Below are 55,981 nucleotides of genomic sequence, written 5' to 3'. Positions count from 1 at the left end.
CGGTCACGACCGGCAGACCGAGCAGCGCGAATGCCAGGCAGTTCAGATATCGATTCATGTCACATCTTCCATTCGATGCCGGCATAGACGGCGCGGCCGTCGCCCGGCAGATAGACATTGCGTGCCCCGGCTGCCAGCGCGCTGAAGTCGCGCACGACATTGGTGCTCGCGGCATAGCGGCGGTCGGACAGGTTGCGCCCTTCGATGAACCACGAAAACTGCTTGCCGACCTGCTGCTGGACGCGCAGGCCGAAGAGGGCGTAGTCGTCGGCGAATTCGGTATTGGCCATGTCGACCGCGTAGCGCTGCGGCGACCATTCGGTGCTGGCGGCGATCTTCAGCGGACCGCCGGGCGCGGCATGGAAGCGGTAGCCCAGCTCGCCGCGGAACAGCGTGCGCGGCACACCGGGCAGCCGGTTGTCGCCGAACAGCGGGTCGTTGTCGAAGCGGAAGTCGTTGTACAGCAGCGCCTGGCGCCATTCGAATCCGGCGCCGAAGCGGCCGTCGGCCGCGAATTCGATGCCGCGATGGATCGTCTTCGGCACGTTCAGCGTGGTGCTGACCGGTGCGCCGCCCAGATTGAGCGTGTAGGCCAGCAACTCGTCGGTCACCCGGGCGTGGTAGAGCGCGAAGTCGTAACGACCCCACGCAAAGTCGCCGCGGCTGCCCGCTTCCCAGGTGGTCGCACGCTGCGCACGCAGCGAGTCGATCACCGTTGCGCCACCGGTCAGCTCGCCGAATGACGGCGGTTCGAAGCTGCGCGACACGTTGGCGAACACCTGCATCGAGGGCGAAACGTCGTGGCGCACGCCAAGCTTCGGGCTCCAGCCGTCGAAGGTGCGCGCGAAGCTTTCGTCGCCGCCGGCGCAGGCCAGCGGTCCGCCGGCGAAGCACAGGTCGCGGCTCTTGCGGCGCGCATGCGTGTACTGCGTGCCGACCACCGCAGTCCAGGACGGCGCGAAGGTGAGCTGGCTTTCGACGTAGCTTTCGAGATTGCGCGCGGTGGTGTCGAACTTGTTGATACGCCCGCCGCGACGGCCCGCGACGTTCAGATATCGATCATCGTCGGTGTCGCCGCGCGCGGCGCCGACACCGGCAACCAGACGATGCGGTAGACCCGCCAGCGTCGCTTCGGACACGATGCGCAGCTCGGCGCCGAAATCCTTGCTGCGCTGGTCGAACACCTGGAAGATGGGGTGGAACAGGTCCTTGTCGACGTAATAGGCCGACAGTTCGACTCGCAGGCCGTCACCGGCCAGCCACACGGTGCGGTTCGACACGCGCCACAGGTCGATGTCGCGCTTCTGGTCGCCGGTGATGTTGGTCAATGCGGCCTGACGCGGATTGGCCTGCAACTGCGCGCGCGTCAGATTGCCCGGCAGTTCGGAGTCGCTTTTCGCGGCCTGCATGAAGAAGCGGGTTTCCAGCGAAGGCGCGATGCGCAGCCCGATATTGCCGACGATGCGCTGGGTGTCCTGCCGTGCATGATCGCGAAAGCCGTCCTGCGTGAAGCTGGACAGGCTGAGATAGCCATCGATGTCGCCAGCGACGAAGCCCGTGGCGACCTGGCTGCGCAGATAGCCGAAGGCGCCGGTTTCCGCGCGCACGGTCAGGCGGGGTGCGTCGTGACCGGTGGGCGACACGTAATTGATGGCGCCGCCCAGGCTGCTGGCGCCGTACTGCAGCGCATTGCCGCCGCGCCACACTTCGATGTAGCGCGTGGCGAGCGGCTCCAGCACCTGGAAGTCGCCGCCGCCATCGGCCTGGTTGATCGGCACGCCGTCCTGCATCAGCTTGATGCCGCGCAGGTGGAAAGTCCGCTGCAGGCCGGAGCCGCGGATCGACAGGCGCGATTCTTCCGAACCGAAGCGCGGCTGCACGAAAACGCCCGCGCTGTAGCCGAGCGCATCCTGCAGGGTCGACACACGCGCGTCGCGGAACGATTCGGCATCGATCACCGAGGCGCCGCCCGGCGTCAGCGCCATCGCGGCACGGGCGGATTCGAGGTCGGCCAGCGTCGTGGACAGGATGCGCCGGGCCTCGATGTGCTGCTCCGGCAGCTGAACCGTGGCGTCGGACGCCATCGCAAGGCTGCTGACGGCAATGGCGAAGGGCGACAACGCGAACAGGCGCGCAGCGCCCACGAAGGTCGATTGCATGAAGGATGTTCCGTGAAGCGGCCGCGCGACTGGGGCGCGACGAGGTCGGATGGCGATGCGCACGGCGGCAGGGCCGCGCGTCACCGGCAGATCAGGCGGGGATCAGGCGTGCCGGGGTGGCGCGCGCGGAGACGCCGCAAGCGGCGTGAAGGTCCGAAACTCGGGCGCGAGCCGCGTCGGTGGCTGCTCGGATTCGGCGTGGCGTGCAAACACTGCATCGAAGGCAGGCGCCGGCAGCGCAAAGGCGGTTTGCGCCATGCACCAAGGACAGTGGCCCGGCTTGACCGGTTGCGGTGTGCCCTCCTCGGACAGCGCCTGAACGCCGAACACGGTGCAGATTTCCGTCATCGCGGTCGGGTCGACCGATTGCTGCCAGCGCATCAGCGACGGCAGCAATGCCTGCGCGCAGACCGCGAAGATCGCGATCAGCAGGGTCAGGCGGAAATGGGTGCGGAAGGCATTCATCGGCGCGGATGGTAGCGCGCCTGTCGATCGACATGCAACACGACGGACTGACGCGTGCCGGCTTGCGTTAACATGGCGCGTCGATTATCCAAGCGCCCGGCGCCGGGCCGCGCCAGAAAGTCCCACTACTGATGATCCGAAAGTTGCTGCGCCGGATATTCCGTCGCCCCGAAGACCACGCCCGCCCCAACGCGACACGGCCGAGCGGCCCGGTCAGCATCCCGATTGCCCAGCACGGAATTTCGCGCGACGCGCTGCTGCCGGCCGCGCGCCGGGTGTGCGAAGGGCTGCAGGCCGAGGGCTATCAGGCCTATGTGGTGGGCGGTGCGGTACGCGACCTCATCGCCGGCATCGTGCCGAAGGACTTCGACGTCGCCACCAGCGCGACACCGGAACAGGTGACGGCGGTGTTCCGCCGGGCACGCATGATCGGGCGCCGGTTCAAGATCGTGCATGTCATGTTCGGCCGCGACACGATCGAGGTGACCACTTTCCGCGGCGATTCCGAAGCGGTGACCGACGAGCACGGCCGCATCCTGCACGACAACGTGTTCGGCACCATGGAAGAGGACGCCGCGCGGCGCGACTTCACGGTGAATGCGCTGTATTACGACCCGGCAACCGAAACCGTCATCGACTTCCACCACGGCGTGGCCGACCTCAAGCAGAAGACGCTGCGCATGATCGGCGAAGCACCGCGCCGCTACCGCGAAGACCCGATCCGCATGCTGCGCGCGGTGCGCCTCGCGGCCAAGCTCGGGCTGGTGATCGACCCGGACGCGCGCGAACCGATACGCTCGATGGCCAGCCTGCTCGAGAACGTACCGCCAGCGCGCCTGTTCGATGAAATGCTCAAGCTGCTCACCAGCGGTCACGCCGTCCGCTGTGTGCGCCAGCTGCGCGAGGATGGCCTGCATCATGGCCTGCTGCCGCTGCTCGACGTCATCCTCGAACAGCCGATGGGCGAGCGCTTCGTCATGCTGGCGCTGGAGCGCACCGACGAGCGGGTGCGCGAAGGCAAATCGATCTCGCCCGGCTTCCTGTTCGCCACCCTGCTGTGGCACGAGGTGCTGGCTGACTGGGAAAAGCGCAAGGCGGCGGGCGAATCGTCGATTCCGGCCATGTTCGAGGCGATGACGGTGGTGCTCGACCAGCAGGCGGAAAAGCTCGCCATCACGCGGCGCATCGCCACCGACATCAAGGACATCTGGGCGCTGCAGCCGCGTTTCGACGCGCGGGCCGGCAAGCGGCCCTTCCGCCTGCTCGAGCTGCCGCGCTACCGCGCCGCCTACGATTTCCTCCTGTTGCGCGCTGGCTCCGGCGAGGTGCCGCAGGAACTGGCCGACTGGTGGACCGAATTTGCCGACGCCGACGGCCCGACGCGCGAAACCATGCTGAGGCCGGAAGAAGCGGTCAAGAAGCGTCGTCGCGTCCGTCGCAAACCGACCGGCAGCGCCCAGGTCGCGCCTGAATGACGATGCCGCAGCTGCCTGTCTGGCTGCAGACCGGCGGTCTGCTCGTGCTGTCGAACATGTTCATGACCTTTGCCTGGTATGCCCACCTGCGCGACCTGAATCATCGGCCGTGGTGGATTGCGGCACTGCTTTCATGGGGCATCGCGCTGTTCGAGTACCTGCTGCAGGTGCCGGCCAACCGCATCGGCCATACCCAGCTGACGCTCGGGCAACTGAAGATCATGCAGGAAGTGATCACGCTGTCGGTGTTCGTGCCGTTCGCGATCTTCTACATGCACGAGCCGTTCAAGCTTGACTACCTGTGGGCTGCGCTGTGTATGCTGGGCGCGGTGTATTTCATCTTCCGCTGACCCGAACTTCCGACCGGAATACCGCACCGATGCTGGACAAAGCACGCTACATCGTCGTCGAAGGGCCCATCGGCGTCGGCAAGACCTCGCTCGCCCGGCGCCTCGCCGAACACCTGCAGGCGCCGACGCTGTTCGAAAAGCCGGAAGAAAATCCCTTCCTCGGCCGCTTCTACCAGAACATGGAGCGCTACGCGCTGCAGACCCAGCTGTTCTTTCTTTTCCAGCGCATGGAGCAGCTGCGGGAGGTCGCGCAGGATGACCTGTTCTCCGGCCGCCTGGTAGCCGACTTCCTGATCGACAAGGACCCGCTGTTCGCGTCGATGAACCTGACCGATGACGAATACGCTTTGTACCGGCAGATATTCACTGCGTTGAAGCTGCAGGCGCCGGCGCCGGATCTGGTGATCTACCTGCAGGCCGACGCCGATACACTGGCCGACCGGGTACGCCGGCGCGGCATCGATGCCGAGCGGCGCATCAGCGAAAGCTATCTGGCACGCGTGGTGGAGCGTTACGCGCGCTTCTTCTACCAGTACGATGCGAGTCCGCTGTTCATCGTCAATGCGGAAGAGCTCAACCCGGTCGACAGCGACGACGATTTTGCGCTGCTGGTCGAGCGGCTGACCCAGATGCGCTCCTTCCGCGAATTTTTCGGATACGCCACATGACCTATGTCCGCGATACCGACCCGGCCCGCCGCCCGGTCACGCTGAATACGCTTACCCGCATGCGCACAGCCGGCGAACCGATCGCCATGCTCACCTGCTACGACTCGACCTTCGCGGCGGTGTGCGACGCCGTCGGTGCAGACGTGCTGCTGGTCGGCGACTCGCTCGGCAATGTGCTGCAGGGCCACGACACGACGCTGCCAGTCACCATCGACGAGATGGCCTACCACACGGGCTGCGTGGCACGCGGGTTGCGCAACGTCGAGGGGCGCGCCTTCCTGATCGGCGACATGCCGTTCGGCAGCTATCAGGAAAGCCGCGAACAGGCGATGCGCAACGCAGTGAAGCTGCTGACCGCCGGCGCCCAGATGGTGAAGCTGGAAGGCGGCGCGCACATGGTCGACACCGTGCGCTTCCTGGTCGAGCGCGGCGTACCGGTGTGCGCACACCTGGGTCTGACGCCGCAATCGGTGCACCAGCTCGGCGGCTATCGCGCGCAGGGTGTGACGACCGAATCGGCCGAGCGACTGAAGGCCGACGCCGCATTGCTCGACGACGCCGGCGCCTCGATGCTGGTGATGGAAATGGTGCCGGCCCGGCTGGCGACGGAAGTGACTGCGGCGCGTCGCTTCATCACGATCGGCATCGGCGCCGGGCTCGACTGCCACGGCCAGGTGCTCGTGCTGCATGACGTGCTCGGCCTGTTCCCCGGCCGGCGTCCGCGCTTCGTGCGCAATTTCATGCCGGGCGCCGACGACGTGCAGGACGCGCTCGGCCGCTACATCGCCGCGGTCAAGGAGCGCAGCTTCCCCGGCCCCGAGCACGCCTACTGAGACGCCTCGGCGCGTCTTTTCCGCTCTTTCAGCCGCTCTTTTCGCCGCCGCCTCCCCGCATCCGCCATGCAGATACATCCGACGATCGACGGCCTGCGCGCCGCGCTTGACCCGCTGCGCGCACAGGGCGCGCGCATCGCCCTTGTGCCCACGATGGGCAATCTGCACGAAGGTCACGCCTCGCTGATGCGACAGGCCGGCACGCTGGCTGATGTCGTCGTCGCCAGCGTGTTCGTCAATCGCCTGCAGTTTGCCCCGCACGAGGATTTCGATCGCTACCCGCGTACCCTGGATGCCGACTGTGCCCGCATGCAGGCAGCAGGCGTGTCGCACGTGTTCGCGCCATCCGAAGGCGAGCTGTATCCGCAGCCGCAGACCCTGCGCGTCGTGCCCGACCCGGTGCTGGCCGATCTGCTCGAAGGCGCGTTCCGGCCGGGCTTCTTCACCGGCGTCGCCACCGTCGTCGCCAAGCTGTTCAACATCGTGCAGCCGCAGGTGGCGGTATTCGGCAAGAAGGACTACCAGCAGCTGATGGTGATCCGCCAACTGGTGCGCCAGATGGCGTTGCCGATCGACATTGTCGGCGGCGAAACACTGCGCGCCGACGACGGTCTCGCGTTGTCGTCGCGCAACGGCTACCTGTCCGCGGCCGAGCGCGCGCAATCGGTGCAGCTTTACCAGGCGCTGTCGGCGGCGCGTGATGCACTGCGGACCGGAGACCGGGAATTCGCGCGGATCGAACGTGAGGCCACGGCGTTTCTTGAAGCCCGTGGCTGGTCTCCACAATATGTTGCAGTGCGACGACAAGCCGACCTACAATCGCCATCCGCTCACGAATCCAGTCTGGTGATTGTGGCCGCCGCCCTGCTCGGGACGACGCGCCTCATCGACAATCTGGAAGTGTAGGTCGCCACGACGCGCTCAAGGCCGGTGGTGTTCCAGCAGCGCTCTGTTGTGCGTGCTGCGGCACGTGCAGTGGTCGAAACAGCGCGATATCGAAGGAGCGCCCATGCAACGCACCATGCTTCAGTCCAAGCTGCACCGTGTCACAACCACCCATTCCGAACTGCATTACGAAGGTTCGTGTGCGATCGACCAGAACCTGCTGGACGCGGCGGACATCCGCGAATATCAGGCGATCGACATCTACAACGTGACCAACGGCGAGCGCTTTTCAACCTATGCGATCAGCGCGGAACGCGGTAGCGGCATCATTTCGGTCAATGGTGCGGCGGCGCGCAAGGCGGCCGCCGGCGACCTGCTGATCATTGCCTGTTTCGCGCAATACACCGAAGTCGAGCTGGCCCGCTTCGAACCGAAGCTGGTGTACGTCGATGGCAAGAACCGCATCGTGAACCAGCGTGGTCACATTCCGGTGCAGATGGCCGGCTGAACCGCTGCCTCTCTGCAGCAACCCGCCGAGGCCCGCGTCATGCGGGCCTTTCCGCATGCAGCGTGTGAAACAATGCGAGCCTGTCCATCGACTTTTCCGCAATGAACCTGCACCTTCTGCGCATCTTCCACGCTGTCGGCGAGCACACCAGCTTTTCGCGCGCAGCCGAACACCTTGGTGTCAGCCAGCCGGCGGTATCCAAGGCGCTACGCGAGCTGGAAGACCAGCTCGACGTGGTGCTGATCGAACGCGGCGCGCGCGCCGTGTCGCTGACCGAAGCGGGTCAGGTGCTGTTCGAGTACGCGGTGGGCATCTTCGCAATGGAGCGCGATGCGCTGGAAGCACTCCAGGCTTATTCGGATCTGGAGCGCGGCCGCCTGCGCATCGGCGCCAGCATGACCGTGGCGGCCTACTGGTTGCCCGGTTATGTGGCCGACTTCGCCCAGGCGCATCCGGGGGTGTCGCTGAGCCTGACCAGCGCCAATACGCAGACCATTGCCGAAAGCCTGCTCGCCTGCGAGGTGGATATCGCGCTGGTGGAAGGTCCGGTCGAGGACGAACGCATCGAATCACGCCCCTGGCGCGAGGAAGCGCTGCTGATCGTCGCGCCGCCCGACGGCCCGCTGGCGAAAACCGGCGAAGTCACGGTCGAGGCGCTGTCGCAGGCCACATGGGTGGTGCGCGAACCCGGCTCGGGTACGCGCGAAGTCGTGAATCGCTGGCTGGACAAGCTGGGTATCCGCCCCGCCCGACTGATCGAAGCCGGCAGCACGGAAGCCGTCATCCAGACCGTGGCCGCCGGCGGCGGCGTTTCAATGGTGCCGCGTGTCAGTTCGGCCGACCAGATTGCGCTCGGCAAGGTCGCCACCTTGACGCTGCCCGGCGTGCAGTTGAGCCGCCAGCTCTATCGCCTGCGCCTGCCACGCCGTCCGCTCAGCCCGGCTGCGCTGGCCTTCGAGGCGATGATTGCAACGGACTGAGGCAGATGCAAGTTTCAAGATTCAAGATGCAAGGAAAGACGGGCGCCGCGTTCCTTGCGTCTTGCATCTTGAATCTGCCCTCAAGCCAGGGCCCGGCTGACGACCTCGGCAACATCCGGCGACAGCCCGGGTTGTGCAGCGATGCTTTCAAGCGCGGTGCGGGCGTGTGCCTGACGGCCGTCGTCGAAGCGGCGCCAGCGGTCGAAGGCGCGTGCCACGCGTGAGGCCACCTGCGGATTCACCGGATCGAGCTCGCGGATGACGCCAGCCGCATAGGTGTAACCCGAGCCATCCGCCGCGTGGAAGTGCAGCGGGTTGGCGGCGCAGAAGGTGCGCACCAGCGCATACACCTTGTTCGGATTCTTGAGATCGAAGGCTTCGTGCGCCATCAATTCGCGCACGCGCGCTGTCGTGCCGACCGCCGGCGAGGTCGCCTGCACCGTCAACCACTTGTCCACCACCAGGGCTTCGTGCTTCCAGCGCGCGTAGAACTCGGCGAGCGCGACCTCGCGCAATGGCGTTTCGCTGTGCGCCAGCAGGGTCAACGCCGCCGACTGGTCGGTCATGTTGTCGGCGTCGCGGAACTGCATGAGGGCGCGCAGTTGCAGTGCCGGGTCGTCCAGTTCCATCAGATAGCCCAGCGCCAGATTGCGCAACGCACGCCGGCCCATCGCCGCGGCGTCGGGTACATAGGGGTCGATCACGGCAAGGGAATCGAGCAGCGCCTCGAACTGCGGGCGCAAGGCCTGCGCCAGCGTGCGGCGGAACAGCCGGCGTACCCGGTGAGCGGCATCCGGATCGATCACCGTCATCTGGTCGCCGAGCCAGATTTCCGACGGCAGCGCCAGCGCCTCGGCGGCGAATGCCGGATCTTGCGCTGCCTTGCCAAGGGTCTCGGTGAAGGCGTCGACGAACACCGCTGGTACCTCCGCCACGCCGCCTGACTGCACGGTTGCCACGCCGGCGAGCATGAGCCTCGTGGCCAGCCGCTGGCCGGCTTCCCAGCGGTTGAACTCATCGCTGTCGTGCGCCATCAGCGTTGCCAGCGCGCTGTCCGGGCAGTCGAACAGCAAGGTCACCGGCGCCGAGAAATTGCGCAGCAGCGATGGCAGCGGCGCTTGAGTCAGGCGATGCGCCGAGAGGTCGAAGTCGAAGGTCTGCGCGGTTTCGGTCAGCGACAGCACCGTGGTCGGCAGGATTTCGCGACCATCCGGCGTCAGCAGGCCGACGGCGACCGGAATGTGCAGCGGGCCACGCTCGAGTGAAATACCTTCCTGCGCCAGACGCTTCTCGTACGCTGTGGGCGGGTTGTCCTGTGCCAGAGTGAGGCGATAGCGGCCGGATGCAACATCGAAGTCGGCGTCGGCCTTCAGCGTCGGCGTGCCGGCCTGCTCGTACCAGCGACGGAATCGGGACAGATCGACGCCGCTCGCGTCCTGCATGGCCGATACGAAGGCATCGCAGGTGACCGCCTGCCCGTCATGGCGCTCGAAATACAGCCTCATGCCGCGCTGGAAACCGTTTTCGCCGAGCAGCGTGTGGATCATGCGCACCACCTCGGCCCCCTTCTCGTAGACCGTGGCGGTGTAGAAGTTGTTGATCTCCTCGTAGCTGGCCGGACGCACCGGGTGGGCCATCGGGCCGGCATCCTCCGGAAACTGCGCTGCGCGCAGTCCGCGGACCTCCTGAATGCGCTGCACGGCACGCGAATACATGTCCGAGCCGTACTCCTGGTCGCGGAACACGGTCAGGCCTTCCTTCAGCGACAGCTGGAACCAGTCGCGGCAGGTGACGCGGTTGCCGGTCCAGTTGTGGAAGTACTCGTGCGCGACCACGCGGTCGATGTTCATGTAGTCGAGATCGGTGGCGATGTCGGGGCGCGCCAGCACGTACTTCGTGTTGAAGATGTTCAAGCCCTTGTTTTCCATCGCGCCCATGTTGAAGTCGCCGACGGCGACGATCATGTAGCGGTCGAGATCCAGTTCGAGGCCGAAACGCTCCTCGTCCCAGCGCATTGACTTCTTCAGCGCATGCATCGCGAAATCGCACTGGTCGAGCTTGCCCGGTTCGACATAGATCGCCAGATCGACCTCGCGCCCGGAGGCAGTCGTGTAGCGGTCGTCCAGCCGGTCGAGTTTCGCAGCGACCATCGCGAACAGGTAGCACGGCTTGGGAAACGGATCGACCCAGCGCGCCCAGTGACGGCCTCCGGCCTCGTCGCCGCTGGCTTCCAGATTGCCGTTCGCCAGCAGATCGGGGAAACGTTCGCGGCTGGCATGCAGGGTGACCGTGTAGCGCGACATCACGTCGGGCCGATCCGGGAAATACGTGATGCGGCGAAAGCCTTCGGCCTCGCACTGAGTGAAATAACCGTCCTTCGAGCGGAACAGGCCGGACAGCGTCGTGTTGACGTCGGGCCGGATGCGCACCTGCGTGGTCAGCCGGCAACTGTCCGGCAGTCCGGTCAGCACGAGCCGGCCGTCCTTCAGCAGACTGACCGGGTCGTCCAGCGTGACGTCGTCGACGCGGACTTCGATCAAATCGAGCGCCTCGCCCTCGAGTTCCAGATCGGTCCGGGGTGCATTTTCGTTGCGCCGCACAAGCATGAAAGCACCAACCGTCGTGTCGCCGTTGTCGGCGATTGACACATCAAGGTCGATGGTATCAACCCACCAGGCGGGCGCACTGTAGTCACGCAGATGAATGGCGCGCGAAAAAGAGTTCTTCATTTGTTAACTTCCGTGTCGATAACAGCAGGGGCAGCCATTCGAACGCTGCCTTGAACAAGGGTTCGCAACGATCTCACATTGCGGCAAAGTCAGTCTGCATGCGGCTACGTCGAAGATCCTGCGTACGGACAAAGGGAGCAGATAGGGTATTTGGCGCTTTATCTGCAGGCCGGGTTAACCCTTAGTCCGGGTGACCTAAGTTCTGAAGAATGACACATCGCAGCATTACCATCGAACCAACAACTCAAAAGGTATGCCATGGGTGCAATTTTGAACGAAGCGGCGTCGGAATCGCGCCAACAGGGTAACGAGCCGGCCCCACGCTCCGCGCGGGAACATGCGGCATGGCCGAGATTTTCGGCCAATGCATCGCGCCACGCCGAAATCGGAGCCAACGGTCAGCCCGTGGCGGCAGCGGGTCTGCGCAACTGGACAGCCGGCGAGCTTGCTGCCCTGCTGTGCGAAGTGCTCAAGCGCGAACATGCAGCGCTGGCAGCCTGTCACGGGCAACGCGTCGAAGCCGACTGGATTCCGCTCGCACGCTCACTCGCCATCCGACTGGCCGAGACACCGGGCATGACGCTGGCGGCCAGCCCGCTGAAAACCCGCTTCCTGCTGCGCGAACAGATCGGCGCCTGGCTGGTGCACAACGCGCTTGATGTCGATGCCGCGCATTCCGTACTGATCGCGCTGCCCGACAACTGGAATTCCGGTCGCGTGCTGTCCTATCTGTTCCGCCATGAAATCGCGCCGATGCACTACGTGACGGCATCCGTACGCAGCAACAACCAGCCCATCTCCGGCGCCACCCCGATCCGCGAAGAGTTCAGCGTCAGCGCCTGACGCCGGAGTGGCATTCAGCGACTTCCCGGTCGCACCCCATGCACGTCAAAAAAGAGGTGGTCGTGGCCAAAAGCCGCGACCACCTCTTTTTTGGGTTCGATGGAAGCGGAGCACGCGATGCTGCGGGCCGACGCGTCTGACGCGCGCTCCCGCAACCCAAAACAAAAAGGCCAGTTCCGCGGAACTGGCCTGTCTGCTTGATTCTACTGGTGCCGCTGGCCGGAATCGAACTGGCGACCTTCGCATTACGAATGCGCTGCTCTACCAACTGAGCTACAGCGGCGAAAAAGAGCGCGCATGTTAGCCGTTGGCACGGCTCAAATCAATGAGAACCTGCACGCAACGCGGAAGAATGCACGGATCAATGGTGCGGTCACACCGCAGCAGCTGACGGACGCATGCGGACGACGATGTCCATCCCATCGGCGACCATGCCCGGCGGCAGCGACGGCATGCCATCGACGCGCAGCACGTGCTGCGGAATGTCGGTCAGGCAGCCGGTCACGACGTCATACAGGTGATGATGCGGCTCGGTGTTCGGATCGAAGAACACCTTGGTCGGGTCTACGATGACCTCGCGGATCAGTCCGGAATCACGCAGCAGCTTGAGTGTGTTGTAGACCGTGGCCTTGGAGGCCGACGGTGAAGTTTCATTCACCATGCCCAGAATCTGGTCAGCCGACAGATGCTCCATGCGTGAGAACAGTACGCAGGCGATATCCACACGGGGCTGCGTCAGATTGACGCCGTGCTTGCGCAGCAGATCTATGGTTTGTTCGCGGTTCAACGTGGTTTTCATGATTCCCAGTATATGTAAGCGGGCCCGTCCGCGCCAATCAACGGGGCTGTCACCCCTGCACCAGTTCCTTTGGAAGCGGGAAGTTGACGTTTTCCGGCGCGCCTTCAAGCATGCGTACCGCGCCGGCGCCGAGTTCGCGTAGCCGTGCCACCACTTCATCGACCAGCACTTCCGGTGCCGACGCCCCCGCGGTCACGCCAACGCGTTTGCGACCGGACAGCCAGGCCGGATCGATCTGCGTCGCGTTGTCGATCAGATAGGCCGGCACGCCGAACTGTTGCGCCACCTCGCGCAAGCGGTTCGAATTTGAGCTGTTCGGGGAGCCCACCACCAGCACCAGATCGCTGCGCGGCGCCATGAACTTCACTGCGTCCTGCCGGTTCTGCGTCGCGTAACAGATGTCGTCGCGCTTCGGACCGACGATACCGGGGAAGCGGACCCGCAACGCCTCGACGATGACTTCTGCGTCGTCCACTGACAATGTGGTCTGCGTGACGTAGGCGAGCTTGCCGGCGTCCCTGACGTTCAGCAAGGCAACGTCGGCAACGGTTTCGACCAGATACATGCCACCGTCTGTCTGCCCCATCGTTCCTTCGACTTCCGGATGTCCCTTGTGCCCGATCATGACGATTTCGCGGCCGGCATCGCGCATCTTGGCCACTTCGACGTGCACCTTGGTCACCAGCGGGCAAGTTGCGTCGAACACGCGCAGGCCGCGCGACGACGCGTCGTGGCGCACAGCCTGCGGAACACCGTGCGCGCTGAAGATCAGCGTGGCACCCTCGGGCACCAGTTCGAGGTCGTCGATGAAGATCGCACCCTTGGCGCGCAGGCTGTCGACGACGAACTTGTTGTGCACCACCTCGTGCCGCACATAGATCGGCGCACCGTACTGCTCAAGTGCCCGCTCGACGATGGCGATCGCCCGCTCGACGCCGGCACAGAAGCCACGCGGATTGGCCAGCAGTATTTCCATGTTTCCTCCGTCAGAGGATGCCGATGATCTGCACCTCGAAGCTTACGGCCCGTCCTGCCAGCGGATGATTGAAATCGATCAGCGCCGACTTGTCATCCACTTCCTTCACCAGGCCGGGAAACTTGTTGCCGTCTTCACCCAGGAATTCGACGATGGAATTCACCGCCAGTTCGACATCGTCAGGCAGGTCGACGCGGGCAAAGCGCTCGACCAGATCTTCCCGGTGGTCACCAAACACTTCGCCGGCTTCGAGCTCGAACACTTCATGATCACCGACAGCCAGGCCGACGAGACAGATTTCGAGCGCGGGCGCCAGCTCGCCCCGCCCCAGCTGCAGCGTCGCAGGCCGCGAATCGAAGGTGCTGACCCGAACCACGGCCCTTTCGGTTTCCGGCACGGCCATGCGGTAATGCAGGGTCACCAGGCTGTCCGGCTTGATCTTGTCATTCATGCTTGCTTCTCCGCACGGGCGGCACGCGACACCAGCCAGAACTGATCGATCAGCATCAGCACGACACCCGCAGTGATGGCCGAATCGGCCACGTTGAACGCCGGAAAGCCGTGGCTCCCGGCATGAAAATACAGAAAATCGACGACCGCTCCCAGCACCACGCGGTCGATCAGGTTGCCGATGGCGCCGCCGAGGATCAACGCGAGCCCGAGCGGCAGAACGATTTCGGCGACATGGCGGCGCATCAGGACGATGAGCCAGGTGGACACCGCCGACGTCAATATGATGAAGAACCAGCGCTGCCAGCCCGAATGGTCTGCCAGAAAGCTGAATGCGGCGCCCGGGTTGTAGACCAGCACCAGATCGAAGTAGGACGTCACCGACCAACTCTGGCCGTAGGACAACCATCCGGTGATCAGGTACTTGGTCAACTGGTCAGCCCCCACGACCAACAGGGCGACGGACAGCCAGCCGGCGAAGCGCGCAGTCATGGCGGTCAGGCGTGGCTGCGCGTTTCACCCTCGCCGTGCAGATTGCTGTCACAACGGCTGCACAGTTCGGGGTGCCCGGGGTTGCTGCCGACATCGACGCGATAGTGCCAGCAGCGCGCGCACTTGACCTGCGCGCTCGCCACCGCGCTGACGCCCTGCTCCGCGTCCGACTCGACCTTGATCAGCGCCGCTCCCGAGGTAATGAGCACAAAGCGCAGATCGTCGCCCAGTGCCGCGAGATCATCGTAGGTCGTACCGGCCGCGTGCACTTCGACTTCGGCCTGCAGCGACGAACCGATGCCGCCTTCGGCACGCAGCGTTTCGAGTACGCGCGCCGATTCGGCGCGCAACGTGCGGATGCGCCCCCAACTTTCCATCAGCGCGGCTTCGTCGGCCTGCATCGGCAGCGCATTCCAGGTGGAGAGCATGACGCTGTCGAGATTCGCGGCATACGGGCCGTTCTTGCCCGCTTCGGCCAGCACGGTCCAGATCTCTTCCGCGGTGAAAGGCATGATGGGCGCCATCAGGCGCACCAGGGTCTGCGTGATGTGCCACAGCGCGCCCTGGGCCGAGCGGCGGGCATGCGAGCCGGGCGCCGTCGTGTAGAGCCGGTCCTTCAGGATGTCGAGGTAGAAGCCGCCCAGATCTTCCGACGCGAAGTGCTGCAGCGCCTGCACGATCTTGTGGAACTCGAACGTGAGGTAGTCGTTGCCGACCCTCTCCTGCAGGTCGCGCGTCAGCGCAAGTGCGTAGCGATCGATGGTCAGCCATTTGGTCACCGGCAGCTTGTGCGCAACCGGATCGTAGTCGGCGATGTTGGCCAGCAGGAAACGGACGGTATTGCGCAACCGGCGATAGGTTTCCACCACGCGGTCGAGGATTTCCTTCGAGATCGACAACTCGCCCGAATAATCGGCCGATGCGAGCCACAGCCGCAGGATTTCCACGCCCAGCTTGTCGCCGACTTCCTGCGGCTCGATGCCGTTGCCGGCCGACTTGCTCATCTTGTGGCCGCTGGCATCGACCGTGAAGCCATGCGTCAGCAGCGCACGATACGGCGCGTGGCCATCCAGCGCACATCCGGTGAGCAGCGACGACTGGAACCAGCCGCGGTGCTGGTCGGAACCTTCGAGATAGAGGTCGGCGACCGGGCCGCCATCGCCGCGCCGGCCGTCCTGGTGCGAGCCACGGAGCACGTGCCAGTGCGTGGTGCCGGAATCGAACCACACGTCGAGCGTGTCGGTCAGCTTGTCGTAATGCACAGCATCGTCGCCCAGCAGTTCGGCCGGATCGAGGTTGAACCAGGCGTCCACCCCTTCACGCTCGACGCGCAGCGCGACCTGCTCCATCAGGTCCGGCGTGTCGGGATGCAGTTGGCCGGTTTCCTTGTGCAGGAAGAACGGAATCGGCACCCCCCAGTTGCGCTGGCGCGAAATGCACCAGTCCGGGCGCTTGGCGATCATCGCCGCCAGACGTTCCTTGCCCCAGTCGGGGTAGAAAGCGGTGGCTTCGACCGCCGCCGCCGCGCACTCACGCAGCGTGTAGGACTCCGGCTGGCGGATGTCCATGCCGACGAAGAACTGCGCCGTGGCGCGGTAGATGACGGGCGTCTTGTGGCGCCAGCAGTGCATGTAGCTGTGCGTGATCTGTTCATGCGACAGCAGCGCACCCGCCTTGGCGATCGTGTCGACGATGACCGGATTGGCTTTCCAGATGTGCATGCCACCGAACAGCGGCAGGGCATCGATGTAGACGCCGTTGGCCTGCACCGGGCCGAACACCTCGTCGGTCGCCAGACCGTGCGCCGTCCAGGTCTGGAAGTCTTCGACACCATAGGCCGGCGCGCAATGCACGATGCCGGTACCCGCGTCGAGCCCGACGTAGCTGGCAGTCAGCACCGGCACGTCGCGCACGTAGAACGGGTGCTGGAACAGCAGATCCGCCAGTGCAGTGCCCGGCGCGGTGGCGACCACCTCGCCTTCGAGCTTGAAGCGCGCCAGACAGCTGTCGACCAGGTCGCGGGCGACGATCACGTGGCCGTTCGGCGTCCGCACCATTGCGTAGGTGTGCTCGCCATTGACGTTCAGCGCCTGGTTGGCCGGAATCGTCCACGGTGTGGTGGTCCAGATCACGGCTTGCACCTTGCCCGCCGGCAGGGTATCGAGTCCGAAGGCATCCGCCAGCATCTGACGGCAGGCGTCAGCGATCTGGAACCCCACATCGACCGCCGGGCTGCCCTTGTCCTGGTATTCGACTTCGGCTTCGGCCAGCGCCGAGCCGCAGTCGAAACACCAGTTCACCGGCTTCAGGCCACGGTACACCCAGCCCTTCTTGACCATTTCCTTCAGCGCGCGGATTTCGCCCGCCTCGTTCTGGAAGTCCATCGTGCGGTAGGGCCGGTCCCAGTCGGCGAGCACGCCCAGCCGGATGAAGCCCTTCTTCTGCAGTTCGACCTGCTCGGCGGCGTAGGCGCGCGCGAGCTTGCGCACCTCGGCCGGCGGCAACGACTTGCCATGCTTCTTTTCGATCTGGTGTTCGATCGGCAGGCCATGGCAGTCCCAGCCGGGGATGTAGGACGCGTCAAAGCCGTGCAACGTCATCGAGCGGACGATGATGTCCTTCAGGATCTTGTTGACCGCATGGCCGAGGTGGATGTCGCCATTGGCGTACGGCGGGCCGTCGTGCAGCACGAACTGCGGCCGGCCGGCCGACTGCTTGCGGATGCGCTGATACAGCTTGCTGTCCTGCCACTGCTTCACCCAGCCAGGCTCGCGTTTCGGCAGGTCGCCGCGCATCGGAAACGGCGTGTCGGGGAGGTTAAGCGTCGAGCGGTAATCAGCCATGTTCAGCCTTCAGAGAGTATGTACAGCAAACCAGTGGCGGATATCGGCCACGTCCTTCGCGATTGCTTCGCGCAGTGCATCCAGTCCTTCATAGCGCATCTCGTCGCGCATCTTGTGCCGGAATCGCACCGACACGCGACGGTCGTACAGGTCGACCGTGCGGTCCAGCAGGTGGACCTCGCAGGTCGGCCGCAAACCGTCGGCGATGGTCGGCCGCACGCCCACGCTGGCCGCACCCTGCGCGCCCAGCAGACCGCCGCCGGTCACGGTGACCGCGAATATCCCGGAAAGCGGCAGCGAACGCTGCCTGATCTGCACGTTCGCGGTCGGAAAACCGAGTTGGCGGCCGATCTTCTGCCCGTGCTCGACGCGCCCACTGATTTCGTAAGGGCGTCCGAGCAGTGCTTCGGCACGCGCCAGATCACCTTGTTCCAGCGCCACGCGCACGGCGGAACTGGACGCCCGCTCGCCATCGACCGCTATCGTGGCCATAGTTGCAAGTGAAAAACCGTGCTGCTCGCCGGCCGAACGCAAACGCTCGAAGTCACCTTCCCGACCCCGCCCGAAACGGAAATCGTCGCCGATGATCAGGTGACGCACGCCAAGACCGCGCACCAGCAGGTCGTCGATGAAAGCCTGCGCGCTCAGTGCCGCAAACCGCGCATTGAAGCGACACACGTACAGCCTGTCCACTCCCGCTTCGGCAAACAGCTCGAGCTTCTCGCGCAGACTGGTCAGCCGGGTTGGCCGTCGCTCGTGCGTGAAGAACTCGCGCGGATGCGGCTCGAAGGTCATCACCGCTGCCGGCAGGCGATCTTCGCGCGCACGCGTGACGAGTTGTGCGAGCAGGGCCTGATGGCCCCGATGCACGCCGTCGAAGTTACCGATGGTCAGGACGACCGGCGCATCGGCCGCAGAAGGGATTGCGCGAAAGACCTGCACGGATTGAAAAGCGCCCGAAAAATCGCGCGATTATAGCTTGGCGCTTGTTGGTGCCGGGAGGGGGACTCGAACCCCCACACCTTGCGGCGGCGGATTTTGAATCCGCTGCGTCTACCGATTCCGCCATCCCGGCAGGGAAGAGCGGCGGATTATGCGTGTCGGGCCGGTCGCTGCGCAAGCCTGACGGACGCTACAATCGCAGGCTTTGCCTTTCAGGCCGACCTTGTGCCGCGTTCCGTGCTGACCCTGTCCGACTTCGATTACGACCTGCCCGACGATCTGATCGCCCAGGCTCCGCTGCCCGAGCGCAGCGCCGGTCGCCTGCTGGTCGTCGGGCCTGCGTCGCTGACCGACAGCCGCATCCGCGCGCTGCCCCAGTGGCTGGAGCCGGGTGACCTGCTGGTGTTCAACGACACCCGCGTGATGCATGCCCGGCTGTACGGAACGAAGGGCAGCGGCGGCCGCATCGAAGTGCTGATCGAACGGCTGACCGGCGAGCACGAGGCGCTGGCGCAGGTCCGCGCCAGCAAGACACCGCGCGCCGGCAGCCGCCTGCGCATGGAAGACGCCTTCGATTTCGAGGTGCTCGGACGTGACGGCGAATTCTTCCGCCTGCGCAGCCTGGGAGAGACACCGCTGACCGCACTGCTGGAACGCCACGGGCGCCTGCCGCTGCCACCCTACATTGAGCGCGCGGCCGCCGATGCGGACGAACAGCGCTATCAGACAGTCTATGCACGGGAAACCGGATCAGTCGCCGCACCCACTGCCGGCCTGCATTTCGACGATGAACTGCTCGGTGCGGTCGCCGCACGCGGCGTGCGGCGTGCCCATGTCACGCTGCACGTCGGCGCCGGCACCTTCCAGCCGGTGCGCACCGACAATCTGGCGGAACACCGCATGCACAGCGAACAGTTCCAGCTGTCGGCCGACACTGCACAGGCCATCGCCGACACGAAATCGGCCGGCGGACGCGTGATCGCGGTCGGCACCACCAGCCTGCGCTGCCTCGAATCGGCGGCGGCCACCTGCGCGCCCGGCCCGCTCGCCGCCTGCCGGGGCGACACCCGCCTTTTCATCACGCCAGGCTACGACTTCCGCGTGATCGATGGACTGCTGACCAATTTTCACCTGCCGAAGTCGACCTTGCTGATGCTGGTATCGGCGCTGGCCGGGCGGCAGCGTGTCCGCGCCGCGTATGCGCACGCGGTGGCGCAGCGCTACCGCTTCTTCAGCTACGGTGACGCAATGTTCATTCCGGCGCGCTTGAAGGACAACGATGAAGTTTGATCTGCTCGCGCGCGACGGCCTCGCCCGGCGCGGCCGCCTGACCCTCGCCCACGGCACGGTCGACACACCCGTGTTCATGCCGGTTGGCACCTACGGCACGGTCAAGGGCATGGACCCGGCGGAACTGAAGGACATGGGCGCGAAAATCGTGCTCGGCAACACCTTCCACCTGTGGCTGCGCCCGGGTACCGAGGTGATCCGCAAACACGGCGGGCTGCACCGTTTCATGGGCTGGGACCGGCCGATACTGACCGACTCCGGGGGCTTCCAGGTGTTTTCGCTCGACGCACTGCGCAAGATCAGCGAAGACGGGGTGCGCTTCGCCAGCCCGATCAACGGCGACAAGCTGCTGCTGACGCCGGAGGAGTCGATGCGCATCCAGCACGACCTGAATTCCGACGTGGTGATGATTTTCGACGAATGCACGCCCTACCCGGCCGATCTTGAGCAGGCGGCGACGTCGATGCGGCTCAGCCTGCGCTGGGCGCAGCGATCGCGCGACGCGCACGACGCGCTGGGCAACGACAACGCACTGTTCGGCATCGTCCAGGGCGGCATGCATGAAACACTGCGCGACGAGTCGCTGGCCGCGCTCGAGAGCATCGGCTTCGACGGCTACGCCATCGGCGGGCTGTCGGTCGGCGAGCCCAAGGACGACATGCAGCGCATCCTCGCGCACACCGCGCCGAAACTGCCCGAGCATGCGCCGCACTATCTGATGGGCGTGGGCACGCCGGAAGATCTGATCAATGCGATCGCGCACGGCATCGACATGTTCGACTGCGTCATGCCCACCCGCAATGCGCGCAATGGCTGGCTGTTCACCCGCTACGGCGACATCAAGCTGAAGAACGCGCGCTACAAGGACGACACCGGGCCGGTGGACCCGTCCTGCGAGTGCCACACCTGCGCCCACTACACGCGCGCCTACCTGCACCACCTGCACCGCTGCAACGAAATGCTGGGCGCCAGGCTGAATACCTTGCACAACCTGCACTTCTACCAGCAGTTCACGCGCGAGGCGCGCGAAGCGATCGAAACCGGCCGTTACGCGCCGTGGTCCGCCGCCTTCCTCGCCGACCGGCAGCGCGGAGTGTGAGCAAATCTGTCGGCCCGGGACGGTCCGGGTCCGGCTGATATACTCGCGCGCTTTACCAATCGCGCAAACGGAGTTCAACGTGTTCATTTCCCCCGCTTACGCTCAGGCTGCAGGTGCCGCCGACCCCACCGGCGGCCTGATGGGACTGCTGCCCATCCTGCTGATGTTCGTCGTCCTGTGGTTCCTGATGATCCGCCCGCAGATGAAGCGCGCGAAGGAACACAAGGCGCTGATCGAAGCGCTGACCAAGGGCGACGAAGTGGTGACCCAGGGTGGCATGGCCGGCCGGATCACCAAGGTCGGCGACAACTTCATCAGCGTCGAACTGGCGCCGAACGTCGAAGTCGCGGTGCAGCGGCAGGCGATCGCCACGGTGCTGCCCAAGGGCACGCTGAAGGCACTCTGATTCCGCGCTGATCCGTCCGGCTGCGGCCGGCGGCAGTACCGCCGGCCTTCCAATACTCATTCAGACTCCGCAATGAACCGCTATCCGATCTGGAAAAACGCGCTGGTGATCGTGGCGCTGATACTTGGCCTGATCTACACCCTGCCGAACTTCTTCGGCGAGGCGCCGGCCGTGCAGGTATCGACCGCGCGCAGCGGCGTGCAGATCGACCCTGCCCTGATGACGCAGGTCGAATCGACGCTGAAGGACGCCGCCATCGCACACACGGGCCTGACGCTCGACACCACCGGCGTGCGCGTGCGCCTCGCCGATACCGATACACAGCTCAAGACGCGGGACGTGCTCGAAAAGGCACTCAACCCGGATCCGGTTGATGGCAAGTACGTGGTGGCGCTGAACCTGCTGTCGAAGTCACCGGACTGGTTGCGTTCGTTCGGCGCACTGCCGATGTATCTCGGCCTCGACCTGCGCGGTGGCGTGCACTTCCTGCTGCAGGTCGACATGCAGGGCGCAACCGTCAAGCGGCTCGATTCGATGTCATCCGACCTGCGCACCCAGCTGCGGGAACAGAACATCCGCCACGGCGGCATTTCGCGCGAAGGCAACACCATCGTTCTGCGTTTCCGTGACGCGGCCGGTCGCGATGCCGCGCGCAGCGCAGCCGAGAAGGCGCTGCCCGAAATGGTATGGACGCAGGGGCAATCTGGTGCCGACTACCTGTACACAGGTCGCATGAGCGAACTGGCCGAGACAGATCTGCGCGAATCGGCCATCAAGCAGAACATCCTGACCCTGCAGAAGCGCGTAAACGAACTGGGGGTAGCTGAACCCATCATCCAGCAGCAGGGTGCCGACCGCATCGTCGTGCAGTTGCCCGGCGTGCAGGACGTGGCCAAGGCGAAAGACCTGATCGGCCGCACCGCCACGCTGGAGGTTCGCCTGGTCGATCAGGAAGCGATGACCAGCGGCAATATGGAAGGGCTCGAGGTCTATCCGGAGAACTCGCGCAGCGGCGGTGTTTCGAACGTGCCGGTGAAGAAGCAGGTCATCCTGACCGGCGAGCGCTTCGAAACCGCACAGGCCTCGTTCGACGATTCGAACCGCCCGGCCGTGGCGGTGAAGCTCGACGCGACCGGCGGCCGCATCATGCGCACGGTCACACGCGAAAACCTGAAGAAGCTGATGGTCATCCTGCTGTTCGAAAAGGGCCGCGGCGAGGCGATTTCGGTCGCCACCATCCAGGGCGAATTCGGCGACCGCTTCCAGATCACCGGCCAGTTCTCGCCGCAGGAAACGAACACGCTGGCCATCCTGATCCGCTCGGGCGCGCTGGCGGCACCGATGGAAATCATCGAAGAACGGGTCATCGGCCCCTCGCTCGGCGCCGAGAACATCGAAAAGGGTTTCGATTCGACGCTGTGGGGCTTCGTGGCGATCGCCGTTTTCATGATCTTCTATTACGCGGTGTTCGGCTTCATCTCGACCACGGCGCTGGCGGCCAACCTGCTGTTCCTGATTGCGCTGCTGTCACTGCTGCAGGCCACGCTGACGCTGCCGGGTATCGCCGCCATCGCGCTGACGCTGGGCATGGCGATCGACGCCAACGTGCTGATCAACGAGCGCATCCGCGAAGAGCTGCGAAACGGCGTCACGCCGCAGGCGGCGATCGCCGCCGGCTACGAGCGCGCCTGGGCAACCATTCTCGATTCGAACATCACGACGCTGATCGCCGGCATCGCGCTGCTCGTTTTCGGGTCCGGACCGGTGCGCGGCTTTGCCGTCGTGCACTGCCTGGGCATCCTGACTTCGATGTTCAGCGCCGTCGTCGTGTCACGCGCCATCGTCAACATGGTGTACGGGCGCGCCCGCAAGCTGGAAAAAGTGTCGATCGGCACCGTGTGGAAACCGGGCGCCAACCTCTGAGCCGCCACCAAGGAAATCTGAACAGTCATGGAATTCTTCCGCATCCGGCGCGACATCCCCTTCATGCGCAAGGCGCTGGTGTTCAACGTCATTTCGTTCATCACCTTCCTGCTGGCCGTGTTCTTCCTGTCCACCCGCGGCCTGCATCTGTCGGTGGAGTTCACCGGCGGCACCTTGATGGAAGTTTCATACAGTGAAGCGGCCGATCTGCAGGGCGTTCGCAAGGCACTGACTGACAGTGGCTTCAGCGAACCTCAGGTACAGAACTTCGGCACCGCACGCGACGTGCTGATCCGGCTGCCGCTGGTCAAGGACGTCGATTCCGCCAAGGTCAGCCAGCAGGTGATCGCCACGCTCAGCGCAGGCGACGGTCCGAAGCCCGAACTGCGACGTGTCGAATACGTCGGCCCGCAGATCGGCAAGGAACTGGCCGAAGATGGTGCGCTGGCGCTGATGTTCGTCATCTGCGGCATCATGGCCTACTTGGCCATGCGCTTCGAATGGCGCTACGCGGTGTCGGCCATCATCGCCAACCTGCACGACGTGGTGATCATCCTCGGCTTCTTCGCCGCCTTCCAGTGGGAATTCTCGCTGCCGGTTCTGGCGGCCGTGCTGGCGGTGCTGGGTTATTCGGTGAACGAGTCGGTCGTGGTGTTCGATCGAGTGCGCGAGGTGTTCCGCAACGCCCGCAAACGTACGCTGACGGTCGCCGAGGTCATGGACAACGCCATCACCAGCACGATTTCGCGCACCATCATCACGCACGGTTCAACCCAGATGATGGTGCTGTCGATGCTGCTGTTCGGCGGCGAGGCGCTGCACTACTTCGCGGTGGCGCTGACCATCGGCATCTGTTTCGGCATCTATTCGTCGGTGCTGGTCGCCTGCCCGCTGGCCATGTGGCTGGGCGTCAAGCGCGAACAACTGATCAAGCCGCCGAAGCGCAAGGAAGAAGCGGTCGTCTGAATCGACTGGCGGCAGCGTGACCAACGCCGTCGGGGGCACGACCCGGTCGAGCATGTTGGGCATCGCTGCGCTCACCCCAACCTACCTGCCGGGCGCCCGCAGCCGGGCTCGGCGCAGTGATGCCCGACGCCGAACACCCCCGAAGCGTGACTTGACGCGGCGCTACCCTGCGTGACCCACCCCGTAGGTTGGGGTGAGCGCAGCGATGCCCAACAACCGACACTCGCCCGCGCGCCTGCCTGGGCGATTGCACCCCGGCGCTGCCTCGAGCTATGTCGAGCGGCAGCACCGCGTCGGTCGGGGCTCCGATTTGCCCCGCCGGGTTCGACCGCTCAGGGCTGTGCGAACACCTGCTTCACGCGCAGGGTCTGACCGCTGTCGACCAGTGCGATCAGCCGATCGATGTTCGGGTGCTTTCCCGGATTGGCGCGGGCGTCGAGGGTGTGCTCGCCATACAAATCCAGGCCCTGCTTCGATGCATCAGGCGTGATGGCACCATGCAGTTGGGCGAGGTGGTTGTACACCGCCAGCGACCCGGCCTGGCCGGGCTTGTTCTCGATGGTCGCGACCACTTCTCCGGCGGCATCGATCAATTGCAGCGCCGCCAGATGCGACACGCCGGGCAGGGTTTTGAGCGTTTCGGCAAAACTCATGATGCGTCCTCAGACGGCGGCAGCCAGACGGGCCGCGTCGCCGATGTAGCTGGCGGGCGTCATCGCCAGCAAGCGCTCGCGCTCCGCCGCCGGAATGTCGAGACCACTGATGAAGGCCTGCAGCGCCTCGCGCGTGATGCCGCGGCCGCGCGTCAGTTCCTTCAGCTGTTCGTACGGATTGGGCACACCGTAGCGGCGCATCACGGTCTGCACCGGCTCGGCCAGCACTTCCCAGCAGGCGTCGAGATCGGCGGCCAGCGTATCGGGCTCGGCCACCAGCTTGCCCAGCCCGCGCGACAACGAATCCAGCGCCAGCACGGTGTAGCCGAAGGCCACGCCCATATTGCGCAGCACGGTCGAATCGGTCAGGTCACGCTGCATGCGCGACACCGGCAGCTTGTCCGACAGGTGGCGTAACAGTGCGTTGGCCAGCCCCAGATTGCCTTCGGCGTTCTCGAAGTCGATCGGATTCACCTTGTGCGGCATGGTCGAACTGCCGATCTCGCCGGCCTTCAGTTTCTGGCGGAAGTAGCCGAGCGAGATGTACATCCAGAAGTCGCGCGCCGCATCGAGCAGGATGGTATTGCCGCGCGACATGGCGTCGAAAAGCTCGGCCATCGCGTCGTGCGGTTCGATCTGGATGGTATAGGGATTGAACTCCAGCCCGAACGATTCGATGAATACGCGGTTGAACTGCGACCAGTCGACGTCCGGATAGGCCGACAGGTGGGCGTTGTAATTGCCGACCGCGCCATTGAACTTGGCGGTCAGGCTGACCGCGGCGACGCGCGCGCGGGCGCGCATCAGACGCGCGGCGATGTTCGCCATTTCCTTGCCAAGCGTGGTCGGACTGGCTGGCTGGCCGTGCGTGCGCGACAGCATCGGCAACGCGGCGAATTCATGCGCCATGGCGCGCAGCGATGCGATCACGCCATCGAGCGCTGGCAGCAGCGTGTCGGCGCGCGCCTCGTTGAGCATCAGTGCGTGCGACACGTTGTTGATGTCTTCCGACGTGCAGGCGAAGTGGATGAATTCGGACACCCCGGTCACTTCGGCATTGTTCGCCAGCCGGTCCTTCAGCCAGTACTCCATCGCCTTCACGTCGTGATTGGTGCGCGCTTCGATCGCCTTGATCGCGGCGGCGTCGTCCACGCTGAAATCGCGTACGACAGCGTCAAGCTCGTCCAGTGTCGCCTGCGAGAAGGCCGGTACTTCGCCAATCTGCGCATCGGCAGCCAATGCACGCAACCATGCAATTTCGACGCGTACGCGGTTGCGGATCAGGCCGAACTCGCTGAAATGGCCGCGCAAGGGATCGAGTTTGGCGGCATAACGACCGTCCAGCGGCGACAGCGCGGTGAGGGTGTGGGCACTCATGAAGGACCTGCAGGAAGGAAGGGATGGAAGGCCACGAAGCGGTTCAGCCCCGGGCAGCGCGGCGCGAATTTTATCATGCACCGCATGATGGCCCCGCCTTGCGGGAACGGCCCGGACGCTATACTCGGGTGCTCTTCCATCGGTGCTGTCCATGAAACTCGTCGGTTCCTACACCAGCCCTTACGTACGCAAGGCGCGCGTGGTGCTTGCAGAAAAGAAGATCGACTGCGAATTCGTGCTCGATTCGCCCTGGCTCGAAGGCACGGGCGTCCCGGATGTGAACCCGCTGGGCAAGATTCCGGTGCTGGTGCTCGATGACGACACCTGCCTGTTCGATTCGCGCGTGATCGTCGAATACCTCGACGGCGTGGCGCCGAACAACAAGCTGCTGCCATCCACGGCGCGCGAACGTGCGCTGGTCAAGCGCTGGGAAGCACTGGCCGACGGCATGACCGACGCGGCGGTGGCCATCGTGCTGGAAGTGCGCCGGATGGTCAGCGAACAGAACGCAAGCTGGATTTCGCGCCAGCGCAGCAAGATCGACCGTGCACTGAATACGCTGGCGGCCGATCTGGGCGATGGCGCATGGTGCCACGGCAACAGCATTTCGCTGGCCGACATCGCGGTGGGTTCGGCGCTCGGCTACCTCGACTTCCGCTTTCCGGAGCTGGACTGGCGCGAGCGCCACGCCAACCTCGCCAAGCTGCAGGAAAAGCTGATGCAGCGCCCGTCACTCGCCGAAACCGTTCCGGTCGAATAAGACAAGAGGCAAGCGCCAACCAGGCCGGTACGAACCGCTCAGGCCGCTTTGCCTGCAGCGGTGATGACGCCGCCGCCCAGACACACCCGGCTTTCGTAAACCACCACGCTCTGGCCGGGCGTCACCGCCCATTGGGCTTCGGCAAAAGCGATTTCGCAGCGTGCAGCATCGACCGCATCGATGCTGCACGGCGCATCCGCCTGCCGATAACGGGTCTTTGCCGCATACACCCAATGCGTGTGCGGCAGCTCGCCCGACACCCATGACAGGTCGCCCGCCACCAGCCGTTCCGACAGCAGCGCCGGGTGATCGTGGCCACGCACCACGTACAGCACGTTGCTGGTCATGTCCTTGCGTACGGCGTACCACGCGTCGTGTTCGCCGGCGTCGTCCGCCATGCCCTTGAGCCCGCCGATACCGAGCCCCTTGCGCTGGCCTATCGTGTGATACATCAGGCCTTCATGGCGGCCGAGCACGCGGTCAGTATCAAGATCGCGGATGTCGCCCGGCGTGACCGGCAGGTAACGCTGCAGGAATTCGCGGAACGGTCGCTCGCCAACGAAACAGATACCGGTCGAATCCTTCTTGCCTGCATTGGCCAGCCCGGCGTCGGCCGCGATACGGCGCACCTCGCGCTTGGGCAGGTGACCCACAGGGAACAGCGTATGCGATAGCTGCGCCTGGTTCAGCCGGTGCAGGAAATAGCTCTGGTCCTTGTTGCCGTCTTCACCCTTGAGCAGCTGGAAGCGGCCCTGGAACTCACGCACCTGGGCGTAATGCCCGGTGGCGATGCGGTTCGCGCCAAGTTGCATCGCGTGGTCTAGAAAGGCGCTGAACTTGATTTCGGCATTGCACAGCACATCCGGGTTCGGTGTGCGGCCGGCCTGGTATTCGCGCAGGAAGCTCGAAAACACGCGGTCCTTGTACTCGGCCGAAAAATTGACCACTTCGAGATCCATGCCGATCACGTCCGCCGCCGACACGGCGTCGATCAGGTCCTGCCGGGTCGAACAGTATTCGTCGGTGTCGTCGTCTTCCCAGTTCTTCATGAACAGGCCGACCACGTGATAGCCGGCGCGCTTGAGCAGCAGCGCCGACACCGACGAATCGACGCCGCCCGACATGCCGACGACCACGGTTTCGCCCGGTTCGGCCGCAGTCTCAGCGCCGTGCATTCCAGTCATCCGGATATCCCCCATTCTTCCAGTGTTCCATGTCCATCACGACCGGCGGTTCGCCGTGGTCGCGAAACCAGGTATCGACCGCGTAACGGCGGCCGCTTTCGGTGTCTTCGATCACCGCGGTGAAGTGCTGCATGATGACCCAGCTGGTGCGCCGCGCGATTTCCAGTACCCGATGGTGACGCAGGGCGCCCGCTTCCTGCAGCTGTTCGAGCATCACGGTGGTGGTGTGCGCGTGGTCGATGCAGTCCATGCGCCCGTCGACGCCCAGATCAAGGTAGTCGCCAGCGCGGTCGGCGCCGATCGGAGACTGCTCGCCGGCCCAGCGATACATGCGCGCGATCACCCACTCCAGCTGCTCGCGTTCGCCGGCGGCATCGCTCGCCTTGAGCATTTCACCGACCAGCACGGCACGCTGTTCGGACGCAAGGCTGACCGTCTGCACGACGAGGCACCCGTAGTTGAAGCAGATGTCGAGTTCGAGGTCCTGCGCCATGCCCGGCGTCGCCTGAACCTGCAGCGCACCGCACAGCAGCACCCCCGCCAGCAATCGCCGCATCAGGAAAAGTGCCGTACGACCGCCAGCGGCAGGCGCACGTCAGCCAGCCAGTCCTGCACGCACGCCCACACCAGCGGGCTGCGATGGCGCTCGCGACTGGCTTCGATCTCTTCGGGCGTCATCCAGAAGGCGCGCACGATGCCGTCGTCCAGCGCGCGACCGGCGATCTGTTCGCCACTTTCCCCGGAAAAGGCGAAGCGCAGGTAGGTGACTTCGCCGTCGGGCCGGCGCCACTGATAGACGCCGACCAGCGCCTGCGGCACGAAAGGATGGGCGGTTTCCTCCATCGCCTCGCGGGCACACGCCTCGACCAGCGACTCGCCCTCTTCCAGATGGCCGGCCGGCTGGTTCAGCATCAGCCCCTTCGACGTTTCCTCTTCCACCATCAGGAAGCGGCCCCGGTACTCCATCAGGGCGGCCACCGTGACATTGGGCTTCCATATGCGTTCGCTCATCCGTTGATTTTAACGCGTGCGGCTGCGATGACCGTCGCCGCACTGCGCGCATCAGCTAAAATCGCGCGCTTATCGCAATCCACTGGAGTGTTTCTCATGTCGATGGCCGACCGCGACGGTTTTATCTGGTACGACGGCAAGATGGTGCCCTGGCGCGAGGCCACCACGCACGTACTGACCCACTCGCTGCACTACGGTCTGGCCGTCTTCGAGGGCGTGCGCGCCTACCACACCGAAATCGGTACCGCGATCTACCGCCTGAAGGAACACACCGACCGGCTGTTCAACTCGGCGCACATCTACATGATGAAGATGCCGTACAGCCGCGAGGAAATCATGGAAGCGCAGCTTGAAGTGGTGCGCGCCAACAAGCTGGAATCCTGCTACATCCGGCCGATCGCCTTTTTCGGCTCGGAAAAGATGGGGATTTCCACGCGCGGCGCCTCGGTGCATGTGTCGATCGCCGCCTGGCCCTGGGGCGCCTACCTGGGCGAGGACGGCCTGAAGAAGGGCATCCGGGTCAAGACCTCGTCCTTCTCGCGCCACCACGTCAATGTGTCGATGTGCCGCGCCAAGTACTCGGGCACCTACGCCAATTCCATCCTCGCCAACATGGAAGCGACCGACCTCGGTTACGACGAGGCGCTGCTGCTCGACGTCGATGGCTTCGTCGCCGAAGGTGCGGGCGAAAACCTGTTCGTGGTGAAGGACAACAAGATCTACGAACCGGAAATCGCCTCGGCGCTGGTCGGCATCACGCGCGCATCGGTGATCGAGATCGCCGCGGAATTCGGCTATCAGGTGGTGTCGAAGCGGCTGACGCGCGACGACGTCTACACCGCCGACGAGGCTTTCTTCACCGGTACCGCCGCCGAAGTGACGCCGATCCGCGAGCTCGACAACCGGGTCATCGGCAGCGGCACGCGCGGCCCGGTCACCGAAAAGCTGCAGGCGCGCTTCTTCGACATCGTCAATGGCCGCGCGCCCGAGTACCACCGCTGGCTGACCAAGATCTGAACCCGGAGCACATCTGCCATGAACCAAGCCGTGAGTGATTCCAGCCGCGACCGCGCACGCGACGTCGAAGTGGGCGCGAGCGATCTGCCGCTGCACTGTCCGCTGCCCGGCGCACCGCTGTGGGCGCGCCATCCGCGTGTTTTCCTCGACGTGACCAAGACCGGCGAGGCCGCCTGCCCGTACTGCGGTACGCGCTACCGCTACAACGGCCCGGCGCCCGCCGGCCACTGAGCCCACTGTCCATGGAAATGCCCCGCAAGGCCTTTTTCGCGACGCCTCAGGAAGCCGAAGCGGCCTTTTACGAAGCACGCGCGCGGGGCGACATCGAAGCCATGATGTCGGTGTGGGGTGACGAGGACGACATCATCTGCGCGCTGGCCGGCTGCCCGCGTGCCAGCGGCTACGAAGAAGTCCGCGATGCCTGGCGGCGCGTGTTCGCCGGTACCCGGGTCGATGTACGGGTGATCAACGCGCAGATCATGCAGGGCGTGCTGCAGTCCATCCACAGCCTGAACGAACAGTGCAGCGCTGCCGGTGACCGCGCGGCGCGTCCGCTGCTCATCGTGACCAACGTCTATCTGCGCGGTCCGCTGGGCTGGCACATGGTGCTGCATCACGCTTCCGCCGCCCCGGCTGCACAGGAGACGGCGGGCCCGCCGAAAATACTTCACTGAGTCCCTTACTGAGCACTTCGCCAGGCCCCGCGCCGAGTTCTTCACCGGGCATGTCGCCGCCCCGCTTTCACCCTGCACGCTGGCTGCCCGGCGGCCACGCGCAGACCATCTGGCCGCGCTTCATCCTGCCGCCGCTGCCTGCACTGGCTCGCGAGCGCGTCGATACGCCCGACGGCGACTTCATCGATCTGGACTGGTTGCCGCTGCGCGCGCAGCAGCCACTGGTGATGCTGCTGCACGGGCTGGAAGGCAGCTCGGAAAGCCACTACGCGCGGGCGCTGATGGGTGCTGTCGACGCGCGCGGCTGGAACGGGGTGGTGGTGCATGCGCGCGGCTGTTCCGGCGAGCCGAACCGGCTGGTGCGCGCCTATCACTCAGGCGACAGCGCAGAGCTTGAGTGGCTGCTGCCGCGTGTCGTGCCGCGCATGAACGGCCAGCCGGTGCATGCGGTCGGCGTGTCGCTCGGCGGCAATGTGCTGTGCAAGTGGCTGGGCGAGCAGGGCCACGGCGCATCGCGCTGGCTGCTCAGCGCGGCGTCGGTCTGTGCACCGGTCGATCTGGGTGCTGCCGGACGCGCGCTCGACCAGGGTTTCAACCGCGTCTACACGCAGTATTTCCTGCGCACGATGAAGCCGCGTGCCCTGCACAAGGCGGCCTTGTTTCCGGGCGTGCTCGATGCCGCGGCGATCGCCGCCAGTGCGTCGATCAAGGCCTTCGACGACGCCGTCACCTCGCAACTGCATGGATTCAGGGATGCCGACGACTACTGGACACGCTGCTCGGCGCGCCCGCTGCTGCGCGAGGTGCGCGTGCCGCTTCTGCTGCTGCAGGCGCTGAACGACCCGATGGTGCCCGACTGGTCGCTGGCCACGCCGCAGATGCTGTCGTCCGACGTACTGCCCGAATACACCGCGCAGGGTGGCCACGTCGGCTATGTGAGCGGTGCGCCGGCAGGCCACCTCGACTGGCTGCCGCAACGGTTGCTGCACTTCTTCGAGCACGGGCGCTGACCGGATCCGTTGCGGCGCCGGCCGTGGAAGGCGCCTACGAAAGTTCGACCGCTCCGCGCCTTTCCCCGCTGACGCGCGACCCGCCTGCCATGCTCAGCGCCACGGCCTCCGCCACCTCGATGCCGTCGATCGCTGCCGAAAGGATGCCGCCGGCGTAGCTTGCGCCTTCGCCGGCCGGATACAATCCGACGGTGTTCAGACTCTGGTAGCTCACCGGATCACGCTTGATGCGGATCGGCGAGGACGTGCGCGTCTCCACGCCGGTCAGCACCGCGTCATGCATCGCGAAGCCCTTGATCTGCCGGTCGAACGCGGGCAGCGCCTCGCGGATGGCCGTGATGGCGTAGTCGGGTAACGCGCCGTCCAGTTCGCCCAGCCGGACACCCGGCGTGTAGGACGGCGTCACCACACCGAGCTGCGTGGACGGCCGCGCAGCGATGAAATCGCCGACCAGCTGACCCGGCGCGCTGTAGTCGCCGCCCCCCAGTTCGAAGGCGCGCGATTCCCACCGGCGCTGGAACGCAATGCCGGCCAGCGGGTGACCTGGATAGTCCTCCGGCGAAATGCCGACCACGATGCCGGCATTGGCATTGCGCTCGTTGCGGGAATACTGGCTCATGCCGTTGGTCACGACACGGCCCGGCTCCGAGGTGGCCGCGACCACGGTGCCGCCCGGACACATGCAGAAGCTGTACACCGAACGGCCGTTGGATGCGTGGTGCACCAGCTTGTAGTCGGCCGCGCCCAGCAGTGCGTGACCGGCGTAGTCGCCGAAGCGGCAGCGGTCGATCAGCGCCTGCGGATGTTCGATGCGGAAGCCGACCGAGAACGGCTTCGCTTCCATATAGACACCGCGCTCGTAGAGCATTTCGAAGGTGTCGCGTGCGCTGTGGCCCACCGCCAGCACGACATGATCGGCAGCAATGACTTCACCGCCTGCCAGCATCACGCCGCGTACCTTGCGGTCTTCGATGATCAGATCCTCGACGCGCGACCTGAAGCGGATCTCGCCCCCCAGCGCCTCGATTTCCGCACGCATCTTCTCGACCATGCCGACCAGCCGGAAGGTGCCGATGTGCGGCTTGCTGACATACAGGATTTCTTCCGGCGCACCGGCCTTGACGAATTCCTTCAGCACCTTGCGCCCGTAGTGCTTCGGATCCTTGATCTGGCTGTACAGCTTGCCGTCGGAAAAGGTGCCGGCCCCGCCCTCGCCGAACTGCACATTCGATTCCGGATCCAGCACATGCTTGCGCCACAGGCCCCAGGTGTCCTTCGTGCGCTCGCGTACTGCCTTGCCACGCTCCAGCACGATGGGGCGAAATCCCATCTGCGCAAGCACCAGCGCGGCCAGGATGCCGCACGGTCCCATGCCGATGATGACCGGGCGCTGCGCCAGGCCGGCAGGTGCGCGGGCGACGAAGCGATAGTCCATGTCGGGTGTGGGATGTACATGAGGAACGCCCTTCAGGCGCGCCAGTACGGCGGTTTCATCCGCCAGCTCGACGTCGAGCGAATAGATCAGGAAGATGTTCGAGCGCTTGCGCGCGTCGTAGCTGCGCTTGAATACCGTACAGGACAACAGTTCGCCGGGCGCGATGCGCAGCCGTTCGAGCACGGCAGAACGCAGCGCCTCGTCCGGATGATCGAGGGGCAGCTTGACTTCGGTTAATCGCAACATGCAGGACTGGGGCGTTGCCGCCGGGCTGTGTATCGTTCAACCGTCGAGTCTACCTTCAGGGCGACGGCAATACGCAGCATCGGTGGCCGGGCGAGGACGGCGCGTCCGCCGGGACGCGCCGCACCGTGCCACCGCCGCGTTCAACCGGTGATCTGCTTCAGCAACGCCGTCTTGGCGGCGGTGTAGTCGGCTTCAGTGATCAAACCGCCATCGAGCAGCGATTTCAGCTTGCCCAGCTTCGCTTCCGGCGTATCGGCCGCTGCCGGCGCCGAAGCCGCCGGGGTTGCCGTTGCCGGCAATACCGAACCCCGCATCGCTTCGGTCATCACCTGCCCCATGCTCAGACCGGCGCCCAGGCTGGCGCCGATGCCGGCCAGCCCGCCTTCGTTCTGTGCCGCCATCGGAATGGCCGTGGCGGTCTGATACTGGGTGAAGGCGGCCAGATTGCCGGCCATGCCCATCGATACCCGGGTATCGAAGGCCTTCTGCAGCTCTTCCGGCAGCGACACGCTTTCAACGGCGAAATTGTCCAGCGCAACGCCGTAGCGTTCGAACACCGGCGCCATCGCCTCCTTCATGCGTTCGCCCAAGAGCCCGAAATTGGTCGCCATGTCGAGGAACGGCAGTTCAGACGCGCCGAGCGTATTGCTCATCGCCGACACGATCAGGTTTCGCAGCTGCATCTCGAGATCATCGACCGTGTAGATGTCGCGCGTGCCGCTGATCTCCGCAAAGAACTGCTTCGGGTCGGCCAGCCGGTAGGAATACACGCCGAACGCGCGCAGCCTGACCATGCCGAAATCCTTGTCGCGCACCGTCACCGGTTGAGCCGTGCCCCACTTGCGGCCCAGTTGCAGGCGGGTGCTGAAGAAATAGACATCACTCTTGAAGGGCGATTCGAACAGCTTGTCCCAGTTCTGCAGATAGGTCAGCACCGGCAGCGTACTGGTCTTCAACACGTGGCGACCGGGACCGAGCACGTCGGCGATGCGCCCCTCATTGACGAACAGTGCCGCCTGCGACTCGCGCACCGTCAGCTGCGCACCGTACTGGATCTCCGCATCCTGCATCGGATGCCGCCAGGCCAGCGTGCCATCGCCGTCCTCCTGCCACTGCAGTACGTCGATGAACTGTTTCTTGATGAAGTCGCCGATACCCATTTCACATCCTCTCAGGAAAGACCTGCCGTGCAGCCACCGCGCACTCTGGCGCCGCTCCCCCGGTACCGTAGCGCGTCCCGGGTCGTCGTATCAAGTTGCTGTTTCCATTTCCATTTGCGTTAATTCCGTCGGAATGTCGTCCGGCTCGCGCGCCGCCAGCCAGATTTCGATGCAGGCCCCGCAGTCGTCACGCCTGGCCGCCCGTATCCAGCCGCCGTGCAGATTGACGATCTCGCGACAGATGGCGAGTCCGAGCCCGGTACCGCCTTCGGCGCCGCGCAGGCGCGCTGCCTGCTCGAACTGATCGAAGATGCGCTCGCGATCTTCTTCGGCGATGCCCGGTCCGTGATCGGACACGCACAGCAGCACACCCGCCATACCCTCATGTTCATGCCGCTCGAGCGAAAGCAGCACCTCGGCAGACGGTGGCGAAAAGCGGATCGCATTGTCGAGCAGCGTGCGCAGCACCTGTGCCATTCGCTGCGCGTCGGCCTGCAGCGGAACCTGCGGGAACAATCCGGTCATCCGCATATGCACACCACGTTCGACCGCAACAGCCTGCATCTGCGCAATCGCCTCGGCTACCAGCGATTCCAGATCGCAGCTTGACGCGTTCAGCGTTATCGCGCCGCCTTCCAGGCGCGACAAGTCGAGCAGATCGTCGACCAGCGCAAGCAGGCGGTCACCGTGTTCGCGGATCACCGCGAAGCGCCGGCGCGTAACATCGGCCAGCGGCGGCCGGTCGCGCAACGCCAGACGGGAAAAGGCGAGGATGGCGTGAATGGGCGTGCGCAGTTCGTGCGACATGCTGGCCATGAAGCGACTCTTGGCGCGATTGGCGGTTTCAGCCAGGCGCCGCGCCGACATGCTGTCGGACAGCTGCTCTTCGATCAACTCGCTCAGGCGATCGCGATGCCGCTTCATTTCGGTCTCGGCGCGCTGCCGGTCACGGTCGCGAATGCCCGCCTGCAGAATCAGACCGAACGTGCTGATCGCCGCCTGCACGCCGGTACGGCACGCTTCGGGCAGAGCTTGGGAGAGCTCAAGACCGACCAGACCGACCAGACGCCGGTCACTCATGACCGCGAAGCACACCCGGTCACCCGGCTGGCCATCGAGCGCAGCCGACGCCACGACGGCGCCGGACTCCTGCGCGCTGCGATCGGCGGTCAGGGCTTCATCGATCAGTTCGGGATACGCGCCAAGCCAGTCGTTGTCGCGGCTGGCCAGCAGATTCACATGCGGTTCGTGCCGTGGATCGTGCATGATTTCGGCGATGAAGCCGTCGCTTGCATCGGCCAGGTCGAGCAGGATGTCGAGCATGGCGGCAAACAGCGCTTCACCGGATTCACCGCGGATGAAGCGTGCCTGCAGGCGCCCAAGCATGGCCAGTTGCTCGCGACTGCGCTCAAGCGCCTGTTCGCTGCGCTTGCGCTCGCTGATGTCGCGCGCAAAGCCCACCGTGCCCAGCAATTCTCCGTTCTCGTCGAGCACTGGTGCCTTCCACACTTCAAGGCAGACCGATCCGGTACCGGATGCGACGAAGGACTCCGAGCAGCGCGGCAGGCAGCTGTTCAGTACTTCGATATCGTCGGCCCGGTAGGCGTCGGCGCAGTCGGTCGGCCACAGGTCATGATCCTGCAGGCCACAGGCTTCGTCGGGATCGTTCAACCCGCCGGCGAGCGCGAGCGGCTTGTTGACCGCCAGAAAACGCAGGTCGCGATCCTTCAGCCACACCATGAATGGAAAATTGTCGAGCAGCGCGCGCTGATAGCGCATCGCGCGGTGCAACTCGCGCTCCATGCGCCAGCGGTCCGTCATGTCCTGAACGATGCCGGCCAGCACCGGCGCATCGGTGCCGTAACCGCCTGCTGACGCCGCGCCAGCGGACTCGACACGACCTTCGAACAGCACGCGCCGTTCGCCGTCAGGGTGGCTGACGCAGAACTCGGTGCGGTAATGCGCACCGGCCTGCGCAGCACGCCAGGCACGTTCGAGCGGCAGACGATCGTCTGCCGCAACATGGGCAAGGAGCTGTTCGAAGGACGCCAGCGCAGCGCCGTCGATGCCCAGTATCCGCCGCGCGCGGCCTGACCATTCGAACGCGCCGTGCGCGTGTGCCCAGTTGCCGGTGCGACCGAGCGTGTGCGCCCGTTCCAGTTCGACGTGCAGTTGTTCAAGTTCCTGTCGCGCGGCATCAAGCCGCACACCGACTGCCCAGAGCGCCAGACAGACGATCAGCACTGGCACCAGCAGCGGCGCCAGACCGAGGCGGGACACGCGACCCGCACCCGCCAGTCCGGTCGCACCGGCCAGTTCGGCCACCAGCAGACCGATCGCCAGCGCGGCCAGCAAGTAGGCCAGCCAGTGACAGGCAAGATGTCGGGCAGACTGCAGCGACAGGTTCATGAGCGGGGAAAAGGCTTTCGAGGCAGACGTTCTGACCCCTCTGAACGGCCGGCGACGCGGGTTCTTGAGTGCCGCAGACGATGTTTCTGGCGGCACGCCGACGAGCGGGTAGAATTCGTGCCGGAAGTCCGCCGGGCAACCGCGGCGCGCATGCGCGGAGGAAAGTCCGGGCCCCGCAGAGCAGGATGCCGGCTAACGGCCGGGCGCAGCAAGCCGCGCGAAAGCGCGGCCCAAGGCGACGGAAAGTGGAACAGAAAACATACCGCCGATGGCCGCAAGGATCAGGCAAGGTTGAAATGGTGCGCCCTCGGGCGGGCGGAAACGCCGGGTAAGAGCCCACCGCGTGCGCGGCAACGTGCACGGCACGCAAAACCCCATCCGGGGCAAGGCCAAATAGGGAAGCGATGACGCGGCTCGCGTCGCTTCCGGGTAGGCTGCTCGAGCGACGTGGCAACACGTCGCCCAGATGAATGGTTGCCAGTGCGTTCGCGCACAACAGAACCCGGCTTACAGGCGGACTTCCACTCCCTCCCGGCGCAATGCCCCTTTTTTGCCCCCCCGCATTCCACTCGCCTCCATCCGCTCGATTCCCTGACCCTTCGCTGCTGCTTTCCCATCCCGGCATGCAGCGGCCGCCGCGCCATTCCGCTCCACTTCCGCCCCACTTTGCCCCACCGCGCCCTCGTGAACGGGCAGCTTCTCATCAAGCACATTCAATTCATTTTCTATCCCATTAAAAACAAAAGGTTTTTACCTGAAACAGCGTGAAAAATTCACGCTAAGTCATTGTTGCGACAACAGTTTTGCTTGCATCCGTCTATTGACCCTGACGCAGTCGAAAGCTAAAGTGGAGCAATATTGGATATATAGTGGATTGAAAGTGGGAATACAGTGAATCGGCGGCCAGGCGGCATTCCCGAACCACCCCGCAATCAACTGTATATATCCACAGTATTTGATTCACTTTCTCGGGCATACGAATGTTCTACGGGACAACCCGGCTCACGATGGACGACAAGCACCGGCTTGTCGTCCCCGCTCGTCCGCGCAAGAAGCTGTTGGACCTGTGCGGCGGCGAGGTCGTGATGACGGCGCGTACCCGGGACTTCGTATTGCTCTATCCCGAGCCTGAATTCCTCGCCCTGATGAGCCGGCTCGAGGTCATCCCCGATCTCGACCAGGCCAGCGACGACTTCAAACGCAGTTTCACCGCCAATGCGCGCAACGAAACCATCGATCGCGCCGGCCGGCTCCTGCTGTGCAGCGACCTGCGCGAGCGCGTCGGCCTGATCAAGAGCGTGATGCTGGTGGGCCGCGGCAACCGCTTTGAAATCTGGGACGAAACACGCTGGAGCGAAGAGGCCCGGGCACGCGACGAGCGCGAACAGGCGGCACAACTGCCACCCGACGTTGTCGGCAACTTCAGGTTCTGACATGGCGCACATCCCGGTACTGCTCACCGAAGCACTCGATGCGCTGGCGGTGCGCCCCGACGGCGTCTACGTCGACGGCACCTTCGGTCGTGGCGGCCACAGCCGCGGGCTGCTCGCCCGGCTGGGCGAGAACGGCCGGCTGATCGCACTGGATCGCGACCCGAGCGCCATCGCAGCCGGGCAAGCCATCACCGATGAACGCTTCACGCTGGTGCATGCGCGCTTCGCCGAACTGGCCGACGTGCTGGACGAGCTCGGCGTGACCGCGGTCGACGGCGTGCTGCTGGACATCGGCGTGTCGTCACCGCAGCTCGACGACGCGGAACGGGGCATGAGTTTCAGGCAGGACGCACCGCTGGACATGCGTATGGACACCAGCCGGGGCGAAACAGTGGCGCAGTGGTTGGCGCGCGCAGACGAAGCAGACATCAGGGAGGTCATCAGGGACTATGGCGAAGAACGGTTTGCTTCAGCGATTGCAAAGGCGATTGTTGCTGCTCGGAGCGAGCGGCCTGTCGACACCACAAACCAGCTTGCCCAGATCGTGGCGTCCGCTGTCCGTACGCGGGAGGCGGGCCAGCATCCGGCGACGCGGAGCTTTCAAGCTCTACGGATTTTCATCAATAAGGAGCTTGAAGAGCTTTCGCTAGTGCTGCCGCAGGCGCTGGCTGTGCTGAAGCCCGCCGGTCGGCTGGCGGTGATCTGCTTCCATTCGCTGGAAGACCGCATCGTCAAGCGCTTCATGGCCGACCAGGCCAATCCGCCGCAGCCCCCGCGCGGCCTGCCGCTGCGCGCCGACCAGCTGCCCCGGCCGACGATGACCCTGATCGCACGCATCCGCGCCGGCAGCGAAGAAGTGGCGGCCAACCCGCGCGCGCGCAGTGCCACGCTGCGCGTGGCCGAGAAGGTGGCCTGACATGCTGCGCCTTCATGTCATCCTGATCCTGCTGCTGCTTGCCAGCGCCATTTCACTGGTGTCCGCGCAACATCGCTCGCGCAGCCTGCACACGCAGCTCGAACGCGAACACCAGCGCATGCGCATGCTGGAAACCGAGTGGGGGCAACTGCAGATCGAACAGGGCACGCTGGCTGCTCATGCGCGGATTTCCGATCTCGCCGAAACAAAGCTGAAGATGCATGCACCCGCCCGCAATCAGGTCATCGTGCTCGACAGCCCGGAGGCCGTGCAATGAAGCTCGCACACAACCCGCTGCTGGCCGAACTGCTGCCGGCATGGCGTGCGCGCGCCATGCTGATCGTCATGATGGTGCTGTTCGGCGGCCTGTTCGTGCGCGCCTTCTGGCTGCAGGCTATCGACAACGAGTTCTATCAGCGCAAGGGCGAAGAGCGCTTCTCGAAGGTGCTGCCGACACCCGCGTCGCGCGGCCGCGTGCTCGACCGCAATGAACAGGTGCTGGCCATGAGCACCCAGGTGTCGGCGATCGTCGCCGAAGCGCGACCAAGCCGCACCGAAGCAAAAGCCAAAGCCAATCCGCGCGACATCGGTGCGGAGAAGCTATCGGCCGCACAGATCCGCCAGCTTGCCGACCTGCTCGACATGGACCATCGCGAGGTCGCGCGCAAGATTCCCGAGCAGCGCGGCCGCGGCTATCTGAAGCGTCAGGTGGCACCCGACGTCGCCGAGCGCATCCTCGCCCTGAAGCTGCCGGGCATCCGTGCCGAGCCGGAGTACCGCCGCTACTATCCGCATGGCGAGGTCAGCGCGCACGTCGTCGGCTTCACCGGCATGGACGACAAGGGTCTGGAAGGCATCGAACTGGCAATGAACCGTCCGCTGACCGGGCAGGAGGGCTCGCGCCGCGTCATCACCGACGCGCGCCGCAACGTCGTCGAGGACGTCGAAACGCTCAAGCCGCCGCGCGACGGGGGCGATGTGCGCCTGTCCATCGATACCCGTCTGCAGTTTCTCGCCCACAGCCGCCTGAAGCAGGCGGTGGCCGAACACAAGGCACGGGCCGGCAGCGCCGTGGTACTCGACTCGCGTACCGGCGAGGTGCTGGCGCTGGCCAACTGGCCGACCTACAACCCGAACAACCGCGCCCAGCTGTCCGGCCCGCCGCTGCGCAACCGCGCCTTCACCGACACCTACGAGCCGGGCTCGACGATCAAGCCCTTCGTCGCCGCCATGGCGCTGGACGCCGGACGCTACAGTTTCGAAACGCCGGTCGATTGCACCGGCAAGCTGTACTTCGGCCGCTACGCGATCGGCGACGCACATCCGCACGGCGTGCTGAGCGTGGCCGAGGTGATCCAGAAATCGTCGAACGTGGGCGTGGCCAAGATTGCCGCGCAGTTCACGCCGGAAGAAATGTGGCGCGTCTATGACCAGCTCGGCTTCGGCAGCCCGCTCAAGCTGGGCTTTCCGGGCGAAGCCGCGGGTCGCCTGCGCAACCCGGCCAGCTGGAAGCCGGTCGAGCAAGCCACCATGTCGTACGGCCACGGCATGTCGGTCACGCTGATGCAGATGGCACGTGCTTATATGGTGTTGGCCCGCGACGGCGACCTGATTCCGCTGTCGCTGACCCGCGTCGACACGCCGCCGATCAACGGCCTGCAGGTTTTTTCGGCACAGACCGCGCGCGAAGTGCGTCGCATGCTCGAGCTCGCCGCCGGCCCTGGCGGCACGGCACCGAAGGCGCAGATTCCGGGCTACCGGGTCGCCGGCAAGACCGGCACTGCGCACAAGCTCGAGGGCGGCACCTACGCAAACAAGTACATCGCATCGTTCGTCGGCTTCGCGCCGGTATCCGACCCGCGCTACATCGTCGCGGTGATGATCGACGAGCCGTCGAACGGCATGCACTACGGTGGCCAGGTGGCCGCGCCGGTGTTCTCCGACATCATGAACGCCACCTTGCGCGCAACCGGCGTGGCGCCTGACGCCGCCATGCCGCCGCTGCAGATGGCGCGTGTCAGCGTTCCGTTGAAGGGTGTCCCGTGAGCGCGGCCGTGATCGCACAGGTCCGCGCCGCGCTGTCCAGGCACGGGGTCGAGCCGCGCACGCTGCGCGCCGACTCGCGCCACATCGCGCCCGGCGACATCTTTTTCGCGCTGCCGGGCGAGCGCACCGACGGCCGCCGCTTCATCGACGTCGCGATTGATCGTGGCGCGGCCGCCGTGCTGTGCGAAGCCGGCAGCCCCCCCATCACCACCACGAACCCGCAGGCGCCGGTGATCGAGATCGCCAATCTGCGCCACCATGCCGGCGCACTCGCCGATGCGCTGCTTGATCAGCCGTCGGCGCATCTGCACGTGATCGGCATCACCGGCACCAATGGCAAGACGTCGGTCAGCCAGTGGATCGCGCAGGCACTGCATGCACTCGGTCGCGAATGCGGCGTCATCGGCACGCTGGGCAACGGACTGCCGGGCCGCCTGACCGAGTCCGCCAACACCACGCCCGATGTGGTGAGCGTGCATCAGACCCTGGCCGACCTGCGGCGCGCCGGCGCCACCGCCTGCGCGATGGAGGTGTCGTCGATCGGCCTGCATCAACACCGCATCGATGGCGTACGACTGCATACCGCGGTGTTCACCAACCTGACGCGCGACCATCTCGACTATCACAGCGACATGCAGCACTACGCCGACGCCAAGGCTGCACTGTTCGCCCAGCCGGGTCTGCGGGCTGCGGTGATCAATACCGATGACGCCTTCGGTCGCACGCTGGCGCAGCAGTGCGCCGGGCGGCTCGACGTGACGACTTGCGCCTTCGACCACGCACCGCCGGCGGGCGCGACCGGGCTGCGCGCGCGCAGTGCCGACCTTTCGCACGGCGTGTCATTCGACCTCGTGCATGGGCTGGACCAGCACTCGGCGCGCATCAGCACCTCACTGATCGGGCGTTTCAACATACAGAACCTGATGGCGGTGGCCGGCAGCCTGCTGCATGCCGGCGTGTCGCTGAATGACGCGGCGCACGCACTCGCCGGCCTGATGCCGCCCCCCGGACGCATGCAGGGCATCGGCGGTCAGGGCAAGCCGCTGGTCGTGGTCGACTATGCACACACCCCGGACGCACTCGAACAGGCTTTGATCGCGCTGCAGCCGGTCGCCTCGGCCCGCGGCGGCAGGCTGGTGTGCATCTTCGGCTGCGGCGGCGAACGCGATGCCGGCAAGCGACCGCTGATGGGCACCGTGGCGTGCGAACAGGCACATCAGGTGTGGCTCACCTCGGACAATCCGCGCGGCGAAGACCCGGACGCCATCCTCGATGACATCGCCCGCGGCGCGGTCGAAGGCCGACGGGTGCATCGCATCACCGACCGCGCGCAAGCGATCCGGCAGGCGGTCGCCGAAGCGGTCGCGGCCGACGTGGTGCTGCTGGCCGGAAAGGGGCATGAGAACTATCAGGAGCGCGACGGACGGCGCACGCCCTGGTCGGACATCGATCAGGCACGTGCCGCACTGACGTCATGGGGAGTACCTGCATGAGCGCACTGTGGACCGCGTCGGAAGTGGCTCACGCCTGCGCCGGCACACTGATCGGGCCGGACGTCGCACTGGGCGGCTTTTCGACGGACAGCCGCACCGTGAAGACGGGAGACCTGTTCGTCGCGCTGCGCGGCGATCGCTTCGACGCCCATGACTTCATCGCCGACGTGCAGACGGCAGGCGCTGCCGCAGTCGTGATCGCGAACGACTGCCCGCATGAGGGCGGCTCGCTGATCCGCGTGAGCGACACGCGCCTCGCGCTGGGCGACATCGCGCGCGCCTGGCGCAGCCGCTTCACGCTGCCGTTGATCGGCGTCACCGGCAGCAACGGCAAGACGACCGTGAAGGAAATGATTGCCGCCATCCTGCGCGCGCATGCGCTGAGCGTCGGCTGGCCGACCGGATCGGTGCTGGCAACGCGCGGCAACCTGAACAACGACATCGGCGTACCGCTGATGCTGTTCGGCCTGCGCGACACGCACCGGCTGGCAGTGATCGAAATGGGCATGAACCACCCGGGCGAAATCGCCTGGCTGGCCGGCATCGCGAAGCCGACCGTCGCACTGGTGAACAATGCCCAGCGCGAACACCTCGAATTCATGAACAGCGTCGCCGAAGTGGCAAGCGAGAACGGCGACGTGTTTGATGCGCTCGGCGCCGATGGGGTCGCGGTCATCAACGCCGATGACGAATTCGCCGATTACTGGGCCGGCCGCAATGCGGATCGCCGCATGCTGCGTTTCGGTCTTTCGCCGGACGCCGACGCCGACGTCGGCGCCACCGCGACGCCGACGGGGCTCGGTTACCGGCTCGACCTGCACGGCGTATTCGGCACGGCGCAGATCATGCTGCGCGTACCCGGCCTGCACAACGCGCGCAACGCGCTCTGCGCCGCCACCGCCAGCCTCGCCGCGGGTGCCGACATGGCGGCCGTGGTATGGGCGCTTAACCACTTCGAAGGCGTCAAGGGACGCCAGCAGGTCAGGCGCGGCGCCGCCGGCAGCACGGTCATCGACGACAGTTACAACGCGAATCCGGATTCGGTGCGCGCCGCCATCGACGTGCTCGCCGCGGCAAACGGCCGGCGCGTCCTCGTGCTTGGCGACATGGGCGAAGTCGGCAATCAGGGACCGGCTTTCCATCGCGAAGCCGGCGCCTACGCGCGCGAACGCGGCATCCACGCACTGCATGCGCTGGGTGAAGCCAGTGTCGACGCGGTCACCGCGTTCGGTCCGGGCGCCCTGCACTACACCGATCACGCTGCCATCGCCGCCGCGCTGCATCCGCAACTCGATGCCACCACGACAGTGCTGGTGAAAGGCTCGCGCTTCATGCGCATGGAGCGCATCGCCGAAGCGCTCGTCGCCCCTTCCGGACAGGATTCCCATGCTGCTTGAACTGACCCGCTGGCTGGCCCAGGACACACGCGCCTTCAACGTGTTCAACTACATCACGTTGCGCGCGGTGCTGGCCATGATGACCTCGCTGGCGATCTGCTGGACTTTCGGTCCGCTGCTCATCCGCAAGCTGACCGAATACAAGATCGGCCAGTCGGTGCGCGACGACGGACCGAAGTCGCACCTGACCAAGGCCGGCACGCCCACCATGGGCGGCGCACTGATCCTGATTTCGCTCGGCCTGACCACGTTGCTGTGGGCCGACCTGTCTAACCGCTACATCTGGGTGGTGCTCATTGTCACGCTGGGCTTCGGCGCCGTCGGCTGGGTGGATGACTGGCGCAAGGTGGTGCATCGCAATCCCAAGGGCCTCTCGGCGCGCGCCAAGTTCTTCTGGTCGTCCATCTTCGCCGCCGGTGCCGCGGTCTACCTCGGGCTGACGCCGCAGGTTCCGGCCCAGCTCGACCTCATCGTGCCGTTCTTCAAATCGGTCGCCTATCCGCTGGGCGCCTTCGGGTTCATGGTGCTGACCTATCTGGTCATCGTCGGTACCAGCCATGCGGTGAACCTGACCGACGGCCTCGACGGACTGGCCACGATGCCGGCCGTCATGGTCAGCGGCGCGCTGGCCATCTTCGCCTACGTCGCCGGCAACGCAGTGTTTTCGCGCTACCTCGGCGTGCCCTTCATCCCGGGCGCCGGCGAACTGGCCATCTTCTGCGGCGCGCTGTGCGGCGCCGGCCTGGGCTTCCTGTGGTTCAACGCCTATCCGGCGGAAGTGTTCATGGGCGACGTCGGCGCACTGGCGCTGGGTGCCGCACTCGGCACCGTCGCCGTGGTCGTGCGGCAGGAAATCGTACTTTTCATCATGGGTGGCCTGTTCGTCGCCGAAACGCTGTCGGTGATGATCCAGGTGCTGTACTTCAAGTGGTCCGGCGGCAAGCGCATCTTCCGCATGGCACCGCTGCACCACCATTACGAACTGGGCGGATGGAAGGAAACGCAGGTGGTCGTGCGTTTCTGGATCATCACGCTGATGCTGGTGCTGTTCGGCCTCTCGACCCTGAAGCTGCGCTGATGAGCCTTCTCGGAACCCACATCCTCGTCCTCGGCCTCGGTGAATCCGGGCTGGCAATGGCGCGCTGGTGTGCACGCCAGGGCGCCGTACTGCGCGTGGCCGACAGCCGTGCCGCGCCGCCCGGCATGGATGCGCTGGCGCATGACCTCCCTCGCGCAGAACTGCGTTGCGGCCCGTTCGATGACAGTCTGCTTGATGGCATCGCGCTGCTCGCGCTGTCGCCCGGGCTGGCGCCGCACGAACCGCTGGTGCTGGAGGCGACCCGCCGCGGCATCAAGGTGGTCGGCGAAATCGAGCTGTTCGCGCGCGCGCTGCGCGAGCTGGGCTGGCGCGAACGCACGAAGGTGATCGCGATCACCGGCACCAATGGCAAGACGACCACCACCGCGTTGACCGGCGCGCTGTGCCGCGCCTGCGGCCTGCATACCGAGGTGGCCGGCAACATTTCCCCGGCGGCGCTCGATGCGCTGATGCGCGTGCTCGACGAGGGCGTCGTGCCCGACGTGTGGGTGCTCGAGCTGTCGAGCTTTCAGCTCGAAACCACCAACACGCTGGATGCCGACGCGGCCACCGTACTGAACGTGACGCAGGACCACCTCGATCGTCACCCGGGTGGTATGGCGGCCTATGCAGCGGCCAAAGCACGCATTTTCGGCGCGCACACGGTGCAGGTGCTGAACCGCGACGACAGCCATGTCGATGCGATGCAACGCACGGGCGTGCAGTCGATCCGCTTCGGCGATGGTGTGCCGTCGGGCAGCGACTACGGACTCACCGAAGTGGACGGCGGGCTGTGGCTGGTGCGCGGCACACAGACACTGCTGGCGCTTGAAGACATGAAGCTCTCCGGTCGCCACAACGCTCACAACGCGCTCGCCGCACTCGCGCTTTGCGAGGCGATAGGCCTGCCGCAAGGCTGCTGCATCGCGGCGCTGAAGGCTTTCGCCGGACTGCCGCACCGCGTCGAAACCGTGCTGGACATCGAAGGCATCCGCTTCATCGACGATTCCAAGGGCACCAATGTCGGCGCCACGGTCGCCGCGATCGAAGGACTGGGCCGGCCGCTGAACATCATTCTCGGCGGCGACGGCAAGGGGCAAGACTTCGCACCGCTCGGTCCGGTGTGTGCGCGTCACGCAAGGTTCTGCGCGCTGATCGGCCGCGACGCGTCGGCCATCGCGGCTGTGCTGGCCGACCACGATGTATCGCACCGTGCGTTCGCCACGCTGGAGGAAGCCACCCGTGCAGCGTTCGACGCCGCGCAGCCGGGCGATGCCGTGCTGCTGTCGCCCGCCTGCGCCAGCCTCGACATGTTCCGCCACTACGCGCATCGCGCCGAGGTGTTCATCGCCGAAGCACGCCGCCTCGCCACGCGGCAGGGAGTGCATTCATGAGCAGCAGCATGCGTCTCGATGGGCACCGCCTGCCGGGCAGCGGCCCGCGGCCGGCCGAACTCGATCCCTGGCTGCTGTGGCCGGCGGTCGCGCTGCTGCTGATCGGTCTCGTCATGGTGTATTCAGCGTCGATCGCGGTCGCCGACAGCAGCCGCTTCACCGGCAACCGCTCCGACTTCTTCCTGATCCGCCAGGCGGTGTTCCTCGCCATCGGCGGCGTGGCGGCGCTGATGGCCTTTCAGGTACCGGTGCGCACCTGGCAGGCGTGGTCGATGTGGCTGTTTCTCGGCGGCATCGTGCTGCTGGTGCTGGTGCTGGTCCCCGGCATCGGCAGTGTCGTGAACAATTCGCGGCGCTGGATCAATCTCGGCCCGGTGAACATCCAGCCTTCCGAGCTGGTGAAGCTGTTCACCGTGCTGTACGCCGCCAGCTACATCGTGCGCCGGCTGCCCGAGATGGGCTCGTTCCGGCGCGCCTTCGTGCCGATGGCGCTGGTCATCCTGCTGGTCGGTGCGCTGCTGGTCGCCGAGCCGGATTACGGCGCCTTCGTGGTCATCGTGCTGATCGCCTTCGGCATGCTTTTCCTCGGCGGCATCAACGGCAAGCTGTTCTTTTCGCTCGGACTGGTGGCGGTCATCGGCTTCGCGACGCTGATCCGCTTCAACGAACTGCGCTGGGGCCGCTTCATCGCCTTCCTCGATCCGTTCAACAACGACCCGCTGGGCAAGGGTTATCAGCTGACGCACTCGCTGATCGCATTCGGCCGCGGCGAGTGGTTCGGCGTCGGGCTGGGCGGCAGCGTCGAGAAACTGTTCTACCTGCCCGAGGCGCACACCGACTTCCTGCTGGCGGTGATCGGCGAAGAACTGGGACTGATCGGCGTGGCTACGGTGATCGCGTTGTTCGCCCTGGTGGTGCATCGCGCGTTCGCGATCGGCCGGCGCGCGCTGCTGCTGGAGCGCGCCTACGCCGGCCTGGTCGCCCAGGGCGTGGGCATCTGGTTCGGCGTGCAGGCCTTCATCAACATGGGCGTGAACGTCGGCATCCTGCCGACCAAGGGCCTCACGTTGCCGCTGATGAGCTACGGCGGCTCGGGCATCCTGGTCAACTGCATTGCGCTGGCCATCCTGCTGCGCATCGACTGGGAGAACCGGCGATGAGCAGCACGGCACTCATCATGGCGGGCGGCACCGGCGGCCACATCTACCCCGGTCTGGCGGTGGCGGACGAATTGCGCAGCCGCGGCTGGCGCGTGGTGTGGCTGGGCAACGCCGATGGCATGGAAGGCCGCATCGTGCCGCCGCGCGGCTACGAACTGCAGTCGATCCGCTTCGGCGCACTGCGCGGCAAGGGCGTACTGCGCAAGCTGTTGCTGCCGCTCAATCTGCTGCGCGGCTTCTGGCAGGCGCTTGGCGTGCTCGGTCGCGTCAGGCCGCAGGTCGTGCTGGGCCTCGGCGGGTATGTCACCTTCCCGGGCGGCATGATGGCCGCGCTGCGCGGCACGCCACTGGTGCTGCACGAACAGAACTCGGTCGCCGGGCTGGCCAATCGCGTGCTCGCAAAGGTGGCCGACCGCGTGCTCGCCGGTTTTCCGAAAGCGCTGTCCGGTGCCCAATGGACAGGCAATCCGGTGCGTGCAGACATCGCCGCCCTGCCCGACCCGGCCGCGCGATACGCCACGCGTCGCGGTCCGCTGAACTTGCTCGTGGTCGGAGGTAGTCTCGGGGCGCAGGCGCTGAACGACGCCGTGCCGCAGGCTCTGGCGCTGCTGCCCGAAGTCGCGCGACCGCAGGTCGTGCATCAGGCGGGCGAGAAGAACATGCCTGCGCTCGAAGCCGCGTACGAAAAGGCGGGCGTGACCGGCACGCTCGCGCCTTTCATCCAGGACATGGCCGCTGCCTACGCCGGCGCCGACCTGGTCATCTGCCGTGCCGGCGCATTGACCGTAGCCGAACTGGCCGCGGCCGGCGTGGCGTCGATACTGGTGCCCTTCCCGCACGCCGTCGACGATCACCAGACCGGCAACGCCCGCTTCCTCGCCGACGCGGGCGCAGCGCTGCTGCTGCCGCAGACCGAACTCGACGCGACATCGCTGGCCGCCCTGCTCGGCTCGCTCGATCGCGCGCGACTGCTCGACATGGCGCAACGCGCCCGCGCGCTGGCGCGCCCCGGCGCGGCAGCCGAAGTGGCCGACATCTGCGCCGCCATCGCGCGCAAGGACCCGACATGAAACACAAGATCAATCACATTCATTTCATCGGCATCGGTGGCTCCGGCATGAGCGGCATCGCCGAAGTGCTGCTCAACCAGGGCTATGTCGTCAGCGGCTCGGACCTGGCCGACAACGCGGTGACGCGCCGGCTGGCCAGTCTCGGTGCACGCGTGGTGCAGGGCCATGCGGCGCACAACATCGCCGGCGCAGACGCGGTGGTCACCTCGACCGCGGTCAGCGCCGACAACCCGGAGGTGGTCAGCGCGCGCGAACGGCGCATTCCGGTGGTGCCGCGCGCGCAGATGCTGGCCGAGCTGATGCGCATCAAGCAGGGCGTTGCTGTGGCCGGCACGCATGGCAAGACCACTACCACGTCGCTGATCGCCAGTTGCCTCGCCGAAGGCGGACTGGACCCGACCTTCGTCATCGGCGGCCGCCTGAATTCGGCCGGCGCCAACGCCCGGCTCGGTACCGGCGAATTCCTGGTTGCGGAAGCCGACGAATCGGACGCGTCCTTCCTGTTCCTGTCCCCGGTGGTGTCGGTGGTGACCAATATCGACGCCGATCACATGGACACCTATGGCCACGACTTCTCGAAACTGAAGCAGGCCTTCGTCGACTTCCTCAACCGGCTGCCCTTCTACGGCGTGGCCGTGTTGTGCGTGGACGACGCGAACGTGCGCGAAATCATGCCGCAGGTACCCAAGCAGATCATCCGTTACGGCCTCGATCCGGCCGCCCAGGTGCGCGCCGAGAACGTGCGCGCAGACGGCACGCGGATGCTGTTCGACGCGGTGCGCATCAATGGCACGACGACGCGCATTCCGGTCGCACTGAACCTGCCCGGCCTGCACAACGTGCGCAACGCGCTCGCGGCGATTGCCGTGGCAAACGAGGTCGGTGTGCCGGATCAGGACATCGCGCGTGCGCTGTCGGAGTTCAAGGGCGTGGGCCGCCGCTTCACGCGACATGGCGATATCGCACTGCCGGCCGGCGGCCACTTCACGCTGGTCGACGACTACGGCCATCACCCGGTCGAGATGGCGGCAACGCTGGAAGCCGCCCGCGGCGCCTATCCCGGCCGGCGCATCGTGCTGGCTTTCCAGCCGCACCGCTACACACGCACCCGCGACTGCTTCGAGGATTTCGTGCGCGTGCTGTCGGGCGCCGACGCAGTCGTGCTGACCGAAGTCTATGCCGCGGGCGAAGCCCCCATCGTGGCCGCCGACGGCCGGGCACTGGCCCGCGCGCTGCGCGTCGCCGGCAAGGTCGAACCGGTGTTCGTCGAAGACATCAACGAGCTGTCGCAGACGCTGCTCGACACGGTGCGCGACGGCGACGTCGTGGTCGGCATGGGCGCCGGCTCGATCGGACAGTTGCCATCGAAATTTGCACAGGATCAGGACCGCACATGAGCACTCACACTCCACAGGCCCTCGGCAAAGTCGCCGTGCTGTTCGGCGGCCGCTCTGCCGAACGCGAGATTTCCATCATGTCGGGCAGCGCGGTACTTGCAGCACTGTGCGAGCAGGGCGTGGACGCGCACGCTTTCGACCCGGCCGAACGCGACCTGTGGGAACTGAAGCGCGATGGCTTCGAGCGCGCCTTCATCGCGCTGCATGGCCGCGGCGGCGAAGACGGTACGATCCAGGGCGCACTCGAATGCATGGGAATCCCCTACACCGGCAGCGGCGTGATGGCCTCAGCCATCGGCATGGACAAGTGGCGCACCAAGATGGTGTGGTTGTCGGCCGGATTGCCGACACCGCGCTACAAGCTGCTGCACGCCGGCAGCGACTTCGCGGCTGTCGCCGCCGAGTTGGGACTGCCGCTGTTCATCAAGCCGGCGCGCGAAGGATCGAGTGTCGGCGCGACCCGCGTGAACACGGTGCAGGAACTGCCCGCCGCCTACGAAACCGCTGCGCGCTGCGACCCGCTGGTGCTGGCCGAACAGTTCATCGCGGGGCAGGAACTGACCGCCCCGTTTCTGGGCGAAATGGCGCTGCCCCTGATCCGCATCGAAGCGCCGCGCGGCAATTACGACTACCAGAACAAGTATTTCACCGACGAAGTGAAGTACCACTGCCCGTGCGGTCTGAACGAGGATCTTGAACACGAGATCCAGGCCCTGGTGATGCGCGCTGCGCGCCTGATCGACTGCCGCGGCTGGGGCCGTGCCGATCTGATGCTGGGACAGGACGGCAAGCCCTGGCTGCTCGAAATCAACACCTCGCCCGGCATGACCTCGCATTCGCTGGTGCCGATGGCTGCGCGGGCTGTCGGCATCGAATTCGGTGAACTGTGCCTGCGCATCCTGGAGTCGGCACGTCTTGGCTAGGGGAGCCCCCGCGCGACGCAAACCCGGCCCTCCTGTCGACGAGGGCGGGCTGTGGGACAGTCCGCGCGCGCTCACGATGATTGCCGACTGCATACTGCTGCTGGCCGGTGCTGCGCTGATCTACGCGCTGGTGATCGGCGTCACCCGTCTGCCGCTGTTGCCGCTGCAGGCCGTCACGCTGGACCGTGCGCCCGCTCACCTGACGACGGCCCAGATCGAGGATGCGGCGCGGCGCGCGGTGAATGGCAATTTCCTGACCACCGACATCGAGCGCGCGCGCGAGGTGTTCGAACAACTGCCCTGGGTGCGCAACGCTGCGGTGCGACGTGTCTGGCCCGGCTTCATCGAAGTCGAGCTCGAAGAGCACCGGGCGGTTGCGCGCTGGTGGGTGCCGGACAACACGCCGGCGCGCATGGTGAATACGCAGGGCGAGCTGTTTACGGCTGATCACGACCGCACGCTGCCACTGTTCATCGGCCCGGACGAACAGGCATCGACGATGTTGCAACGGCACATGGAATGGAGCGCAACGCTGTCGCCGCTGCAGCGCCGGATCGACAAGATGGCCCTGACCCGCCGCGAAGCCTGGCAGTTGTTGCTTGATGACGGCTCGCGCATCGAACTTGGCCGCGACGACGACAAGACGCCGATCGCCACACGCCTGACGCGCTACGTCACGACACAGCCGGCCGTGTCGCGCGAAGGCGCCCAGAAAATCCTATACGCCGACCTGCGTTACCCCAACGGCTACGCGATACGTACCGGCAGCACAGCCACCCAGGAAAGACCATGACACGAGACAGCAAGGACCTCATCGTCGGACTCGACATCGGCACGTCGAAGATCACGGCCGTCATCGCCCAGCTGGGCGCCGATGGCCGACTCGACATACTCGGCCTTGCCTCGCAGGAATCGCAGGGCCTGAAAAAGGGTGTAGTCGTCAATATCGAAGCCACCGTGGATTCGATTTCGCGCGTCATCCAGGAAGTCGAACTGATGGCCGAATGCAAGGTGCGCGAAGTGTTCACGGGCATCGCCGGCAGCCACATCCGCAGCTTCAATTCGAACGGCGTCGTCGCGATCAAGGACAAGGAAGTGACCCGGCTGGACCTGGAGCGGGTGGTCGAAACCGCGCGCGCCATGCCGATACCGGCCGATCAGGAAATCCTGCATACGCTGACGCAGGAATTCATCATCGACGGCCAGGACGGCGTACGCGAGCCGATAGGCATGAGCGGCAAGCGGCTCGAAGTGCGCGTGCACATCGTCACCGGCGCGGTTTCGGCGGCGCAGAACATCATCAAGTGCGTGCGTCGGTGCGGTCTCGAAGTGGTGGACCTGGTGCTGCAGCCGCTGGCTTCGAGCCAAGCCACGCTGTCGGACGACGAAAAGGATCTGGGCGTCTGTCTGGTCGATATCGGCGGTGGCACCACGGACATCGCCATCTTCACGCAGGGTGCGATCCGCCATACCGCGGTCATCCCGATCGCAGGCGACCAGATCACCAACGACATCGCGATGGCGATGCGCACCCCGACGGCCGAAGCCGAAGACATCAAGCTGCACTTCGGCGTCGCGATGTCTGCACTGGCCGACGCGGAAGACATGATCGAGGTGCCGGGCATCGGCGACCGCGGACCGCGCCGCATGTCGCGACAGGCGCTGGCCGACGTGATCGAGCCGCGCGTATCCGAGTTGTTCGAACTGGTGCAGGCCGAGCTGCGGCGCAGCGGCTACGAGGAATTGCTGTCATCCGGCATCGTACTGACCGGCGGCAGCGCGACCATGCGCGGCATGGCAGATCTGGCCGAAGACGTGTTCCACCTGCCGGCTCGCGTCGGGGTACCCGAGTACAGCGGAAACCTCGCCGACGTGGTGCGCCATCCGCGTTATGCGACGGCGATCGGGCTGGTCATGGAAGGGGCTGCACAGCGCCGCCGCGGACAGGTTGCACGCGACGGACGCAACGTTCGGCAGGTGCTGGCGAACATGCGCTCATGGTTCGAAAGAAATTTTTGAAAATGCGACTCAAACGGCATCTACGTCATGCGTTGCACTAAGTTTAGTCGTATACTTGTTAAAAATCACTAAATGTAGTGGTTCACCACAAGTATTCGGCTTTTCGCTGCTCGCGAGCCCTCGGGCTTCGAGGCATCTTTGTATAGACAGGAGGCGGTATGTTCGAGATTCTCGACAAGGAACCCGTGGGGGCAGTGATCAAGGTCATCGGCGTCGGCGGAGCAGGCGGCAATGCGGTCGACCACATGATCCGGGAAGGTGTGAATGGCGTTGAATTCATTGCCGCCAACACCGACGGCATGGCACTGAACCGCAGCCTCGCCCCGATCAAGATCCAGCTCGGCAAGAATGGCCGCGGCGCTGGCGCCAAGCCGGAGGTAGGCCGCAGCGCTGCCGACGAATACCGCGAATACATCGCCGACCAGCTGCGTGGCGCCGAAATGGTGTTCATCACCGCCGGCATGGGCGGCGGCACCGGTACCGGCGCCGCGCCGATCGTGGCCGAAGTCGCCAAGGAAATGGGCATCCTGACAGTCGCGGTCGTGACCAAGCCCTTCGATTACGAAAACCGCATGCGTGCGGCCGAAACCGGCATCGACGAACTTGCGAAGAATGTCGATTCGCTGATCGTCGTGCTGAACGAGAAGCTGATGGAAGTGCTCGGCGAGGACGCCAGTCTCGAAGATGGTTTCAAGGCGGCTGACAACGTATTGCGCAACGCCGTCGGCGGCATCGCCGAAATCATCAACATTCCTGGTCTCGTCAACGTCGACTTCCAGGACGTGCGCACCGTGATGGGCGAGATGGGTCGCGCCATGATGGGTTCGGCCGAAGCGGCCGGCATGGACCGCGCGCGCATCGCCGCCGAACAGGCCGTCGCCAGCCCGCTGCTCGAAGGCGTCGAGCTGTCGGGTGCCCGTGGCGTGTTGGTCAACATTACCGCCAGCCGCTCGCTGAAGATGAAGGAAGTGAAGGACGCGATGGAGACCGTGCGCGCCTTCGCGGCCGAAGGTGCTCACGTGATCTTCGGCACCGTGTTCGACGAAACGATGGATGACCGCCTGCGCGTCACCGTCGTGGCAACCGGGCTCGGCGCACCGCGCGCGATGAGCAGCAAGCCGCCGATGACCATCATCCGCACCGGCACCGACGACATGGCGATGGCGTCCGGCAACGGCACCGACTACTCGCACCTCGACATTCCGGCCGTGATGCGCGGACGCGGCGGTCGCACGGCCTCCAGCGCCGTCGAAGCGATGCGCGCCAATGGTGTCGAAACGCTCGACATCCCGGCCTTCCTGCGCAAGCAGGCAGACTGAACCGACGTCTTCAGTCCGGGCTCAGCCTTGCTGCAGCCCGGAAACGTCGTGTTACACGGGTATTACACCGAGCTGGGATAAAATCCGGTTTTCGAATCGGTCATCCCCACACGCCATGATCAGGCAACGCACGATCCGCTCAATCAGCCACGCGACCGGCGTAGGCCTGCATTCGGGACTGAAGGTGAATCTCGACCTGCGCCCGGCGCCCGTCGACACGGGCATCGTCTTTCGCCGCACCGACCTTGAACCGCCGGTTGAAATACGCGCCGATGCACGCGCGGTGGGCGACACGCGCCTCGCGTCCTGCCTGAGCAGCGGCGGCGCGACGATATCGACCATCGAGCACCTGATGTCGGCGCTCGCCGGCCTCGGCGTGGACAATCTGTTCGTCGATGTCGACGCCTCCGAGTTGCCCATCATGGATGGTTCGGCATCCACTTTCGTCTATCTCATCCAGCAGGCCGGCGTGGTCGAGCAGGCGGCACCGAAGAAATTCATCCGCGTGCTCGAAACCATCGAAGTCAGCGATGGCGACAAGTGGGCGAAGCTCGAACCCTATGAGGGGTTCAGCCTCGAATTTTCGATCGAGTTCCGGCATCCGGCGATCGAACGTACCGGCACCAAGGTCAAGATCGATTTCGCTCATCAGTCCTATGTCAACGACGTTGCGCGCGCTCGCACCTTCGGCTTCATGCACGAGGTCGAGTATCTGCGCCAGAACGGGCTTGCACAGGGCGGCAGTCTCGAAAACGCGATCGTGATGGACGAGTACCGTGTGCTGAACAGCGACGGCCTTCGCTACGCCGACGAGTTCGTGAAGCACAAGGTGCTTGACGCAATCGGCGACCTGTACATCATCGGCCATCCGTTGCTGGCTGCCTTCAGCGCGCACAAGTCGGGACATGCGTTGAACAACCAGTTGCTGCATGCACTGCTGGCGCGCCAGCACGCCTGGGAATGGGCGGATTTCGCCGCCTCGCACCCTGCCCCGGCTGCGGTGTCGAACCAGTTCATGCCGCTGCCGGACAACGGCCCGTCGTTGCCGGCCTTCGCCTGAGGCCGGCCGGTGCTCATCCTGCGTCTGATCGGCGTCCTGCTGGTCATTTCGATCGCGGCCTGCTTCATCACCTATGCCTTCACGCGCAACGGGCGCTACCTGACGCTGGCCGGGCTGCTGCTGAAGTATTCGGTCATCGCGGCGCTGCTGATCGGCGCGCTGTTCGTACTCGAACGGGTCCTGGTCATCTAGCGAATTCGATCGCCCGCAGCATCAACTGCGATCGATCAATTTCTGCAGTGCGCGGCGCAACTCGCTG

The 55,981-nt window shown here is 65.4% G+C and carries 54 protein-coding genes, 2 tRNA genes and 1 other RNA gene (2 of these 57 only partly in view); 36 read left to right on the top strand and 21 right to left on the bottom strand.

The annotated features are described in order from the left end of the window. The 3 genes from NMQ14_RS02500 to NMQ14_RS02490 all read right to left on the bottom strand — a co-directional run. A protein-coding gene (locus NMQ14_RS02500; RefSeq protein WP_257093164.1) for a YcnI family protein crosses the window boundary here: on the bottom strand, window positions 1–58 show its beginning. Its footprint begins 467 nt before the window's first position; only the first 58 of its 525 coding nucleotides appear in the window; it begins with the start codon at window positions 56–58; its stop codon lies beyond the left edge, outside the window. 1 nt (window position 59) lies between these two features. Continuing rightward, entirely contained in the window at window positions 60–2,159 is a 2,100-nt protein-coding gene (locus NMQ14_RS02495) for a TonB-dependent receptor (RefSeq protein ID WP_257093163.1), read from the bottom strand. A gap of 102 nt (window positions 2,160–2,261) precedes the next feature. Then, window positions 2,262–2,624: a DUF2946 family protein gene (locus tag NMQ14_RS02490; RefSeq protein WP_257093162.1), complete on the bottom strand. Its 363-nt coding sequence runs from the start codon at window positions 2,622–2,624 to the stop codon at window positions 2,262–2,264. Between the two features lie 131 nt (window positions 2,625–2,755). Here NMQ14_RS02490 and pcnB point away from each other — a divergent pair, with 131 nt between their 5' ends. The 7 genes from pcnB (at window position 2,756) to NMQ14_RS02455 (ending at window position 8,323) form a co-directional block, all read left to right on the top strand. Beyond that, entirely contained in the window at window positions 2,756–4,099 is a 1,344-nt protein-coding gene (gene pcnB / locus NMQ14_RS02485; protein WP_257093161.1) for a polynucleotide adenylyltransferase PcnB, read from the top strand. Continuing rightward, window positions 4,096–4,449, top strand: coding sequence for a DMT family protein (locus tag NMQ14_RS02480; protein WP_257093160.1), 354 nt, complete (start codon window positions 4,096–4,098; stop codon window positions 4,447–4,449). The genes pcnB and NMQ14_RS02480 overlap by 4 nt, the downstream gene beginning before the upstream one ends. A 29-nt stretch (window positions 4,450–4,478) precedes the next feature. Beyond that, window positions 4,479–5,117, top strand: a complete 639-nt coding sequence (locus NMQ14_RS02475) for a deoxynucleoside kinase (RefSeq protein WP_257079510.1) — start codon at window positions 4,479–4,481, stop codon at window positions 5,115–5,117. Further along, entirely contained in the window at window positions 5,114–5,950 is an 837-nt protein-coding gene (gene panB / locus NMQ14_RS02470) for a 3-methyl-2-oxobutanoate hydroxymethyltransferase (RefSeq protein WP_257093159.1), read from the top strand. The genes NMQ14_RS02475 and panB overlap by 4 nt, the downstream gene beginning before the upstream one ends. A gap of 66 nt (window positions 5,951–6,016) precedes the next feature. Continuing rightward, window positions 6,017–6,856 (top strand): pantoate--beta-alanine ligase, encoded by an 840-nt coding sequence (panC, locus tag NMQ14_RS02465; RefSeq protein WP_257093158.1) that lies wholly within the window; start codon window positions 6,017–6,019, stop codon window positions 6,854–6,856. A 103-nt stretch (window positions 6,857–6,959) separates the two neighbouring features. Next, a complete protein-coding gene (panD, locus tag NMQ14_RS02460) occupies window positions 6,960–7,343 on the top strand; it encodes an aspartate 1-decarboxylase (protein WP_257079507.1) in 384 nt (127 codons plus the stop codon). Window positions 7,344–7,444: 101 nt separating this feature from the next. After that, window positions 7,445–8,323, top strand: a complete 879-nt coding sequence (locus NMQ14_RS02455; protein WP_257093156.1) for a LysR family transcriptional regulator — start codon at window positions 7,445–7,447, stop codon at window positions 8,321–8,323. 80 nt (window positions 8,324–8,403) lie between these two features. Here NMQ14_RS02455 and pepN read toward each other — a convergent pair whose 3' ends face one another. After that, window positions 8,404–11,052 (bottom strand): aminopeptidase N, encoded by a 2,649-nt coding sequence (pepN, locus tag NMQ14_RS02450; RefSeq protein ID WP_257093154.1) that lies wholly within the window; start codon window positions 11,050–11,052, stop codon window positions 8,404–8,406. Between the two features lie 258 nt (window positions 11,053–11,310). On the opposite strand from pepN, the gene NMQ14_RS02445 reads away from it, so the two are divergent. After that, window positions 11,311–11,895: a hypothetical protein gene (locus NMQ14_RS02445; RefSeq protein ID WP_257093152.1), complete on the top strand. Its 585-nt coding sequence runs from the start codon at window positions 11,311–11,313 to the stop codon at window positions 11,893–11,895. 207 nt (window positions 11,896–12,102) lie between these two features. Here NMQ14_RS02445 and NMQ14_RS02440 read toward each other — a convergent pair. The 8 genes from NMQ14_RS02440 to NMQ14_RS02405 form a co-directional block, all read right to left on the bottom strand. Then, a tRNA-Thr gene (locus tag NMQ14_RS02440) sits at window positions 12,103–12,178 on the bottom strand. Between the two features lie 90 nt (window positions 12,179–12,268). Next, a complete protein-coding gene (locus tag NMQ14_RS02435) occupies window positions 12,269–12,694 on the bottom strand; it encodes a Fur family transcriptional regulator (RefSeq protein WP_069038081.1) in 426 nt (141 codons plus the stop codon). Window positions 12,695–12,743: 49 nt separating this feature from the next. After that, window positions 12,744–13,670 carry a 4-hydroxy-3-methylbut-2-enyl diphosphate reductase gene (gene ispH / locus NMQ14_RS02430; RefSeq protein ID WP_257093150.1) on the bottom strand — a complete coding sequence of 309 codons (927 nt, stop codon included), beginning with the start codon at window positions 13,668–13,670 and terminating at the stop codon, window positions 12,744–12,746. Between the two features lie 10 nt (window positions 13,671–13,680). Then, window positions 13,681–14,121 carry a peptidylprolyl isomerase gene (locus tag NMQ14_RS02425; protein WP_257079502.1) on the bottom strand — a complete coding sequence of 147 codons (441 nt, stop codon included), beginning with the start codon at window positions 14,119–14,121 and terminating at the stop codon, window positions 13,681–13,683. Further along, window positions 14,118–14,612, bottom strand: a complete 495-nt coding sequence (gene lspA, locus NMQ14_RS02420) for a signal peptidase II (RefSeq protein WP_257093148.1) — start codon at window positions 14,610–14,612, stop codon at window positions 14,118–14,120. Before lspA ends, NMQ14_RS02425 begins: the two co-directional genes overlap by 4 nt. A 5-nt stretch (window positions 14,613–14,617) precedes the next feature. Then, window positions 14,618–17,455, bottom strand: coding sequence for an isoleucine--tRNA ligase (ileS, locus tag NMQ14_RS02415; protein ID WP_257093146.1), 2,838 nt, complete (start codon window positions 17,453–17,455; stop codon window positions 14,618–14,620). A 9-nt stretch (window positions 17,456–17,464) separates the two neighbouring features. Further along, window positions 17,465–18,397 (bottom strand): bifunctional riboflavin kinase/FAD synthetase, encoded by a 933-nt coding sequence (locus tag NMQ14_RS02410; protein ID WP_257093143.1) that lies wholly within the window; start codon window positions 18,395–18,397, stop codon window positions 17,465–17,467. Between the two features lie 48 nt (window positions 18,398–18,445). Beyond that, a tRNA-Leu gene (locus tag NMQ14_RS02405) sits at window positions 18,446–18,530 on the bottom strand. 104 nt (window positions 18,531–18,634) lie between these two features. Between NMQ14_RS02405 and queA the strand changes: the two genes are divergently transcribed. The 5 genes from queA (at window position 18,635) to secF (ending at window position 24,081) form a co-directional block, all read left to right on the top strand. Continuing rightward, on the top strand, window positions 18,635–19,687 hold the full coding sequence (gene queA / locus NMQ14_RS02400; RefSeq protein WP_257093230.1) for a tRNA preQ1(34) S-adenosylmethionine ribosyltransferase-isomerase QueA: 1,053 nt from the start codon (window positions 18,635–18,637) through the stop codon (window positions 19,685–19,687). After that, window positions 19,677–20,786, top strand: coding sequence for a tRNA guanosine(34) transglycosylase Tgt (tgt, locus tag NMQ14_RS02395; protein WP_257093141.1), 1,110 nt, complete (start codon window positions 19,677–19,679; stop codon window positions 20,784–20,786). Before queA ends, tgt begins: the two co-directional genes overlap by 11 nt. Before the next feature lie 79 nt (window positions 20,787–20,865). After that, a complete protein-coding gene (gene yajC, locus NMQ14_RS02390) occupies window positions 20,866–21,192 on the top strand; it encodes a preprotein translocase subunit YajC (protein WP_257093139.1) in 327 nt (108 codons plus the stop codon). Between the two features lie 72 nt (window positions 21,193–21,264). Then, window positions 21,265–23,115 carry a protein translocase subunit SecD gene (secD, locus tag NMQ14_RS02385; protein ID WP_257093137.1) on the top strand — a complete coding sequence of 617 codons (1,851 nt, stop codon included), beginning with the start codon at window positions 21,265–21,267 and terminating at the stop codon, window positions 23,113–23,115. 27 nt (window positions 23,116–23,142) lie between these two features. Next, on the top strand, window positions 23,143–24,081 hold the full coding sequence (gene secF / locus NMQ14_RS02380) for a protein translocase subunit SecF (RefSeq protein WP_257093135.1): 939 nt from the start codon (window positions 23,143–23,145) through the stop codon (window positions 24,079–24,081). A 332-nt stretch (window positions 24,082–24,413) separates the two neighbouring features. Here the strand turns inward: secF and NMQ14_RS02375 are convergent, their stop codons facing one another. Together NMQ14_RS02375 and purB are read right to left on the bottom strand one after the other, a co-directional pair. Beyond that, complete coding sequence (locus NMQ14_RS02375; RefSeq protein WP_257093132.1) at window positions 24,414–24,734, bottom strand: DUF2322 family protein; 321 nt, start codon at window positions 24,732–24,734, stop codon at window positions 24,414–24,416. A gap of 9 nt (window positions 24,735–24,743) precedes the next feature. Beyond that, window positions 24,744–26,111 (bottom strand): adenylosuccinate lyase, encoded by a 1,368-nt coding sequence (gene purB, locus NMQ14_RS02370; protein WP_257093130.1) that lies wholly within the window; start codon window positions 26,109–26,111, stop codon window positions 24,744–24,746. 151 nt (window positions 26,112–26,262) lie between these two features. Between purB and NMQ14_RS02365 the strand changes: the two genes are divergently transcribed. Next, window positions 26,263–26,871 carry a glutathione S-transferase gene (locus NMQ14_RS02365; RefSeq protein WP_257093128.1) on the top strand — a complete coding sequence of 203 codons (609 nt, stop codon included), beginning with the start codon at window positions 26,263–26,265 and terminating at the stop codon, window positions 26,869–26,871. 38 nt (window positions 26,872–26,909) lie between these two features. On the opposite strand, the gene mnmA is transcribed toward NMQ14_RS02365, so the two are convergent. The 3 genes from mnmA to NMQ14_RS02350 are packed head-to-tail and all read right to left on the bottom strand — an operon-like array spanning window position 26,910 to window position 29,066. Then, window positions 26,910–28,046: a tRNA 2-thiouridine(34) synthase MnmA gene (mnmA, locus tag NMQ14_RS02360; protein WP_257093228.1), complete on the bottom strand. Its 1,137-nt coding sequence runs from the start codon at window positions 28,044–28,046 to the stop codon at window positions 26,910–26,912. After that, window positions 28,033–28,611, bottom strand: a complete 579-nt coding sequence (locus tag NMQ14_RS02355; RefSeq protein WP_257093126.1) for a hypothetical protein — start codon at window positions 28,609–28,611, stop codon at window positions 28,033–28,035. Before NMQ14_RS02355 ends, mnmA begins: the two co-directional genes overlap by 14 nt. After that, window positions 28,611–29,066, bottom strand: a complete 456-nt coding sequence (locus NMQ14_RS02350) for an NUDIX hydrolase (RefSeq protein WP_257079488.1) — start codon at window positions 29,064–29,066, stop codon at window positions 28,611–28,613. The genes NMQ14_RS02355 and NMQ14_RS02350 overlap by 1 nt, the downstream gene beginning before the upstream one ends. A 96-nt stretch (window positions 29,067–29,162) precedes the next feature. On the opposite strand from NMQ14_RS02350, the gene NMQ14_RS02345 reads away from it, so the two are divergent. The 4 genes from NMQ14_RS02345 to NMQ14_RS02330 are packed head-to-tail and all read left to right on the top strand — an operon-like array spanning window position 29,163 to window position 31,767. After that, a complete protein-coding gene (locus NMQ14_RS02345; RefSeq protein ID WP_257093124.1) occupies window positions 29,163–30,083 on the top strand; it encodes a branched-chain amino acid transaminase in 921 nt (306 codons plus the stop codon). 18 nt (window positions 30,084–30,101) lie between these two features. Next, entirely contained in the window at window positions 30,102–30,314 is a 213-nt protein-coding gene (locus NMQ14_RS02340; protein ID WP_069038097.1) for a zinc-finger domain-containing protein, read from the top strand. Between the two features lie 11 nt (window positions 30,315–30,325). Then, window positions 30,326–30,757 carry a nuclear transport factor 2 family protein gene (locus tag NMQ14_RS02335; RefSeq protein ID WP_257093120.1) on the top strand — a complete coding sequence of 144 codons (432 nt, stop codon included), beginning with the start codon at window positions 30,326–30,328 and terminating at the stop codon, window positions 30,755–30,757. Between the two features lie 50 nt (window positions 30,758–30,807). After that, a complete protein-coding gene (locus tag NMQ14_RS02330; RefSeq protein WP_257093118.1) occupies window positions 30,808–31,767 on the top strand; it encodes a hydrolase in 960 nt (319 codons plus the stop codon). Between the two features lie 34 nt (window positions 31,768–31,801). Here NMQ14_RS02330 and NMQ14_RS02325 read toward each other — a convergent pair whose 3' ends face one another. From NMQ14_RS02325 to NMQ14_RS02315, 3 genes are all read right to left on the bottom strand, one after another. Next, entirely contained in the window at window positions 31,802–33,448 is a 1,647-nt protein-coding gene (locus NMQ14_RS02325) for an NAD(P)/FAD-dependent oxidoreductase (RefSeq protein ID WP_257093116.1), read from the bottom strand. Window positions 33,449–33,588: 140 nt separating this feature from the next. Next, on the bottom strand, window positions 33,589–34,608 hold the full coding sequence (locus NMQ14_RS02320; RefSeq protein WP_257093113.1) for an SPFH domain-containing protein: 1,020 nt from the start codon (window positions 34,606–34,608) through the stop codon (window positions 33,589–33,591). 90 nt (window positions 34,609–34,698) lie between these two features. Next, window positions 34,699–37,017: an ATP-binding protein gene (locus NMQ14_RS02315; protein WP_257093111.1), complete on the bottom strand. Its 2,319-nt coding sequence runs from the start codon at window positions 37,015–37,017 to the stop codon at window positions 34,699–34,701. A 123-nt stretch (window positions 37,018–37,140) separates the two neighbouring features. Between NMQ14_RS02315 and rnpB the strand changes: the two genes are divergently transcribed. The 18 genes from rnpB to NMQ14_RS02225 all read left to right on the top strand — a co-directional run bounded on the left by rnpB (window position 37,141) and on the right by NMQ14_RS02225 (window position 55,914). Continuing rightward, window positions 37,141–37,543: RNase P RNA component class A (gene rnpB, locus NMQ14_RS02310), an RNA gene on the top strand. Between the two features lie 454 nt (window positions 37,544–37,997). Beyond that, on the top strand, window positions 37,998–38,450 hold the full coding sequence (locus NMQ14_RS02305; protein WP_257093109.1) for a division/cell wall cluster transcriptional repressor MraZ: 453 nt from the start codon (window positions 37,998–38,000) through the stop codon (window positions 38,448–38,450). A 1-nt stretch (window position 38,451) separates the two neighbouring features. After that, the gene (rsmH, locus tag NMQ14_RS02300; protein WP_257093107.1) at window positions 38,452–39,366 is read left to right on the top strand and encodes a 16S rRNA (cytosine(1402)-N(4))-methyltransferase RsmH; all 915 of its coding nucleotides are present in this window, start codon (window positions 38,452–38,454) and stop codon (window positions 39,364–39,366) included. 1 nt (window position 39,367) lies between these two features. Further along, on the top strand, window positions 39,368–39,643 hold the full coding sequence (gene ftsL, locus NMQ14_RS02295) for a cell division protein FtsL (protein WP_257093105.1): 276 nt from the start codon (window positions 39,368–39,370) through the stop codon (window positions 39,641–39,643). Next, window positions 39,640–41,412 (top strand): penicillin-binding protein 2, encoded by a 1,773-nt coding sequence (locus NMQ14_RS02290; protein ID WP_257093103.1) that lies wholly within the window; start codon window positions 39,640–39,642, stop codon window positions 41,410–41,412. The genes ftsL and NMQ14_RS02290 overlap by 4 nt, the downstream gene beginning before the upstream one ends. Window positions 41,413–41,420: 8 nt before the next feature. Next, window positions 41,421–42,905: a UDP-N-acetylmuramoyl-L-alanyl-D-glutamate--2,6-diaminopimelate ligase gene (locus NMQ14_RS02285; protein ID WP_257093101.1), complete on the top strand. Its 1,485-nt coding sequence runs from the start codon at window positions 41,421–41,423 to the stop codon at window positions 42,903–42,905. Continuing rightward, window positions 42,902–44,302, top strand: coding sequence for a UDP-N-acetylmuramoyl-tripeptide--D-alanyl-D-alanine ligase (gene murF, locus NMQ14_RS02280; protein WP_257093098.1), 1,401 nt, complete (start codon window positions 42,902–42,904; stop codon window positions 44,300–44,302). The genes NMQ14_RS02285 and murF overlap by 4 nt, the downstream gene beginning before the upstream one ends. Beyond that, a complete protein-coding gene (mraY, locus tag NMQ14_RS02275; protein WP_257093096.1) occupies window positions 44,292–45,380 on the top strand; it encodes a phospho-N-acetylmuramoyl-pentapeptide-transferase in 1,089 nt (362 codons plus the stop codon). Before murF ends, mraY begins: the two co-directional genes overlap by 11 nt. Next, window positions 45,380–46,774, top strand: a complete 1,395-nt coding sequence (gene murD / locus NMQ14_RS02270; protein WP_257093095.1) for a UDP-N-acetylmuramoyl-L-alanine--D-glutamate ligase — start codon at window positions 45,380–45,382, stop codon at window positions 46,772–46,774. Before mraY ends, murD begins: the two co-directional genes overlap by 1 nt. Beyond that, a complete protein-coding gene (gene ftsW / locus NMQ14_RS02265; protein ID WP_257093094.1) occupies window positions 46,771–47,934 on the top strand; it encodes a putative lipid II flippase FtsW in 1,164 nt (387 codons plus the stop codon). The genes murD and ftsW overlap by 4 nt, the downstream gene beginning before the upstream one ends. Beyond that, the gene (murG, locus tag NMQ14_RS02260; RefSeq protein ID WP_257093093.1) at window positions 47,931–49,004 is read left to right on the top strand and encodes an undecaprenyldiphospho-muramoylpentapeptide beta-N-acetylglucosaminyltransferase; all 1,074 of its coding nucleotides are present in this window, start codon (window positions 47,931–47,933) and stop codon (window positions 49,002–49,004) included. The genes ftsW and murG overlap by 4 nt, the downstream gene beginning before the upstream one ends. Next, window positions 49,001–50,401, top strand: a complete 1,401-nt coding sequence (murC, locus tag NMQ14_RS02255; RefSeq protein ID WP_257093092.1) for a UDP-N-acetylmuramate--L-alanine ligase — start codon at window positions 49,001–49,003, stop codon at window positions 50,399–50,401. The genes murG and murC overlap by 4 nt, the downstream gene beginning before the upstream one ends. Continuing rightward, window positions 50,398–51,324: a D-alanine--D-alanine ligase gene (locus NMQ14_RS02250; RefSeq protein WP_257093091.1), complete on the top strand. Its 927-nt coding sequence runs from the start codon at window positions 50,398–50,400 to the stop codon at window positions 51,322–51,324. The genes murC and NMQ14_RS02250 overlap by 4 nt, the downstream gene beginning before the upstream one ends. Beyond that, window positions 51,317–52,117 (top strand): cell division protein FtsQ/DivIB, encoded by an 801-nt coding sequence (locus NMQ14_RS02245; protein ID WP_257093090.1) that lies wholly within the window; start codon window positions 51,317–51,319, stop codon window positions 52,115–52,117. Before NMQ14_RS02250 ends, NMQ14_RS02245 begins: the two co-directional genes overlap by 8 nt. Beyond that, window positions 52,114–53,343 carry a cell division protein FtsA gene (ftsA, locus tag NMQ14_RS02240; protein ID WP_257093089.1) on the top strand — a complete coding sequence of 410 codons (1,230 nt, stop codon included), beginning with the start codon at window positions 52,114–52,116 and terminating at the stop codon, window positions 53,341–53,343. The genes NMQ14_RS02245 and ftsA overlap by 4 nt, the downstream gene beginning before the upstream one ends. Window positions 53,344–53,501: 158 nt before the next feature. After that, entirely contained in the window at window positions 53,502–54,662 is a 1,161-nt protein-coding gene (gene ftsZ / locus NMQ14_RS02235; protein WP_257093088.1) for a cell division protein FtsZ, read from the top strand. Between the two features lie 115 nt (window positions 54,663–54,777). Continuing rightward, window positions 54,778–55,722, top strand: a complete 945-nt coding sequence (gene lpxC, locus NMQ14_RS02230; protein ID WP_257093086.1) for a UDP-3-O-acyl-N-acetylglucosamine deacetylase — start codon at window positions 54,778–54,780, stop codon at window positions 55,720–55,722. Window positions 55,723–55,731: 9 nt separating this feature from the next. Continuing rightward, the gene (locus NMQ14_RS02225; RefSeq protein ID WP_257093084.1) at window positions 55,732–55,914 is read left to right on the top strand and encodes a hypothetical protein; all 183 of its coding nucleotides are present in this window, start codon (window positions 55,732–55,734) and stop codon (window positions 55,912–55,914) included. A 21-nt stretch (window positions 55,915–55,935) separates the two neighbouring features. On the opposite strand, the gene NMQ14_RS02220 is transcribed toward NMQ14_RS02225, so the two are convergent. Continuing rightward, window positions 55,936–55,981, bottom strand: partial view of a DUF721 domain-containing protein gene (locus NMQ14_RS02220; RefSeq protein ID WP_257093082.1) — the 3' portion only. 584 nt of this gene lie beyond the right edge of the window; only the last 46 of its 630 coding nucleotides appear in the window; the start codon falls outside the window, past its right edge — the gene reads right to left on this strand; its stop codon occupies window positions 55,936–55,938.

The organism is Methyloversatilis sp. XJ19-13 (genome assembly GCF_024580155.1).
Classification (GTDB): domain Bacteria; phylum Pseudomonadota; class Gammaproteobacteria; order Burkholderiales; family Rhodocyclaceae; genus Methyloversatilis.
Note: the sequence above shows the minus strand (reverse complement) of the source record. Positions and strands in the feature narration are given on the sequence as shown.

What these genes read in the sequence shown, in the direction of transcription:
- NMQ14_RS02495 (WP_257093163.1), bottom strand. Translation starts at nt 2,159, where the DNA reads ATGCAATCGACCTTCGTGGGCGCTGCGCGCCTGTTCGCGTTGTCGCCC.
- NMQ14_RS02490 (WP_257093162.1), bottom strand. Translation starts at nt 2,624, where the DNA reads ATGAATGCCTTCCGCACCCATTTCCGCCTGACCCTGCTGATCGCGATC.
- pcnB (WP_257093161.1), top strand. Translation starts at nt 2,756, where the DNA reads ATGATCCGAAAGTTGCTGCGCCGGATATTCCGTCGCCCCGAAGACCAC.
- NMQ14_RS02480 (WP_257093160.1), top strand. Translation starts at nt 4,096, where the DNA reads ATGACGATGCCGCAGCTGCCTGTCTGGCTGCAGACCGGCGGTCTGCTC.
- NMQ14_RS02475 (WP_257079510.1), top strand. Translation starts at nt 4,479, where the DNA reads ATGCTGGACAAAGCACGCTACATCGTCGTCGAAGGGCCCATCGGCGTC.
- panB (WP_257093159.1), top strand. Translation starts at nt 5,114, where the DNA reads ATGACCTATGTCCGCGATACCGACCCGGCCCGCCGCCCGGTCACGCTG.
- panC (WP_257093158.1), top strand. Translation starts at nt 6,017, where the DNA reads ATGCAGATACATCCGACGATCGACGGCCTGCGCGCCGCGCTTGACCCG.
- panD (WP_257079507.1), top strand. Translation starts at nt 6,960, where the DNA reads ATGCAACGCACCATGCTTCAGTCCAAGCTGCACCGTGTCACAACCACC.
- NMQ14_RS02455 (WP_257093156.1), top strand. Translation starts at nt 7,445, where the DNA reads ATGAACCTGCACCTTCTGCGCATCTTCCACGCTGTCGGCGAGCACACC.
- pepN (WP_257093154.1), bottom strand. Translation starts at nt 11,052, where the DNA reads ATGAAGAACTCTTTTTCGCGCGCCATTCATCTGCGTGACTACAGTGCG.
- NMQ14_RS02445 (WP_257093152.1), top strand. Translation starts at nt 11,311, where the DNA reads ATGGGTGCAATTTTGAACGAAGCGGCGTCGGAATCGCGCCAACAGGGT.
- NMQ14_RS02435 (WP_069038081.1), bottom strand. Translation starts at nt 12,694, where the DNA reads ATGAAAACCACGTTGAACCGCGAACAAACCATAGATCTGCTGCGCAAG.
- ispH (WP_257093150.1), bottom strand. Translation starts at nt 13,670, where the DNA reads ATGGAAATACTGCTGGCCAATCCGCGTGGCTTCTGTGCCGGCGTCGAG.
- NMQ14_RS02425 (WP_257079502.1), bottom strand. Translation starts at nt 14,121, where the DNA reads ATGAATGACAAGATCAAGCCGGACAGCCTGGTGACCCTGCATTACCGC.
- lspA (WP_257093148.1), bottom strand. Translation starts at nt 14,612, where the DNA reads ATGACTGCGCGCTTCGCCGGCTGGCTGTCCGTCGCCCTGTTGGTCGTG.
- ileS (WP_257093146.1), bottom strand. Translation starts at nt 17,455, where the DNA reads ATGGCTGATTACCGCTCGACGCTTAACCTCCCCGACACGCCGTTTCCG.
- tgt (WP_257093141.1), top strand. Translation starts at nt 19,677, where the DNA reads ATGAAGTTTGATCTGCTCGCGCGCGACGGCCTCGCCCGGCGCGGCCGC.
- secD (WP_257093137.1), top strand. Translation starts at nt 21,265, where the DNA reads ATGAACCGCTATCCGATCTGGAAAAACGCGCTGGTGATCGTGGCGCTG.
- secF (WP_257093135.1), top strand. Translation starts at nt 23,143, where the DNA reads ATGGAATTCTTCCGCATCCGGCGCGACATCCCCTTCATGCGCAAGGCG.
- NMQ14_RS02375 (WP_257093132.1), bottom strand. Translation starts at nt 24,734, where the DNA reads ATGAGTTTTGCCGAAACGCTCAAAACCCTGCCCGGCGTGTCGCATCTG.
- purB (WP_257093130.1), bottom strand. Translation starts at nt 26,111, where the DNA reads ATGAGTGCCCACACCCTCACCGCGCTGTCGCCGCTGGACGGTCGTTAT.
- NMQ14_RS02365 (WP_257093128.1), top strand. Translation starts at nt 26,263, where the DNA reads ATGAAACTCGTCGGTTCCTACACCAGCCCTTACGTACGCAAGGCGCGC.
- mnmA (WP_257093228.1), bottom strand. Translation starts at nt 28,046, where the DNA reads ATGCACGGCGCTGAGACTGCGGCCGAACCGGGCGAAACCGTGGTCGTC.
- NMQ14_RS02355 (WP_257093126.1), bottom strand. Translation starts at nt 28,611, where the DNA reads ATGCGGCGATTGCTGGCGGGGGTGCTGCTGTGCGGTGCGCTGCAGGTT.
- NMQ14_RS02350 (WP_257079488.1), bottom strand. Translation starts at nt 29,066, where the DNA reads ATGAGCGAACGCATATGGAAGCCCAATGTCACGGTGGCCGCCCTGATG.
- NMQ14_RS02345 (WP_257093124.1), top strand. Translation starts at nt 29,163, where the DNA reads ATGTCGATGGCCGACCGCGACGGTTTTATCTGGTACGACGGCAAGATG.
- NMQ14_RS02340 (WP_069038097.1), top strand. Translation starts at nt 30,102, where the DNA reads ATGAACCAAGCCGTGAGTGATTCCAGCCGCGACCGCGCACGCGACGTC.
- NMQ14_RS02335 (WP_257093120.1), top strand. Translation starts at nt 30,326, where the DNA reads ATGGAAATGCCCCGCAAGGCCTTTTTCGCGACGCCTCAGGAAGCCGAA.
- NMQ14_RS02330 (WP_257093118.1), top strand. Translation starts at nt 30,808, where the DNA reads ATGTCGCCGCCCCGCTTTCACCCTGCACGCTGGCTGCCCGGCGGCCAC.
- NMQ14_RS02325 (WP_257093116.1), bottom strand. Translation starts at nt 33,448, where the DNA reads ATGTTGCGATTAACCGAAGTCAAGCTGCCCCTCGATCATCCGGACGAG.
- NMQ14_RS02320 (WP_257093113.1), bottom strand. Translation starts at nt 34,608, where the DNA reads ATGGGTATCGGCGACTTCATCAAGAAACAGTTCATCGACGTACTGCAG.
- NMQ14_RS02315 (WP_257093111.1), bottom strand. Translation starts at nt 37,017, where the DNA reads ATGAACCTGTCGCTGCAGTCTGCCCGACATCTTGCCTGTCACTGGCTG.
- NMQ14_RS02305 (WP_257093109.1), top strand. Translation starts at nt 37,998, where the DNA reads ATGTTCTACGGGACAACCCGGCTCACGATGGACGACAAGCACCGGCTT.
- rsmH (WP_257093107.1), top strand. Translation starts at nt 38,452, where the DNA reads ATGGCGCACATCCCGGTACTGCTCACCGAAGCACTCGATGCGCTGGCG.
- ftsL (WP_257093105.1), top strand. Translation starts at nt 39,368, where the DNA reads ATGCTGCGCCTTCATGTCATCCTGATCCTGCTGCTGCTTGCCAGCGCC.
- NMQ14_RS02290 (WP_257093103.1), top strand. Translation starts at nt 39,640, where the DNA reads ATGAAGCTCGCACACAACCCGCTGCTGGCCGAACTGCTGCCGGCATGG.
- murF (WP_257093098.1), top strand. Translation starts at nt 42,902, where the DNA reads ATGAGCGCACTGTGGACCGCGTCGGAAGTGGCTCACGCCTGCGCCGGC.
- mraY (WP_257093096.1), top strand. Translation starts at nt 44,292, where the DNA reads ATGCTGCTTGAACTGACCCGCTGGCTGGCCCAGGACACACGCGCCTTC.
- murD (WP_257093095.1), top strand. Translation starts at nt 45,380, where the DNA reads ATGAGCCTTCTCGGAACCCACATCCTCGTCCTCGGCCTCGGTGAATCC.
- ftsW (WP_257093094.1), top strand. Translation starts at nt 46,771, where the DNA reads ATGAGCAGCAGCATGCGTCTCGATGGGCACCGCCTGCCGGGCAGCGGC.
- murG (WP_257093093.1), top strand. Translation starts at nt 47,931, where the DNA reads ATGAGCAGCACGGCACTCATCATGGCGGGCGGCACCGGCGGCCACATC.
- murC (WP_257093092.1), top strand. Translation starts at nt 49,001, where the DNA reads ATGAAACACAAGATCAATCACATTCATTTCATCGGCATCGGTGGCTCC.
- NMQ14_RS02250 (WP_257093091.1), top strand. Translation starts at nt 50,398, where the DNA reads ATGAGCACTCACACTCCACAGGCCCTCGGCAAAGTCGCCGTGCTGTTC.
- ftsA (WP_257093089.1), top strand. Translation starts at nt 52,114, where the DNA reads ATGACACGAGACAGCAAGGACCTCATCGTCGGACTCGACATCGGCACG.
- ftsZ (WP_257093088.1), top strand. Translation starts at nt 53,502, where the DNA reads ATGTTCGAGATTCTCGACAAGGAACCCGTGGGGGCAGTGATCAAGGTC.
- lpxC (WP_257093086.1), top strand. Translation starts at nt 54,778, where the DNA reads ATGATCAGGCAACGCACGATCCGCTCAATCAGCCACGCGACCGGCGTA.